General features: G+C 72.8%; 34 protein-coding genes and 2 pseudogenes. 19 read left to right on the top strand and 17 right to left on the bottom strand.

Going from position 1 to position 41,568, the window contains the following annotated elements; translation table 11 throughout:
* Positions 1 to 88: 88 nt before the first annotated feature.
* The gene (locus AB0N31_RS31195; protein WP_366061824.1) at positions 89 to 1,387 is read right to left on the bottom strand and encodes a M18 family aminopeptidase; all 1,299 of its coding nucleotides are present in this window, start codon (positions 1,385 to 1,387) and stop codon (positions 89 to 91) included.
* A gap of 165 nt (positions 1,388 to 1,552) precedes the next feature.
* Positions 1,553 to 3,379, bottom strand: coding sequence for an acyl-CoA dehydrogenase (locus tag AB0N31_RS31200; protein WP_366061825.1), 1,827 nt, complete (start codon positions 3,377 to 3,379; stop codon positions 1,553 to 1,555).
* 178 nt (positions 3,380 to 3,557) lie between these two features.
* On the opposite strand from AB0N31_RS31200, the gene AB0N31_RS31205 reads away from it, so the two are divergent.
* Positions 3,558 to 4,034: an SseB family protein gene (locus AB0N31_RS31205; RefSeq protein ID WP_366061827.1), complete on the top strand. Its 477-nt coding sequence runs from the start codon at positions 3,558 to 3,560 to the stop codon at positions 4,032 to 4,034.
* Positions 4,035 to 4,203: 169 nt separating this feature from the next.
* Positions 4,204 to 5,181, top strand: a complete 978-nt coding sequence (locus AB0N31_RS31210) for a pirin family protein (RefSeq protein WP_366061828.1) — start codon at positions 4,204 to 4,206, stop codon at positions 5,179 to 5,181.
* 77 nt (positions 5,182 to 5,258) lie between these two features.
* Here AB0N31_RS31210 and AB0N31_RS31215 read toward each other — a convergent pair whose 3' ends face one another.
* A complete protein-coding gene (locus AB0N31_RS31215) occupies positions 5,259 to 6,233 on the bottom strand; it encodes a BRO family protein (protein WP_366061829.1) in 975 nt (324 codons plus the stop codon).
* 191 nt (positions 6,234 to 6,424) lie between these two features.
* Between AB0N31_RS31215 and AB0N31_RS31220 the strand changes: the two genes are divergently transcribed.
* Positions 6,425 to 7,537 (top strand): AI-2E family transporter, encoded by a 1,113-nt coding sequence (locus tag AB0N31_RS31220; RefSeq protein WP_366061858.1) that lies wholly within the window; start codon positions 6,425 to 6,427, stop codon positions 7,535 to 7,537.
* Here AB0N31_RS31220 and AB0N31_RS31225 read toward each other — a convergent pair.
* Positions 7,441 to 9,639 carry a SpoIIE family protein phosphatase gene (locus AB0N31_RS31225; protein WP_366061831.1) on the bottom strand — a complete coding sequence of 733 codons (2,199 nt, stop codon included), beginning with the start codon at positions 9,637 to 9,639 and terminating at the stop codon, positions 7,441 to 7,443. The two genes, AB0N31_RS31220 and AB0N31_RS31225, sit on opposite strands and share 97 nt — an antisense overlap.
* 144 nt (positions 9,640 to 9,783) lie before the next feature.
* On the opposite strand from AB0N31_RS31225, the gene aspS reads away from it, so the two are divergent.
* The 3 genes from aspS to AB0N31_RS31240 all read left to right on the top strand — a co-directional run bounded on the left by aspS (position 9,784) and on the right by AB0N31_RS31240 (position 13,705).
* Positions 9,784 to 11,547 carry an aspartate--tRNA ligase gene (gene aspS, locus AB0N31_RS31230; RefSeq protein ID WP_366061832.1) on the top strand — a complete coding sequence of 588 codons (1,764 nt, stop codon included), beginning with the start codon at positions 9,784 to 9,786 and terminating at the stop codon, positions 11,545 to 11,547.
* A gap of 203 nt (positions 11,548 to 11,750) precedes the next feature.
* Positions 11,751 to 12,161, top strand: coding sequence for a hypothetical protein (locus AB0N31_RS31235; RefSeq protein WP_366061833.1), 411 nt, complete (start codon positions 11,751 to 11,753; stop codon positions 12,159 to 12,161).
* Between the two features lie 200 nt (positions 12,162 to 12,361).
* Positions 12,362 to 13,705, top strand: a complete 1,344-nt coding sequence (locus AB0N31_RS31240; protein WP_366061834.1) for a polysaccharide lyase family 1 protein — start codon at positions 12,362 to 12,364, stop codon at positions 13,703 to 13,705.
* Between the two features lie 364 nt (positions 13,706 to 14,069).
* Here the strand turns inward: AB0N31_RS31240 and AB0N31_RS31245 are convergent, their stop codons facing one another.
* From AB0N31_RS31245 to AB0N31_RS31255, 3 genes are all read right to left on the bottom strand, one after another.
* A complete protein-coding gene (locus AB0N31_RS31245; protein ID WP_366061835.1) occupies positions 14,070 to 14,417 on the bottom strand; it encodes a hypothetical protein in 348 nt (115 codons plus the stop codon).
* Between the two features lie 88 nt (positions 14,418 to 14,505).
* Positions 14,506 to 15,453: a helix-turn-helix domain-containing protein gene (locus AB0N31_RS31250; protein ID WP_366061836.1), complete on the bottom strand. Its 948-nt coding sequence runs from the start codon at positions 15,451 to 15,453 to the stop codon at positions 14,506 to 14,508.
* 291 nt (positions 15,454 to 15,744) lie between these two features.
* The gene (locus AB0N31_RS31255) at positions 15,745 to 16,176 is read right to left on the bottom strand and encodes an ATP-binding protein (RefSeq protein ID WP_366061837.1); all 432 of its coding nucleotides are present in this window, start codon (positions 16,174 to 16,176) and stop codon (positions 15,745 to 15,747) included.
* A 154-nt stretch (positions 16,177 to 16,330) separates the two neighbouring features.
* Here AB0N31_RS31255 and AB0N31_RS31260 point away from each other — a divergent pair, with 154 nt between their 5' ends.
* Positions 16,331 to 17,206, top strand: a complete 876-nt coding sequence (locus AB0N31_RS31260) for a helix-turn-helix transcriptional regulator (RefSeq protein WP_366061838.1) — start codon at positions 16,331 to 16,333, stop codon at positions 17,204 to 17,206.
* A complete protein-coding gene (locus tag AB0N31_RS31265; protein WP_366061839.1) occupies positions 17,203 to 17,412 on the top strand; it encodes a DUF397 domain-containing protein in 210 nt (69 codons plus the stop codon). Before AB0N31_RS31260 ends, AB0N31_RS31265 begins: the two co-directional genes overlap by 4 nt.
* A 13-nt stretch (positions 17,413 to 17,425) precedes the next feature.
* Here the strand turns inward: AB0N31_RS31265 and AB0N31_RS31270 are convergent, their stop codons facing one another.
* The 4 genes from AB0N31_RS31270 to AB0N31_RS31285 all read right to left on the bottom strand — a co-directional run bounded on the left by AB0N31_RS31270 (position 17,426) and on the right by AB0N31_RS31285 (position 22,381).
* The gene (locus tag AB0N31_RS31270; RefSeq protein ID WP_366061840.1) at positions 17,426 to 17,791 is read right to left on the bottom strand and encodes a PH domain-containing protein; all 366 of its coding nucleotides are present in this window, start codon (positions 17,789 to 17,791) and stop codon (positions 17,426 to 17,428) included.
* Between the two features lie 90 nt (positions 17,792 to 17,881).
* A complete protein-coding gene (locus tag AB0N31_RS31275) occupies positions 17,882 to 18,370 on the bottom strand; it encodes a hypothetical protein (protein WP_366061841.1) in 489 nt (162 codons plus the stop codon).
* A gap of 139 nt (positions 18,371 to 18,509) precedes the next feature.
* Positions 18,510 to 20,240 carry a methionine--tRNA ligase gene (metG, locus tag AB0N31_RS31280; RefSeq protein WP_366061842.1) on the bottom strand — a complete coding sequence of 577 codons (1,731 nt, stop codon included), beginning with the start codon at positions 20,238 to 20,240 and terminating at the stop codon, positions 18,510 to 18,512.
* A gap of 119 nt (positions 20,241 to 20,359) precedes the next feature.
* Positions 20,360 to 22,381, bottom strand: a complete 2,022-nt coding sequence (locus AB0N31_RS31285; RefSeq protein WP_366061843.1) for a VWA domain-containing protein — start codon at positions 22,379 to 22,381, stop codon at positions 20,360 to 20,362.
* Positions 22,382 to 22,634: 253 nt separating this feature from the next.
* Between AB0N31_RS31285 and AB0N31_RS31290 the strand changes: the two genes are divergently transcribed.
* Positions 22,635 to 24,710 carry a PhoX family protein gene (locus AB0N31_RS31290; protein WP_366061844.1) on the top strand — a complete coding sequence of 692 codons (2,076 nt, stop codon included), beginning with the start codon at positions 22,635 to 22,637 and terminating at the stop codon, positions 24,708 to 24,710.
* Between the two features lie 180 nt (positions 24,711 to 24,890).
* Here the strand turns inward: AB0N31_RS31290 and AB0N31_RS31295 are convergent, their stop codons facing one another.
* The 3 genes from AB0N31_RS31295 to AB0N31_RS31305 form a co-directional block, all read right to left on the bottom strand.
* Positions 24,891 to 25,850 (bottom strand): endonuclease/exonuclease/phosphatase family protein, encoded by a 960-nt coding sequence (locus tag AB0N31_RS31295; RefSeq protein WP_366061845.1) that lies wholly within the window; start codon positions 25,848 to 25,850, stop codon positions 24,891 to 24,893.
* Between the two features lies 1 nt (position 25,851).
* Positions 25,852 to 26,202, bottom strand: a complete 351-nt coding sequence (locus AB0N31_RS31300; RefSeq protein WP_366061846.1) for a hypothetical protein — start codon at positions 26,200 to 26,202, stop codon at positions 25,852 to 25,854.
* Positions 26,203 to 26,263: 61 nt separating this feature from the next.
* Positions 26,264 to 27,073: an alpha/beta hydrolase gene (locus tag AB0N31_RS31305; protein WP_366061847.1), complete on the bottom strand. Its 810-nt coding sequence runs from the start codon at positions 27,071 to 27,073 to the stop codon at positions 26,264 to 26,266.
* A 107-nt stretch (positions 27,074 to 27,180) separates the two neighbouring features.
* Here AB0N31_RS31305 and AB0N31_RS31310 point away from each other — a divergent pair, with 107 nt between their 5' ends.
* Positions 27,181 to 28,557 carry a PLP-dependent aminotransferase family protein gene (locus AB0N31_RS31310; RefSeq protein ID WP_366061849.1) on the top strand — a complete coding sequence of 459 codons (1,377 nt, stop codon included), beginning with the start codon at positions 27,181 to 27,183 and terminating at the stop codon, positions 28,555 to 28,557.
* On the opposite strand, the pseudogene AB0N31_RS31315 reads toward AB0N31_RS31310, so the two are convergent.
* Positions 28,517 to 29,374, bottom strand: a pseudogene (locus AB0N31_RS31315) (hypothetical protein); the annotation flags it as partial. The gene AB0N31_RS31310 and the pseudogene AB0N31_RS31315 sit on opposite strands and share 41 nt — an antisense overlap.
* A 176-nt stretch (positions 29,375 to 29,550) precedes the next feature.
* Between AB0N31_RS31315 and AB0N31_RS31320 the strand changes: the two are divergent.
* On the top strand, positions 29,551 to 30,228 hold the full coding sequence (locus AB0N31_RS31320; RefSeq protein ID WP_366061851.1) for an SH3 domain-containing protein: 678 nt from the start codon (positions 29,551 to 29,553) through the stop codon (positions 30,226 to 30,228).
* A gap of 71 nt (positions 30,229 to 30,299) precedes the next feature.
* On the opposite strand, the gene AB0N31_RS31325 is transcribed toward AB0N31_RS31320, so the two are convergent.
* Positions 30,300 to 30,758 (bottom strand): hypothetical protein, encoded by a 459-nt coding sequence (locus AB0N31_RS31325; protein WP_366061852.1) that lies wholly within the window; start codon positions 30,756 to 30,758, stop codon positions 30,300 to 30,302.
* Between the two features lie 134 nt (positions 30,759 to 30,892).
* Here AB0N31_RS31325 and AB0N31_RS31330 point away from each other — a divergent pair, with 134 nt between their 5' ends.
* The 6 genes from AB0N31_RS31330 to AB0N31_RS31355 all read left to right on the top strand — a co-directional run bounded on the left by AB0N31_RS31330 (position 30,893) and on the right by AB0N31_RS31355 (position 38,018).
* Positions 30,893 to 32,212: a PP2C family protein-serine/threonine phosphatase gene (locus AB0N31_RS31330; RefSeq protein ID WP_366061853.1), complete on the top strand. Its 1,320-nt coding sequence runs from the start codon at positions 30,893 to 30,895 to the stop codon at positions 32,210 to 32,212.
* A gap of 63 nt (positions 32,213 to 32,275) precedes the next feature.
* On the top strand, positions 32,276 to 33,490 hold the full coding sequence (locus AB0N31_RS31335) for a hypothetical protein (protein ID WP_366061854.1): 1,215 nt from the start codon (positions 32,276 to 32,278) through the stop codon (positions 33,488 to 33,490).
* A 498-nt stretch (positions 33,491 to 33,988) separates the two neighbouring features.
* Positions 33,989 to 35,341, top strand: coding sequence for a helix-turn-helix transcriptional regulator (locus AB0N31_RS31340; RefSeq protein WP_366061859.1), 1,353 nt, complete (start codon positions 33,989 to 33,991; stop codon positions 35,339 to 35,341).
* A 134-nt stretch (positions 35,342 to 35,475) separates the two neighbouring features.
* Complete coding sequence (locus AB0N31_RS31345; RefSeq protein WP_366061855.1) at positions 35,476 to 36,483, top strand: permease; 1,008 nt, start codon at positions 35,476 to 35,478, stop codon at positions 36,481 to 36,483.
* Positions 36,480 to 37,214, top strand: coding sequence for a TIGR03943 family protein (locus tag AB0N31_RS31350; protein ID WP_366061860.1), 735 nt, complete (start codon positions 36,480 to 36,482; stop codon positions 37,212 to 37,214). Before AB0N31_RS31345 ends, AB0N31_RS31350 begins: the two co-directional genes overlap by 4 nt.
* A gap of 81 nt (positions 37,215 to 37,295) precedes the next feature.
* The gene (locus AB0N31_RS31355; protein WP_366061861.1) at positions 37,296 to 38,018 is read left to right on the top strand and encodes a GAF and ANTAR domain-containing protein; all 723 of its coding nucleotides are present in this window, start codon (positions 37,296 to 37,298) and stop codon (positions 38,016 to 38,018) included.
* Positions 38,019 to 38,048: 30 nt separating this feature from the next.
* Here the strand turns inward: AB0N31_RS31355 and AB0N31_RS31360 are convergent, their stop codons facing one another.
* Positions 38,049 to 38,819 carry a hypothetical protein gene (locus AB0N31_RS31360; RefSeq protein ID WP_366061856.1) on the bottom strand — a complete coding sequence of 257 codons (771 nt, stop codon included), beginning with the start codon at positions 38,817 to 38,819 and terminating at the stop codon, positions 38,049 to 38,051.
* A gap of 407 nt (positions 38,820 to 39,226) precedes the next feature.
* Here AB0N31_RS31360 and thrS point away from each other — a divergent pair.
* A pseudogene (gene thrS / locus AB0N31_RS31365) lies at positions 39,227 to 40,467 on the top strand (threonine--tRNA ligase).
* Between the two features lie 49 nt (positions 40,468 to 40,516).
* Positions 40,517 to 41,479, top strand: coding sequence for a nucleoside hydrolase (locus AB0N31_RS31370; protein WP_366061857.1), 963 nt, complete (start codon positions 40,517 to 40,519; stop codon positions 41,477 to 41,479).
* The last annotated feature ends 89 nt before the right edge of the window (positions 41,480 to 41,568 follow it).

Here is a 41,568-nt window from a genome sequence, read left to right on the forward strand (position 1 = left end):
TCGGGGCGACCCTCCGCCTTGCGATCGCACGCACCAGACGCCGCCGGGCCTGCCCTTCGGGCAGACGACGCTACTTTCGAAACACGCCCTAGCCCTCCAGGAACGCCACGAGCGCGTTGGCCAGCAGGTACGGGTCGTCCGCTCCGCTCAACTCCCGTGCGCTGTGCATGGACAGGATGGCCACGCCGATGTCGACCGTGCGGATGCCGTGCCGGGCCGCGGTGATGGGGCCGATGGTGGTGCCGCACGGCATGGAGTTGTTGGAGACGAACGACTGGAAGGGCACGTCCGCCTTCTCGCAGGCGGCGGCGAAGACGGCCCGTCCCGAACCGTCCGTGGCGTAGCGGTTGTTGACGTTGACCTTGAGGATCGGTCCGCCGTTGACGCGCGGGTGGTGCGTCGGGTCGTGCCGCTCCGCGTAGTTGGGGTGGACCGCGTGCCCGGTGTCCGAGGACAGGCAGACGGTGCCCGCGAAGGCCCGTGCCCGGTCCTCGTACGACCCTCCGCGCGTGAACACCGAACGCTCCAGCACCGTGCCCAGCAGCGGCCCGTCCGCGCCGGTGTCCGACTGCGAGCCGTTCTCCTCGTGGTCGAAGGCGGCGAGCACCGGGATGTACGGCAGATCCGCGCCGCTCGTCGCGACGGCCGCCAGGGCCGCCGTGCCCGCGTGCACGGACAGCAGGTTGTCCATGCGGGGGCCGGCCAGCAGCTCCTCGTCGCGGCCGAGGTAGGCGGGCGGTTCGACGGAGTGCACCATCAGGTCCCAGCCGGCGACCTCGCCCGCGGCCAGCCCGGACTCCTCTTCCAGGAAGGCGATCAGATCGCCGTCGCGCACGTCGCCGCCGAGGCCCCAGACGGGCTGGAGGTGCCGCTGCTTGTCCAGCTTGAGGCCGTCGGTGTTGACCGCCCGGTCGAGGTGGACGGCGAGCTGCGGCACCCGCAGCAGCGGCCGGCCGATGTCGACCAGGCGGGTCGAGCCGTCGCGCAGGGTGAGGCGGCCGGCCAGGCCCAGGTCGCGGTCGAGCCAGGAGTTGAGCAGCGGCCCGCCGTAGATCTCCACGGCGACCTGGCGCCAGCCGTGCGCACCGGTGTCGGGCAGCGGCTTGACGCGGAGGTTGGGGGAGTCGGTGTGTGCGCCGATGATCCGGAAGGGGGTGTGCGGCGCGGCGCCCTCGGGGACGTACCAGGCCACGATCGCGCCCCCGCGGAGCACGTACTTTCCGCCGCTCGTCCCTTCCCAGGCGTCCGTCTCGGCGACCTGGCGGAACCCTGCCTTCTCCAGCCGTTCGGCGGCGGTCGCCACGGCGTGGTACGGCGAGGGGCTCGCCGTCAGGAAGGACATGAGGTCGTCGGTGTGGCCGCGGTCGAAGCGGGAGGGTTCGCTCATGGGGTTCACCTTAACGACGTACGAAAGCCCGCTCCCGGTGATGGGGAGCGGGCCTTCGTGTGGACGGTGTGGAGTTCGGGCAACCGTGCCGAAGCGGACGGGCGCCGGTCCGGACGGTGCCCGCGGGCACGCGTACCGGCGTGTGCCGGTGCGCGTGCCGGGGGTCTAGAAGGCGGCCTCGTCCAGCTCCATCAGGTCCAGCTCGACGCCGGTGGCGATCTTGCGGGCCAGGGTGACGCCCGGCAGGACGTTGGCCGCGAAGAACTTCGCCGCGGCGATCTTGCCGGTGTAGAAGGCCACGTCCTTGGCGGAGGCGGTCTCCAGCTTCTCCGCGGCGATCGCGGCGCCCTTGAGCAACAGGTAGCCCACGACGACGTCACCGGAGGCCATCAGCAGGCGGGTGGTGTTCAGGCCCACCTTGTAGATGTTCTTGACGTCCTGCTCGGTGGCCGCGAGGTCGGTCAGCATCAGGCCGACGATGGCCTCCAGCTCGACGGCGGCCTTGGCCAGGTGCTCGCGGGCGCCCGCCAGCTCCTCGCCGCCCGTGCCGAGCTCCAGGAACTTCTTGATGTCCTCGGCGAGGGAGTTCAGCGCGGCGCCCTGGTTGCGGACGATCTTCCGGAAGAAGAAGTCCTGGCCCTGGATCGCGGTGGTGCCCTCGTAGAGGGTGTCGATCTTGGCGTCGCGGATGTACTGCTCGATCGGGTACTCCTGGAGGAACCCGGAGCCGCCGAAGGTCTGGAGCGACTGGGCGAGCTGCTCGTAGCCCTTCTCGGAGCCGTAGCCCTTGACGATCGGCAGGAGCAGGTCGTTCAGCGCGTGCTCGGTGGCGGTGTCCTCGCCGTTCGCCTCCTTGACGGCGATCGCGTCCTGGATCGAGGCGGTGTAGAGGACGAGGGCGCGCATGCCCTCCGCGTACGCCTTCTGCGTGATCAGCGAGCGGCGCACGTCGGGGTGGTGGGTGATGGTGACCTTGGGCGCGGCCTTGTCCATGAAGTTCGCCAGGTCGGGACCCTGGACGCGCTCCTTGGCGTACTCGAGGGCGTTGAGGTAGCCGGTGGAGAGGGTGGAGATGGCCTTCGTGCCGACCATCATGCGGGCGAACTCGATGATGCGGAACATCTGCCGGATGCCGTCGTGCTTGTCGCCGATCAGCCAGCCCTTGGCGGGGTGCCGGTCGCCGAAGGTCATCTCGCAGGTGTTGGAGGCCTTCAGGCCCATCTTGTGCTCGACGTTGGTGGCGTAGACGCCGTTGCGCTCGCCCAGCTCGCCGGTCTCGAAGTCGAAGAGGTACTTCGGGACGAGGAAGAGGGACAGGCCCTTGGTGCCGGGACCGGCGCCCTCGGGACGGGCCAGCACGTAGTGGAGGATGTTCTCCGACATGTCGTGCTCGCCGGACGTGATGAAGCGCTTGACGCCCTCGATGTGCCAGGAGCCGTCCTCCTGCCGCACGGCCTTGGTGCGGCCGGCGCCCACGTCCGAGCCGGCGTCGGGCTCGGTGAGGACCATCGTGGAGCCCCACTGCTTCTCCGCGGCGAACTTCGCGATGTGCTTCTGCGTCTCGTTGCCCTCGTCGTAGAGGATGCCCGCGAAGGCCGGGCCGGAGGAGTACATCCACACGGCCGGGTTGGCGCCGAGGATCAGCTCCGCGTACGCCCAGATCAGCGACGGCGGCGCGGTGGTGCCGCCGATCTCCTCGGGCAGGCCGAGGCGCCAGTACTCGGAGTCCATGAAGGCCTGGTAGCTCTTCTTGAAGGACGCGGGGACCGGCGCGGTGTTGGTCTCCGGGTCGAAGACCGGCGGGTTGCGGTCGGCGTCCGCGAAGGACTCGGCCAGCTCGTTCTCCGAGAGGCGGGTCAGCTCCTCGAGGATGCTTTTCGCGGTCTCGGTGTCCATCTCCTCGAAGGGGCCGGTGCCGTACAGCTTGTCGCGCCCGAGTACTTCGAAGAGGTTGAACTCGATGTCGCGGAGATTCGACTTGTAGTGCCCCATGGCGACTGCGCTCCGTAGAGAGAGATCGGCGAGGCACTTGATCCTCGCGCTAGTTCACGTACCGACAAGTAGCTCCGATGATGCTACCCGTCGGTAATAAGACGCAACCCCCACTCGGCCAAGTGTGAGAAGGGTCTACCCACGGACGCCGGGTTCCCCCCTCGGTACGCTTGCGCCCATGTATGGATACGGCCAGCCCATGGACGGTGGCGCCGCGCAGCAGCAGTACGCCCAACCGCAGCAGCCGGGCGGCCTCGGCGGATACGGTCAGCAGCCGCCCCTGTACCCCGAGCCGTCCCCGCCCTCGCTCGCGGACGCGGTGCGGGCCTTCACCACCGGGCAGCTGGCCGCCGAGGACTTCCAGCAGGTCTTCGCCACCTCGAAGGTCTACTGCCCGCGCGGCGACAACCCCGGGTTCCTCGCCCTGCACAACACCCAGCAGCCGGTGATCCCGATGTTCACCACGCTCAAGGAGCTGCGCCGATACGCGGGCAAGGAGTCGAAGTACTTCGTCATCACCGGTGCCGAGGTGCTCGACCTGCTGCCCACCGGCTACGGCTTCGTCCTCGACATGGAGGGCGAGCACCGGATGGTCTTCGACGCGAAGGCCGTCGAGCAGATGGTCGACTTCGCGATGCGCCGGATGTACGGCTGACGACTCGCCGTCCGGCCGGAGGCGGGGACGCCCCCGCCCGGCGACGGACGCTGATCGCCCAGATGGCACGGGCCCGGAGGGAATGTCCTCCGGGCCCGCGTCGTTCTGGGTGGCAGAAAGTTCAATGCTCAACTAAACTGGGACGTACGCCGCCCAAGGAGGTACGGACATGCCTGCAGTGACCGTCGAGAACCCGCTGACCCTGCCCCGTGTGACCGCGCAGGCCGACGCCGTGGCACGTCCCGTGCTCACCGTCACCACCGCGCCCAGCGGTTTCGAGGGCGAGGGGTTCCCGGTGCGCCGGGCCTTCGCGGGGATCAACTACCGTCACCTCGACCCGTTCATCATGATGGACCAGATGGGTGAGGTGGAGTACGCGCCGGGAGAGCCGAAGGGCACCCCGTGGCACCCGCACCGCGGCTTCGAGACCGTCACCTACATCATCGACGGGATCTTCGACCACCAGGACAGTCAGGGCGGCGGCGGCACCATCACCAACGGCGACACCCAGTGGATGACGGCCGGTTCCGGCCTGCTCCACATCGAGGCCCCGCCGGAGTCCCTGGTGATGTCCGGCGGGCTCTTCCACGGCCTCCAGCTGTGGGTGAACCTCCCGGCCAAGGACAAGATGATGGCCCCGCGCTACCAGGACATCCGCGGCGGCAGCGTCCAGCTGCTCACCTCCCCCGACGGCGGCGCCCTGCTGCGCGTCATCGCCGGTGAGCTGGACGGCCACGCCGGGCCCGGCATCACCCACACCCCGATCACCATGGTCCACGCGACGCTGGCGCCGGGTGCGGAGATCACCCTGCCCTGGCGCGAGGATTTCAACGGCCTCGCCTACGTCATGGCGGGCAGGGGTTCGGTCGGCGCGGAGCGCCGCCCGGTCCACCTGGGTCAGACCGCGGTCTTCGGCGCCGGCGGTTCGCTGACCGTCCGCGCGGACGAGAAGCAGGACTCCCACACCCCGGACCTGGAGGTCGTCCTCCTCGGCGGGCAGCCGATCCGCGAGCCGATGGCCCACTACGGCCCGTTCGTCATGAACACCCGCGACGAGCTCCAGCAGGCGTTCGAGGACTTCCAGAAGGGGCGCCTGGGCACCGTCCCGGCGGTGCACGGGATGTCCGAGAGTGGCCCGCAGGCCTGAAGAAGCCGCTAACGTACGAGAGGGCCCGAAGCCGCAACTTCGTTTTGCGGCTTCGGGCCCGTCCTCGTCGGGCGCCCCTACGGCAGCACGTAGACGGGTGCCCCGTCCGTGGAGCAGCCCGTCTGCCGCATGCAGCCGCGCTTGAGCAGTGTGCGCAGGCAGTCGTGGACGCGAGCGGTGGACAGCCCCGTGCGAGCGGCGATCTCCTCCATGCGGTAACCGGCCTCGCCCCGGACGAGCGCGGGCGCCAGGCAGGCCGCCACCGCGTGGATGTCCTCGGTGAAGACGAGGTTCTTGGCCTTCCAGGAGGCGAGGAGCTGCTGAGGCGTCAGCTTCGGTTCGGGGTGGCTTCCCCTGAGGACGTGCGCGATCTCCTGGAGCGCCTCGGCGATCTGGTCCTGACTGCGGACAAGCGCGGTCTGACTGCGGGCGATGGCCTGCTGGCTGCTCGCGATCGCTCGCCGGCTGCGGCTGATCTCTCCCAGGAGTTCGGTGTGCTGCTCCTGGGCGGCCGCCAGCATCTCGTCGGCCTGGATGTTGCGCGTCTCCAGCCGCACGATCGCGTCGGCGACCTGCCGGGGCATGACGTATGCGGTGCCGCCGGTGGGTGCGGCGGGCTGCACGGCGGCCGGTTCCAGGGAGTAGGAGCCGTCGCGCTGGATGGTGGCGATGACGTCGCAGACCCAGGTCTTGAAGGGCTGGGACTCCGGCTTGGTGCAGCCGTTGACCAGCCGGATGAGCCCTGGGAGATTCACGAGATTCATGTCTCGACGCCACTCCCGACCTGCGGGAATGTCGAGAGTGTGCTTCAGGAGCACACTCTCGACACTGGCGAAGTTGGCCTTGTCGGCGATGTTCCGCAGAGCGGAACCCACATGGGAGTAGCCCAGGTTTCTGCACACGTCGACGGCCGGGAACCAGTGTGTGCCGTCCGGCGTTGTCAGCCTCCGCACCCGCGCGCCGGTAGCCGCGAACACGAAGTCACTGATCTCGATGGCGTCCTGCCGCCGCGTTGCCGTCCGGTCCGACGGCATGTCGTTCTGCTCGTACATCGAGCATCACCTCCGTCTCGGAAAGTAAGGAAACGGAGGTTCAATTGGTGTGCAGAATGGGTATGTTCACTCCTCTGTGCGCTGATGTATCGATTCTGTCGAGCGGCACGACCGCCTGACCAGGCGTCACTCACCCGTCCGGTCCGTCCGCGCAGGACAACCCGCGGAGCGCGTGGTCGGCTGGACGCGTGCTGTCGTCGCTTCCCGCCCCCGTCCGCCGTCTCGCCGCCTGGTGTGTGGTGATCCTGCTGGTCTCGGGGGTCGCGTACGTCGGGATCCGGCTGTGTGCGGAGTTCCGCACGGCGGTCGTGCCGGTGCTGCTCGCGTTGCTGGGGACGGCGTTGCTGGGGCCGTTCCACCGGCGGCTCGTCAGGGCGGGGGTCAACCGGTCGGTGTCCGCGGGGGTCACGTGCCTGGCGGTTCTGGCCGTGGTGGGAGGGGCCGTGTACATCGTCGTCGTCGCGCTCGTGGACAGCGGGGACGAGATCGTCGCCTCGCTGAAGGAGGCGGCGCGGGGGATCGCCGAGCACTTCGGGGCCGCCGGGACCTCGCTCGACGACATGGCCTCCAACGTCCGGGAGCTGGCGACGAAGTTCGGCGGGACGGCCGCCTCCGGGGTGATCAGCGGGGTGAGCGTGGTGGGCGAGAGCCTCGCCATGGCCGTCCTGGCGCTGCTGCTCGTCTTCTTCTTCCTGCGGGACTCCGACCGGGTCGTGTCCACGCTGCGGGCCGCCGCCCCGGACGGCACCGCCGACGGCCTGGAGGCGATGGCGCGGCGGGCCTTCCAGGCCGTCGAGGGGTTCATGCGGGGGACCTCGCTCATCGCGTTCATCGACGCCGTGTGCATCACCGTCGGGCTGCTGGTCCTCGACGTGCCCGGCGCGGTCGGGCTGGGGGCGCTCGTCTTCGTCGGTGCGTACGTCCCCTATCTCGGCGCGTTCCTCTCGGGGGCCGTCGCCGTGCTGGTCGCGCTCGCCGACCGGGGGTTCGTCATCGCGCTGTGGGCGCTCGGGGTGGTGCTCGCCGTGCAGGTGCTGGAGGGACACGTACTGCAGCCGGTGATCCAGAGCCGGACCGTTCAGATGCATCCGGCGGTGGTGATGCTCGCGATCACCGCGGGGGCGTCGGTCGCCGGGATCCTCGGCATGCTGCTCGCCGTGCCGCTGACGGCGGCGGCGTTCGGGGTGCTGTACGAGCTGCGGCAGCGTTACGCCGCCCCCGGCTCCCCGGGGGCCTCACCGGGCGGTCCCGCGGCGCCGTCGTCGCCGGACTCCCCGTCCGCACCGCCCGCCACCGGCTCGTAGAGCTCGAACCAGATGGTCTTGCCCTCGCCGCGCGGGGACACCCCCCACGCGTCGGCGAGCAGTTCGGTCAGGACCAGGCCGCGGCCGGACGAGGCCAGTTCACCGGGGCGGCGCTTGTGGGGCAGGGAGTCGCTGGTGTCGGTGACCTCGATCCGCATCCGGCGTTCGCCGGGATCGCCGGCCACCTCCGCCACCAGCAGCGCGTCGTCGTCGGTGTGCACGAGGACGTTCGTCAGCATCTCGGAGACCAGGAGGACGGCCGAGTCGACCTGGTCGTCGCTGGGCCAGTCGTGCAGCAGCTCGCGCAGTTGCCCGCGGGCCTCGGCGATCCGCTCGGGTTCGGCCTGGGCGATCGTCAGCATGGAGCGCCGCAGGGCCGGGCGGGCCGGTGCGGCGGCGCTCGGACCGCCGCAGCCCCCGCCGTCCCGGCGGCAGACGAGCAGGAGGGCGATGTCGTCCTCGCGGCGGTCGGCCAGCGGACCGGTGGTGTGGTGCGACGACGGCCCGTGCACCGCCTGGACCAGCGCGTCCGCCAGCTCCTCCAGGCCGCCCTCGTGCGTCTCCAGGGTTTTCCGGACGCGCCGCCAGCCGGTGTCGAGGTCGTGTCCGCCGGTCTCCAGCAGGCCGTCGGTGCACAGCATGAGCGCCTCGCCGGGCTCCAGGCCGAGACGGCTGACGGGGTAGTCGGCGTCCGGGTCGATGCCGAGGGGCAGCCCGCCGGCCGTGGCGCGGACCATGACGGTGCCGTCGGCCATCCGGATCGCCGGGTCCAGGTGCCCGGCGCGGGCGGTGGTCAGGACGCCGGTGACGGGGTCGACCTCGACGTAGAGGCAGGTCGCGAAGCGCAGATCGGAGTGGGCCTCGTCGGTGTGGGTGAGACCGTAGAGGAAGCGGGAGGCGCGGGAGAGGACGGCGTCGGGGCCGTGGCCCTCGGCCGCGTACGCCCGCAGGGCGATGCGGAGCTGGCCCATGAGGCTCGCCGCCCGCACGTCGTGGCCCTGTACGTCCCCGATGACCAGCGCGAACCGTTTGCTGGGCAGCGGGATCAGGTCGTACCAGTCGCCGCCGACCTGGAGGCCGCCGCCGGTCGGTATGTAGCGGGCGGCGAGGGACATGCCGGGGATCTCGGGGCCGAGGCTGGGCAGCATGGAGCGCTGCAGCCCGTCCGTCAGCTCCCGCTGGGTCTCGGCGGCCCCGGCCCGGGTGAGGGCCTGGGCGAGCATGCGGGCCACGGTGGTGAGCACGGACCGCTCGTCGGGGGTGAACGCCACGGGGTAGGCGAAGGCGGCCATCCAGGCGCCCATGGTGCGTCCGGCCACCGTCAGCGGCAGGTACGCCCAGGAATGGCGGCCGAACTGCGCGGCGAGGGGCCAGGTGAGGGGGTAGCGGGACTTGTACTGCTCGGGCGAGGAGAGGTAGACGGCCTTGCCGGTGCGGACGACCTCCGCCGCCGGGTAGTCCGTCTGGAGCGACATCTGGGTGAAGGGGTCCTCGTCGCCGTCCTGCTGTCCGTGGTGCCCGATGATCGTCAGCCGGTCGCCCTCCACGCCGAACACGGCGAGCCCGTCCGGGGAGAAGCCCGGCATCGACAGACCGGCCGCGACCCGCAGCACCTCTTCGGTGGACCGGGCCTCCGCCAGCGCCCGGCCCGCGTCCAGCAGGAAGGCCTCACGTGAGCGGCGCCAGTCGCCGGTGACGGCGCTGCGGCCCGCCGGGGTGCCCGGCGAGGGCTCGGTGACCTCCTGGAGGGTGCCGATCAGCTCGTACGCCTTCTTGACCCGGTCGAAGGACGGCTTGGAGCGGCTGCGGACGACCCGGACGATCCGCCCTCGGTCGTCCATGATCCGGATGCGGACCTCGGCGAGGGTGCCCTCGGCGACGGCCAGCTGGACCACGCCGGTGATCTCGTTCCAGTCGACGGGGTGCAGCCGGGCCCTGGCCTGGGCCTCCGTGAGGACGGTGCCCTCGGCGGGCAGCCCGAGCAGCCGGGCCGCCTCGGCATCGACCGTGACCAGCCCGGTGGCGGTGTCCCAGTGCCACAGGCCGGTCGCGAGGGAAACCAGGACCTCCCCCACGGCGGGCAGAGGCTCGCCAGTGCGCATTGCCCCACTTTAAGAACATGCGATCGAGGATTGCCACCGATCGCCGGGCCCGTAATGGGGGGAGCCGATCATGGGGCGCCCGGTACCCTGGGGGTTGTTTCACGTGAAACATGCCCCCGATCCGCGAAGACTGGATGAACGACGATGCATCGGTACAGGTCCCACACCTGCGGCGAGCTCCGCGCCTCTGACGTCGGCACCGACGTCCGGCTGAGCGGCTGGCTGCACAATCGGCGCGACCTGGGCGGCATCCTCTTCATCGATCTGCGCGATCACTACGGCATCACGCAGCTCGTCGCCCGACCGGGCACGCCCGCGTACGAGGCCCTCGACAAGCTGACCAAGGAGTCGACGGTCCGTGTCGACGGCAAGGTCGTCTCCCGCGGCGCCGAGAACGTCAACGCGGACCTGCCCACCGGTGAGGTCGAGGTCGAGGTCGGTGAGGTCGAGCTGCTCGGCGCGGCCCAGCCGCTGCCCTTCACGATCAACACCGAGGACGGGGTCAACGAGGAGCGGCGCCTGGAGTACCGCTTCCTCGACCTGCGCCGCGAGCGCATGCACCGCAACATCATGCTGCGTACGGCCGTCATCTCGGCGATCCGTCACAAGATGACGGCGCTGGGCTTCAACGAGATGGCGACGCCGATCCTGTCCGCGACCTCGCCCGAGGGCGCCCGTGACTTCGTCGTCCCCTCCCGCCTGAACCCGGGCAAGTTCTACGCCCTGCCGCAGGCCCCGCAGCAGTTCAAGCAGCTGCTGATGATCTCCGGCTTCGACCGGTACTTCCAGATCGCGCCCTGCTTCCGGGACGAGGACGCCCGCGCGGACCGTTCGCCGGGCGAGTTCTACCAGCTCGACGTGGAGATGTCCTTCGTCGAGCAGGAGGACGTCTTCCAGCCGATCGAGAAGCTCATGACGGAGCTGTTCGAGGAGTTCGGCAACGGCCGGCACGTGACGTCCCCGTTCCCGCGCATCCCGTTCCGGGAGGCGATGCTGAAGTACGGCTCGGACAAGCCGGACCTGCGGGCCCAGCTGGAGCTGGTGGACATCACCGACATCTTCGAGGGCTCCGAGTTCAAGGCCTTCGCCGGCAAGCACGTGCGCGCCCTGCCGGTGCCGGACGTCGCGGCGCAGCCCCGCAAGTTCTTCGACCAGCTCGGCGACTACGCCGTCACGCTGGGCGCCAAGGGCCTGGCCTGGGTGCGCGTGGCGGAGGACGGCTCGCTGACGGGCCCGATCGCGAAGTTCCTCACCGAGGACGACGTCGCCGAGCTGACCAAGCGGCTCTCCCTCGCCGCCGGGCACGCCGTGTTCTTCGGGGCGGGCGAGTTCGACGAGGTCTCCAAGATCATGGGCGCCGTGCGGGTCGAAGCCGCCAAGCGGGCCGGACACTTCGAGGAGAACGTCTTCCGCTTCTGCTGGATCGTCGACTTCCCGATGTACGAGAAGGACGAGGACACCGGCGCGATCGACTTCTCGCACAACCCCTTCTCGATGCCGCAGGGCGGCCTGGAGGCCCTGGAGACCCAGGACCCGCTGGACATCCTGGGCTGGCAGTACGACATCGTCTGCAACGGCGTCGAGCTGTCCTCCGGCGCGATCCGCAACCACGAGCCGGAGATCATGCTCAAGGCCTTCGAGATCGCCGGCTACGACCGGGAGACCGTCGAGGAGAAGTTCGCCGGCATGCTGCGCGCCTTCCGCTTCGGCGCCCCGCCGCACGGTGGCATCGCCCCCGGTGTCGACCGCATCGTCATGCTGCTCGCGGACGAGCCGAACATCCGCGAGACGATCGCCTTCCCGCTCAACGGCAACGCCCAGGACCTGATGATGGGCGCGCCGACGGAGCTGGAGGAGGCCCGGCTGCGTGAGCTGCACCTGACGGTGCGCAAGCCGCAGCCGAAGTAGACGGTGTGACGTGAGTGGCCCGGAACCGACGTCGGTTCCGGGCCACTTCCGCTTTTCCGGGGAGTGACGGCTGCCGCCCATGGTGGCGGGCCGGCCTCTTGCGGAGACCTCACCGGCGCCCCACAGGAACCCCGGAGCCCGTCCACAGCGGGGCGGCGTCTCATGGGAGGCACAGGCGGGTGCGGTGAGGGAGGAACGCAGGCATGGGGTTCATGGTCGTGTTGTCGGTGGCGCTGCTCGTCGGCGCGGTCGCCGCGGTCGGCGCGGTCTCCGGGACGGCCGCCCGGCGCCGCTCGCGGCGGCCTCGTCCCCCGTCCGGACTGGACGCGGAGGCGGAGGCCAACCAGTGGCTCGTACGCCTCGGCGCGGGCCTGGGTCCGCCGGACGCGCGGGCCTGGGCGGGCGCCGGCGAGGACACGGCACGGGCGCTGACCAGGGCGGCGGAGTGCCACCGCGTGGCACGGGCGCGGCTGGCGGAGGCCCGCACGGCGGCGGAGTACGCGGAGGTGACGCAGGTGGCGCGGGAAGGGCTGGACCATCTGCGGAGAGGGCGCGCCGGACTGGGCGGGGAGACGGCGACGGCGCCGGGGCCCGCGTCCCCTGCGGCGGGCTGACGGCGGGAGAGGGCACGTGCGGCCGTACGCCCCGAGGCGTCGCGGCGGTGGACGCGGCGGAGCCGGGCCGGAGGGGGCCCGAGGGGGACGGAGCCGAGCCGGAGGGGGCGGAGAAAAAACTTTCCCCCACACGGCAACTCTTCACCGGGCGGCGACCACTGACAGGACGTAACCCCGCTCCTCCCCCGTAAGGATCCACCGTGGCAGCTCCCTCCCACCGCCGGTCCCTCCGCTCGCGCCGTGCCCTGGTGCTCTCCGCCGCCGTCGTGGCCGCGGGTGTCGGCGCCGGTGTCGTCGTGATGAACGCCAACGCCGGGACCGTCGACCTGTACCACCAGACGCTCGCCGCCAAGGACGGCTGGGCGTCGTCCGGTACGGGCACCACCGGTGGTGCGAAGGCCGACGCCGCTCACACCTTCACCGTCTCCACCCGCGCCCAGCTGGTGAAGGCGCTCGGTTCCGCGAGCGACACCACGCCCCGGATCATCAAGGTCAGCGGCACCATCGACGCCAACACCGACGACTCCGGCAAGAAGCTGACCTGCGCCGACTACGCGGCCGGCACCGGCTACTCGCTGTCGGCCTACCTCAAGGCCTACGACCCGGCCACCTACGGCCGTTCCAAGCTGCCCTCCGGCACGCAGGAGAGCGCCCGGGCCGCCGCCCAGAAGAAGCAGGCCCTCAACGTCACGTTCAAGGTGCCCGCCAACACCACCATCGTCGGGGTGCCGGGCACCGCGGCCGGCATCACGGGCGGCATGCTCCAGGTGCAGAACGTGGACAACGTCATCGTCCGCAACCTGGCCTTCGCCGCCACCGAGGACTGCTTCCCGCAGTGGGACCCGACCGACGGTGACGACGGCAACTGGAACTCCAACTACGACTCGGTGACCCTGCGCGGGGCGACCCACGTGTGGGCGGACCACAACACGTTCACCGACGGGCCGCACTTCGACAGCGCCAACCCGAAGTACTTCGGCCGCGAGTACCAGATCCACGACGGCTCGCTCGACATCACCAAGGGCTCCGATCTGGTGACCGTGTCGCGCAACCAGTTCACCAACCACGACAAGACGATGCTGATCGGCAGCAGCGACACCGACAGCGTAGGCAAGCTGCGCGTCTCCATCCACCACAACGTGTGGAAGGGCATCGTCCAGCGCGCCCCGCTGGCCCGCATCGGCCAGATCCACATCTACAACAACTACTACGACGTCACGACCCTCAACGGCTACGCGCCGCAGTACAGCATCAACTCCCGCGCCAAGGCCCAGGTCGTCGCCGAGAACAACTACTGGAAGCTCCCGTCCGGCGCGAAGGCCGCCAAGCTCCTCAGCGGCGACGGCACCGGCTCGGTCAAGGGTTCCGGCAACCTGGTCAACGGCACGGTGACCGACCTCGTCGCCGCCTACAACGCCGCCTCCTCCAAGGACCTGAAGACCACGGTCAACTGGACCCCGACCCTCACGACGGGCCTGGAGACCTCGGCGGCCAACCTGCCGACGTCGCTGGCCACGACGACGGGGGCGGGCGTGCTCAAGTAGGGCACCCGAGACACGCGAGGGCCGGGAGACCACGAGCCCCCGGCCCTCGCGTACCCATGCGGTTCGCGGGGCGCGGTGCACGTGGGGTGTTCCTTCCCGGGAACAGTGTTCTCAGAATCCCAGGTAGGTGATCTGGACGACGTAGACGCGTTCGCTGCGTACGACGACCTGGTATCCGAACATGCCGCCGGGGACGATGACGTCGCCCCCTTCGGGTCGATGCCCTCGTGGGCCCGGCCGTGAAGGTGGACGGCTTCGGCGGCTCTGACCAGCTCGTCCGCCTTTCTCTCCACACCGGCGAGGAAGGCGGCGAGTGCGGTGCGGACGGTTTCCTCCGCGCCGAAGGCGTACTCCTACTTCCAGCTCAACCGCCCACTGCCTTCATGGCTTCGTCCAGGACGGCGCTCAGCTCCCGCAGAGCCTCCTGGGCGATGGCTGGGTTTTCGTGCTCCAGCCTGCTCTGTGCCCGGGCGAAGCGGGAGGACAGGTCGGAACGCCGGGCGATCTCGATGTCTCGGGCCCAGGTGAGGACCCAGCTCCGCACAGGGCTGAGGGACTGCCACTCCACGGCTTTGGCGAAGGCACCGTCCTTCGTGGCCTGCATCTCGTCCAGACGACTGGGATCGACGACGGCGATAGCCGTGCGCAGGGCGTCAGGAGTCTGCTCGGGACGCGGGATCAGCTCGTGCCCGTGATCGGCCTGAGTGCTCATGATGTCCTCCACAGGGTGCCCTGACCAGGGCATCCGGACGGGGCCGCGGAGGGCCGGACCGGGAACCGGGCAGGCCGCGAGCGGCCTGTCACGGTCGGCTCTGTTCAACGAGGGACGGCTCGTCGGTTCCGGCGTCGGGAACACCGGAACCGACACCCGCTGAGGCGCATCCCCGGCAGTGGTGCGGGTCGGGGCCTCGGTAGCCGAGGCCGCAGGTGTCGCAGAAACGCAGGGGGTGCCGGACGGGCGGTGGCGGCTCGGGCGCTCGGTACGGCGGGAGGGGCGGCAGTTTGGCCGTCAGGCGGTGGGCCAGGAAGGCGGCGGGCCGGACCAGGGGTTCCAGGGGCAGGTCGCGGGCCAGGGCCTTGCGTACGGCGGTGGGGGTGAGGTCGCGCTCCAGCCAGGCGGCGACGCCGGGGGCGAGGTGTTCGGCGTCGGTGGCGGAGAGCAGCAGGCGGGGGTCCTCGCGGCGCAGGCCGGCGAGGACGTCGGTGGCCGTGCGGAGGAGGTCGGGCGAGGTGTACGAGGGTTTCGGCACGGCGGGAAGGGCCGCGCGGCGCGGGGGTTTCTGCTGCGGGGCGGCGGCCGCGCGGCGGGCCGGAGGCTCGGTCGTCTCGCCCGCTCCGGACGCGTCGTCGCCTCGGCCGGGCTGGTTGCAGGAGACGGTGCGGGTGACGATCCGGCCGGTCGGGGTGCGTTCGCGGGTGCGGCGCAGGTAGCCGTGGGTTTCGAGTTCGCGCAGCGCCGCGGCGATCCGGGTCGGGCCCTCGGGGAAGCGGGCGGCCAGGGTCTTGATGCCGATGGGGGCGCCGGTCGGGAGGGACTGGATGTGGCAGGCCAGTCCGATCGCCAGCAGCGACAGGTCCGAGTGCTGCGCGAGGTGGTTGCCGATCACCGTGAAGCGGGTGGTGTGGCGGGTGTTGTCGTGGGTGACGCCGCCGGGGTGGCCCTTCGTGTGGGCGTGCCGGTAGGGGTGGTTTTTCCCGCCGATACGGGACTGGGCGTGCGGGCGCACGCTAGGGTTTTGGGTGTCCATCGGGAAGGGTCGACTTCCTTGGTGGTCAGGCCCTCGCAGTGGGATGCCAGTCCCGGCGAGGGCCGTTTGCGTGTCTGGGGCTATGTGCCGTGCTGCGCTGAGCGTAGGGCAGGCAACCCGTCATAAATCCAATCCAGTTGGTGATGTTCACTCGCGAGAGTGAGCCTGCGCCGTGGGCGGGAGGGGTGGGGCTTGGTGGGGTTTCTTTCCCTCTCGTGGTCCTTGGAAAAGACGGCCGACGGCACCGGAACCCACGCGGTCGGGTTCCGGTACCGGTGACGTTTCCGCTGGTCAGAGTGGCGGTAGATCGAGTTCTGCCCATACGGTCTTGCGAGGAACCGGCCCCAGCTTCACGCCCCAGCGGTCGGCGAGGGCCTCGACGAGGAGCAGGCCGCGTCCGGACTCGGCGTCGGGGGCGGGCCGCCGGCGGTGCGGGAGGTCGTCCCCGCGGGTGTCCGTGACCTCGACGCGGAGGACCGCGCCGCGGGCCAGGAGGACGAGGCGGAAGTCGCGTCCGGGGAGCCGGGCGTGGGTGGCCGCGTTCGTGGCGAGTTCGGCGACGAGGTGTTCGGCGGCCTCGGTGACGCGGTGGGGCAGGTCCCGGTCGCGCATCCAGTCCGTGGCGAGCAGCCGCGCGAGGCGGGCGCCGCGGGGCGTGGGTGACAGGAGCACGCTGAAGTGGTCGGCGGACGGGAGGAGTTGGGTGGACTTTTCGCTGTTCACGGGACCGAGCGTGGTCGTACGTGCTTACCGTGAACAGTGACAGCGCTGATACGTAGGGTGACTGTCCGGAGCTTGTCGGCTGTTGTCCGGACCGTCGGAAACGGGCCTACGGGTAGGGGCGTCACGGCACGGCGGTACGACAGAGGGGTGCGGTATGTCGGTGGACGGTGAGGCGGTACGGCTCCGGACCGAGGCGGACGAGCCGGGGTGGGAGGTGGACCCGGACGACGAGTGGGGCGTGGCCGTACTCGCCACGGTGGGAAGGCAGTTGAGGCTGCGGCGGGAGTCGGTGGGGATGCGGGCCGCCGACTTCGCGGTGGCGGTCGGGTACGGAGAGGACCTCGTCTACAAGGTCGAGGGCGGCAAGCGGATCCCCCGGCAGGAGTACCTGGACAAGGCCGACGAGGTGCTGGGCGCGTCCGGGCTCGTCGCGGCGGCCTGGGAGGACGTGAAGAAGGTCCGGTATCCGAAGAAGGTTCGGGAGCTGGGGAAGCTGGAGGGCAAGGCGGTCGAGATCGGGGTGTACGAGTGCAGCATCATTGCGGGGCTCATGCAGACCCCCGAGCATGCGCGCGCCCTGATCCAGGCTGCGCAGCCGCCGTACTCACCGGATGACGTGGACCGCATGGTTGCAGCTCGGTTGGCCCGTCAGTCGGTCTTCGACCGCACCCCGGCCCCGTCGATCCACTTCGTGCTGGAAGAGGCACCGCTGCGTCGGCAGGTTGGGGGCACAATGGTGTGGCGACAGCAGCTCGAACGCCTTCTGGATATTGGGCGGTTGCACAACGTCACACTCCAGGTGATGCCGACGAACACCGAGGCCCACCCAGGACTGGACGGCAGGATCGAACTGCTGAAGTTCCCGGACGGTACGGCGGTGGGGCGTTCCGACGGTGCGTTCAGCGGGCGGCCGATCACCGATCCCAAGCAACTGCGCATCCTTGAACTGCGGTATGGCACCATCCGGGCGCAGGCTCTCTCACCTCGGGAGTCGCTGACCTTCATCGAGCAATTGCTGGGAGAGACATGATGCGCAAGGCATCCGCCGGGGACGCCTCCGAACTGGCGTGGTTCAAGAGCAGCTACAGCGGCGGTACGGACGGCAACTCCTGTGTCGAGCTTGCCGTCACGTCCCGCACCGTGCACGTCCGCGACTCCAAGCACGTCGAAGGCCCCCGTCTCGCGCTCTCCCCCGACGCCTGGGCGGACTTCGTGGCGTACACCTCGGCACGCTGACGGTCGGGACCGGCTACCGCGTCACGAACTGCGTCAGGATCGCCTGCACCTCGTAGATGTCCACGCCCTTGGTGAACGTCTTCTGGATCGGCGTCGCCGCGCCCGACACCCAGATCTTCAGCTCGGCGTCCAGGTCGAAGGTGCCGGCGGTCTCCACCGCGAAGTGCGTGATGCTGCGGTACGGGACGGAGTGGTACTCCACCTTCTTCCCGGTGATGCCCTGCTTGTCGACCAGCAGCAGCCGCCGGTCGGTGAACAGGATCGTGTCCCGGATCAGCAGATACGCGGCGTGCACCTGCTCCCCCTGCCCCAGCAGCCGCGCGTAGTCCTGCTGGGCCGTTCCGGAGTCGATGGTGTGCGCGTTGCCGAAAAGAGCCATGAAGGTCCCCCACTGTGTCGTCGGTGTCGTAGTGGGGGACGCCGCCGGGATGCCGAACAGTTGCGCGGCCGTGCCGGGCGGGTGATCCCGTCAGGTGTCGTACGTGCCGTTCCACGGTGCGCCGAAGCCGAGCCGGTCCGGGTACAGCTCCGCCCAGTCCTCGCCCTCGTCGCCGTCCTCGTCCTTGCGGATCACCAGGCCGAACAGCACGTCCTCGTGGGTGACCTGGAAGGGGCGGACGGCGATGTCCGTGTAGGAGCGGCGGGGCAGGCTGCGCAGGAGGCCGGCCAGGCGGACGCGGGCGCGGGTGAGGGGCGAGTCGTCGCCGTGGGGGTCGCGCTGCTGCTGCGCCCAGGTGCCGGCGCACCAGATGTCGGAGTCCCGGTAGCGGCCCTCGGCGTCGAAGGTGTGCAGCACGGTGTAGAGGCGCTTGTGCTCCTCCCAGCCGTCGTCGGGACGGAAGCCCTGCGGGAAGGCGTACGTGACCGACGCGAGGAACTGGCCGTCCGCGTACCGCCCGATGGACTCGGTGCGGTGCTTCGGCTGGTAGGCGATCGGAACGACCTCGGGAACTGCCATGGCGGAAACCATACGGCTTGACGGGAACACGGCGGAGCGGGGGACCCCCCACGGCTGCGTCCTCACGCTCCGTCCCGCCCGGCCTCCGCTCCGGCCGCGGGAAGGGGGACGCGTTCCGTCTCCCTTCCCGCACGGTGCGTCACTCGTCGACGCCGCCGAAGCGCTCCTTGTACGTCTCCAGGTCCTCGTCCGTGAGCTTGGCGAAGAGGACCGGGGGGACCGTGAAGGGGGTGCCGGCCGGGACCGCGGTCAGGGCCTTCGCCTCCGCCTCGGTGACCCACGTCGCCGTGTCGGAGGGGAGGGAGAACGCCCCCCGCATGACCTTCGCCGTCGCCGGGATGAACGGCTCCGAGACCACCGCGTACAGGTGGATCAGGTTCATCGCCGTGCGCAGCGTCAGGGCCGCGGCGTCCTTGTCGGTCTTGATCTCCAGCCAGGGGGCCTTCTCCTCCAGGTAGGAGTTGCCCGCCGACCACAGCGCGCGCAGCGCGGCGGCGGCCTTGCGGAACTGGAGCGCCTCCATCTGCTCCTCGTACTCGGCGAGGAGACGCGCGATCTCCGTGCCGAGCTTCGCCTCGGCCTCGCCGGGCGCACTGCCCGCCGGGACCTCCTCGCCGAAGCGCTTCCTGGAGAACGACAGCACGCGGTTGACGAAGTTGCCGAGGGTGTCGGCGAGGTCCTTGTTGACCGTGGCCGTGAAGTGCTCCCACGTGAAGGACGAGTCGTCCGACTCGGGAGCGTTGGCGATGAGGAAGTAGCGCCAGTAGTCGGCGGGCAGGACGTCCAGCGCCTGGTCGGTGAAGACGCCGCGCTTCTGGGACGTGGAGAACTTACCGCCGTAGTACGTCAGCCAGTTGAAGGCCTTGACGTAGTCGACCATCTTCCACGGCTCGCGCACGCCCAGCTCGGTGGCGGGGAACATCACCGTGTGGAACGGGACGTTGTCCTTCGCCATGAACTCCGTGTAGCGGACGGGGTTCTCGCCCGTGTCGGCCTCGTACCACCACGACTTCCAGTCGCGGACCTCTCCGTCGGGCGCCGCGTCCGCCCACTCCTTCGTCGCCGCGATGTACTCGATCGGGGCGTCGAACCAGACGTAGAAGACCTTGCCCTCGGCGGCCAGGTCCGGCCAGGTGTCGGCCGGGACCGGGACGCCCCAGTCCAGGTCGCGGGTGATCGCGCGGTCGTGCAGGCCCTCCGTCAGCCACTTGCGGGCGATGGAGGAGGCCAGCTGGGGCCAGTGCGCCTCGTGCCGGGACACCCACTCCTCGACCTCCTGCTGGAGCTTCGACTGGAGGAGGAAGAGGTGCTTGGTCTCGCGGACCTCCAGGTCCGTGGAGCCGGAGATCGCCGAGCGGGGGTCGATCAGGTCGGTGGGGTCCAGGACGCGCGTGCAGTTCTCGCACTGGTCGCCGCGGGCCTTGTCGTAGCCGCAGTGGGGGCAGGTGCCCTCCACGTAGCGGTCCGGGAGGAAACGGCCGTCGGCGGGCGAGTACACCTGCCGGATCGCCCGCTCCTCGATGAAGCCGTTCTCGTTCAGGCGGCGGGCGAAGTGCTGGGTGATCTCGACGTTCTGCTGCGAGGAGCTGCGGCCGAAGTGGTCGAAGGCCAGCGCGAAGCCGTCGTAGACCGCCTTCTGGGCGTCGTGCGCCTGCGCGCAGAACTCCGCCACCGGCAGGCCCTGCTCCTTCGCCGCCAGCTCGGCCGGCGTGCCGTGCTCGTCCGTCGCGCAGATGTACAGGACGTCGTGGCCGCGCTGGCGGAGGTACCGGGAGTACACGTCCGCCGGGAGCATGGACCCCACCATGTTGCCCAGGTGCTTGATTCCGTTGATGTACGGAAGGGCGCTGGTGATGAGGTGTCGAGCCATCGGGGGCTGCTCCCAGGTTGCTATGTACGGAACTCAAATCGTAGCCGACACGGGTACGCCGCCCGCCTCCCGTTTTACGGGGTGGGAAGCGGGCGGCGTACGGGAGGTGTTCGCCGGGCCTACGGGCGCCAGGTCGCCAGTACGCCCTCGTACAGCTCCTGGTCCGTGAGCTCCAGCGGAGTCGGGCCCGCGTGGAAGAACGCCGTGTTGCCGGTCTTCAGCTTGCGGAGGTAGTCGAACGCCTTGTTGTCGTGCTCACCGAAGGCGACGAAGGAGAAGAAGAGGGTGGGGTGGCTCTCCGCCGCGTCCGCGAGGGACTGGGTGGCGGGGGTCTTGGCGTCCGGGGCGCCGTCCGTCTGGAAGACCACCAGGGCGGGGCGGGACGTCGCGTGCTTCCCGTGGCGCTTCTCGTGGCGTGCCACGACGGCCTCCACGGCGACGTGGTAGCTGGTACGGCCCATGCGGCCCAGCTCCGCGTGCAGGTCGTCGATCCTGCTCTCGGGGTCGGTGAGGGCGAGGTCGGCGGTGCCGTCCAGCTCGGTCGAGAAGAAGACGACGTGGACGGTGGGGGCCTGGGCCGGGGCCTCGGTGAGGTGGGCGGCGAGGGCCAGGATCTGGTCGGCCAGGGCCTGGACGGAGCCGTCCTTGTAGTAGGGGCGCATGGACGCGGAGCGGTCCAGGACCAGGTAGACGTCCGCCTCGGCGGTGGTGAGGTCCAGCTTGGCGAGGGTGGCCGCGGCTGCCCTGTGGGCGGTGGTGAGGTGGGGCGGAACGGTGGGCTCCGCGGTGGGCTCCGCCGGTTCGGGGGCCTCCGCCTCGGCTTCGCCTTCGGCGGGGTCGTTCCCACCCGCACCACCCGTGCGGGTCTCGATGTCGTCTGCGGGTGGCCCCTGTGGGGCGTCCTCGCCGTCGGCGGCCTCGGGCTCTGCCTCAGCCGTGTCGCTCTCGGCCTCCGGCTTCGCCTCGATCTCGGTCTCCGCCTCGGCCTCCGGCTTCGCCTCGGTCTCGGGCTCGGGCTCGGGCTTCGCCTCGATCTCGGTCTCCGCCTCGGCCTCCGGCTTCGCCTCGGTCTCGGGCTCGGGCTCGGGCTTCGCCTCGGTCTCGGTCTCCGCCTCGGCCTCCGGCTTCGCCTCGATCTCGGCCTCCGCCTTGGGCTCGGGCTCTGCCTCGGGCGTGACCTCTGCCTCCGCCTTGGGCTCGGGCTCTGCCTCGGGCTCGGGCTCGGGCGTGACCTCTGCCTTCGCCTCCGCCTCCGCCTCGGGCTCGGCCTCCGTCTCGGGCTCCGCTTCAGGCTCGGGCTTCGTCTCGGCCTCGGGCTCCGCCTCCGGTGCGACCTCTGCCTTCGTCTCGGACACTGCCTCGGGCTCGGCCTCGGGGGTGACCTCGGCTTCCGCCTCGGGGACGGTCTCCGTCTCGGCCTTGGCCTCGGGCTCCCCCTCGGGGGTGCCCTCCGCCTCCGCCTCGGCCTCGGGCTCCTGAGTCGCCTCCGCGACCTCCGCAGGCTCCGTCGTCTCCGGAGCCTGGTCCTCGGTGGCCGGCTCGGCCACGTCCTCGGTGGCGGGCTCCTCGACCGCGGGTGCAGTCGTCTCCGCGACCGGCTCCGCGACAGCCGGCTCGTCCTTCTCGGTGGCCGTCCCGGTGACCGGTTCGGCCGTCGGCACCTCCGGCTCCGCGACCGGCTCGGTCACCGTCTCCGGCTCCCGCTCCCGCTCCTCCGTGGTCGAGGGCTCCTCCGCGGCCGAGGACTCCTCCGGGGCGGGCTGCTCCTCCGGGGTTTCGGTCTTTGCGGCCGGCTCCTCCGAGGGCTCGGGCTTTTCCGAGGTCAGGGAGGCTTCGGTGGTCGTCTTCGGGAGGGTTGCCAGGTCCGGGACCGTGACGTTGTCGAAGGCCGCCGCGACCAGTTCGTGTTCTTCCGCCGCCGTGCGGGGCTCGGGGACCTGGGCCGCCGGCTCGGGCGCGGGGGTGGGGACGACCGGGGTGGGGGTCGTCGGTTCGGTCGTGGTGGTCGCTTCCGTCGGCTGCGGCTCGGGGTGGTTCGCGGGTTCCGGCTGCGAAGGAATCCGCGCCGCACCCTCCGCCTCGGCGGTGCGCCCCTTGCGTGAACGGCCGAATGCGTTCCGCAGGAGAGTGAGAATGCCCATGTGCGCAACCCTTCGCGTGAGTTGTTCCCGTCAATCCCTGGCCAGGACGGACACGTAAGGTTAGCGGCCTCCGAGGGTGATCTTCGGCAGGGGTGAGTGGGCGTCCGGCGGGTGTGTCAACACCGCCTCCCGGCCCCGTGAACACCCTGGTGGCAGTCGGGGATTCACCCGCCGTTCACTCAGCGTCAGCGCCTGCGCACATACGTGCCCCTACCGTCACGGCCATACCAAGGGCACGCAAGGGAGATCAAAGGTGCGCAAGCTGCTGCCGCTCATCGGAACGCCGTCCCCGTCGTATCCGGGCGGACGGTCCGCCATGACCTGTCGTTTCCGGTGTGGTGACGCCTGCTTCCACGAGGTGCCCAACACCAGCGACAACGAGTACGTCGGTGACGTCATCGCGGGAGCCCTCAGCCGCCGCTCGATGATGCGCGCCGCCGCCGTCGTCACGGTGGCGGGCGCCGCCGGGGCGGCCGGTGTCGCCGGGGCGCGTCCGGCCACCGCGGCCACTCCCGGCCACGGGAAGCCGTCGAAGCCCTCGAAGCCGTCCGGCGCGCGCGGGCTGCGCTACGGCAGCGTCGCGCCGAACACCGTCGACGCCGTCGTCGTACCGGACGGATACACCCAGAACGTCGTCATCCGCTGGGGTGAGCCCATCCTGCGCGGGGCGCCGGCCTTCGACCCGGAGAACCAGACGGCGGCCGCCCAGGCGGGTCAGTTCGGGTACAACAACGACTTCCTGGCGCTGCTGCCGCTGCCGGGCGAGCGGAACCGGCAGCTGCTGGTCGCGAACCACGAGTACACCGACGAGGTGCTGATGTTCCGCGGCTACGACGCCGCCAACCCCACCCGGCAGCAGGTCGAGGTGGCCTGGGCCGCGCACGGCCTGTCCGCCGTCGTGGTCGAGGGGGACCGGAAGACCGGCAAGCTCGTCGCCGTTCCCCGTCACCACCTCAACCGGCGGGTCACCGCCACCACCGAGTTCCGGCTGACCGGGCCCGCCGCCGGTTCCGACCTGCTGAAGACCTCCGCCGACCCGACCGGCACCAAGGTGTACGGCACGCTCAACAACTGCTCGGGCGGCACCACCCCGTGGGGCACGACGCTGCACGGCGAGGAGAACTTCAACCAGTACTTCGCCAACAGCGGCCGGGCGACGGACAAGCGCTACGGGATCGGGACCGGGGCCACCGAGCGCAAGTGGGAGCGGTTCGACAAGCGTTTCGACGTCGCCCAGGAGCCGAACGAGGTGCACCGGTTCGGCTACGTCGTCGAGTTCGACCCGTACGACCCGTCGTCCACGCCGCGCAAGCACACCGCGCTGGGACGGTTCAAGCACGAGGCCGCGACCGTCCGGCTCACGCACGACGGCCGTCCGGTCGTCTACTCCGGTGACGACGAGCGCTTCGACTACTTCTACAAGTTCGTCGGCAGCAAGCGGATGCGGCACGGCAGCGGCCGGTCCGTGCGCGAGCACAACCTCTCCCTGCTGGACGAGGGCACGCTGTACGTCGCCAGGCTCACCGGCGACTCCCCCGCGATCGAGATCGACGGCACGGGCAAGCTCCCCGCCGACGGCGAGTTCGACGGCGCCGGCGAGTGGATCCCGCTGGCGACCGCGACCGCGAAGGGCGCCGTCTCGCACGTCGAGGGCATGACCGCCGAGGAGGTGTTCGTCTTCACCCGCCTCGCCGGTGACAAGGTCGGCGCGACGAAGATGGACCGCCCCGAGGACATCGAGCCGAACCCGGTCACCGGCAAGGTGTACGTGGCCCTGACCAACAACGGCAACCGCGGGGTCGGCTCCAACGCCAAGGCGGACGAGGCCAACCCGCGCAACGCCAACAAGCACGGGCACGTCCTGGAGCTGACCGAGCGCTGGAACCGTCCGGAGTCGACGCGGTTCGCCTGGTCGCTGTTCCTGGTGGCCGGTGACCCGGCGGACCCGGCGACGTACTTCGCGGGCTTCCCGAAGGACGCCGTCAGCCCGATCTCCTGCCCGGACAACGTGGCCTTCGACGCCCACGGCAACCTGTGGATCTCCACGGACGGCTCGCAGCTCGGCTCGCACGACGGGCTGTTCGGGGTCGCCACCCGCGGCTCGCGGCGCGGTGAGCTGAAGCAGTTCCTGACGGTGCCCTCGGGCGCCGAGACCTGCGGTCCGCTCATCCAGGAGCGGCGTGTGCTGGTCGCCGTGCAGCACCCGGGCGAGCTGGACGGCGCCTCCGTGGAGAACCCGAAGAGCACCTGGCCCGACGGGCCCGGCAAGATCGTCCGCCCGGCGGTCGTGTCGGTGTGGCGCGAGGACGGCGAGGACATCGGCGTCTGAGGCGCCCGCGGAGAAGGACCACGGCGGAGGGCCGCGGCTGGTGCGGTGAGGCGATCGTCCTCGCCGCCGCCTCCGCCACCTCCCCACGTCCGTGGGGATCTCCGCCCCGAACGGCGGCCCGGTTCCGTGCTCGACGCGGATCCGGGCCGCCGTCGTCGCGTTCACGGTCCCCGCCCCGGCTCATCCCGGCCGGTGGAGGGTGACGTCGACGAGCAGGGAGCGGTGGTCGGTGCCGGGGAGGTCGAGGAAGCGGGCGCGGGTCGCGGAGAACTCGCCGGAGACGAGGACGTGGTCGATCTGGGCGCCGAGGACGGGGGTGGTACGGCTGGGCCAGGTCGGTTCCCGGGGGCTGCCCGCGAGCCGGGCGGCGTCGCGCAGTCCGGTGTCGAGGATCCGGCGGAACGCGGCGTGGTCCTGGGTGGCGTTGAAGTCCCCGGCGACGATCAGCGGCCCGTCGTCGCGGTGGTCGTCGGCGAAGTCGCGCAGCCGCCCCAGCTCGCGCTTCCACAGGGTGACCTGCCGGGGCAGCGGCGGCTCGGGGTGCGCGAGCTGGAGCCGTACGGGCCGCCCGTCGACGTCGGCGACGGCACCGGGCATGCCCATCCGGCCGGGCACGGCGGGGGCGGGCGCCAGCGGGAACCGGCTGAGGACGACGGACCCGACGGAGGTGTCCCCCTCGACGGCCTGCCGGTACGGGAACGCCGTCCCGAGTTCCCGGCGCACGGTGGCCTGACAGCCGTACTCGCACTCCGAGACGAACACCACGTCCGGTTCCTCCCGGCGCACGGCGGTGACGAGGGCGTCCGTCGCCCGGCCGAACTCCACGTTGGAGGTGAGCACCCGCAGCCGTGCGACGGCGGGCCCCTCGGGTCGGCCGACCTTGCCGTACGGCTCGATGAACCAGGCGAGCAGCCCGAGCACGACGACGCCCCACACCGGCCCCGCCCACCAGCGGGCGAGCAGTGACAGCAGCAGGGCGACCCCGGTGGGGACGAGCAGCCAGGGCAGGAAGGCGAGCAGCTGGGGGACCGGCGTGCGCAGGTCGGTGTCGGCCGCGCGGCACGCGACGACGGCGCTCACCCCGGCGAGCAGCAGCCCGGCGCACCACGCCCCGAAGGCCCGCCCGCGCCGTGGCCGCACGTCAGCGGAACTCCCGTACGACGTCGATGGTCCCGACGATGTGCGCGTTGAACTCATCCAGTTCCTCCGCCGGTACCCAGAGTTCGAGGATGGTCGCCCCGCCGGCCCGCCGCACCGGATACCGGGCGAGGAAGTCGCTCTCCACCTCGAACCGCGTCACGTAACCGACGCCGGAGGCGGGGACGTTCCAGCCGCGGGCGATGCGGATCGCGTAGTCCTCGTTCAGCACGGGGTAGAAGATCGGCTGTTCGGGCAGGCGCGGCGGCCATCCCCGCCACCCGGAGGCCTCGACCAGGGCCAGTTCCTCCGGGCCGGTGGGCCGCCAGAGGGTCGTTGTCGTCGTGCTGCTCATGAGACGACGGTAGAGGGAGGGACGGCCGGCGGGCCAAGGGTTTGCCGTCCCGCCGGGCGTGTCACCCGCCGTGCCGGCTGCCGTGTCCGTCCCCGTCCACCCGCGCCAGGAATTCCGCCAGCGCCGCGTCGAACTCGGCCGGGCGCTCCAGGTTCGGCAGGTGGCCGCAGCCGTCGATCACCCGCAGGGCCGAGTCGGGGAGGAGGGCGTGCAGGGTCTCCGCGTCGCGGACGGGGGTGAACTCGTCGTCCGCGCCGACGACGACGAGGGCGGGGGCGGTGACGCGGCGGAGCAGCGGGCGGTAGTCGGGCCGTTCGGCCCGGCCGCGCAGGGCCGCCGCGGCGCCCTCGGGGGGCGCGGACGTCATCATGCGGTGGACGTGGGCCTTGACGGGGGGCGGGGCGTGCGGGGCGACCATCTTCAGGAGGACCTCGTCGGCGTAGCCGCGCATGCCCTCGGTGAGGAGGCGGTCGGCGAGGGCGTTGCGGGCGGTCCGGCCGGCGGGGGTCTCGGGTTCGGCGAAGGTGTCGGCGAGGACCAGGCCCCGGACCCGGTCGCCGAGGCGGGCCCAGCACTCCATCGCGATCTGGCCGCCCATCGACAGCCCGGCGAGGACGAAGGCCTCCACCTCCAGGTCGTCGAGGAGGTCCTCGACGTCCTCGGCGAAGCGGGAGAGGGGCGTGGTGCCGGGGGTGACCGGGGAGGCGCCGTAACCGCGCAGGTCGGGGGCGATGACGCGGCGGGTGGGGGCGAAGGCCTCCAGTTGCGGGGCCCACATCGTGCGGTCGAAGGGGTGGCCGTGGACGAGGACCAGGGGGATACGTCCGGCGGTATCCGTGCCTTTGTCCTCGTGTGCGAGGAAGGGTGCCATGCGTCGACCCTAGGTTCGCCCAACTCCTCGGTGCAATAAGATCTTTGCTCTCGGTGCAATGTCGAGGGCTGAAGCCGAGGGGTGGGGCCGAGGGGTGGGGAGTGGCCGTGAGCGACTACCGGGCGATCGCCGATCGCCTCGCCGACGACATCGCGTGCGGACGGCTGGTGCCGGGCCAACGGCTGCCGCCGCAGCGGCGGTTCGCGCGCACGCACCGGATCGCCCCCTCGACGGCCGGGCGGGTCTACGGCGAACTCGTGCGGCGCGGGCTGGTGGTGGGCGAGGTCGGCCGGGGCACCTTCGTGCGGGCCGCGCCGCCCGCCCCCCAGGGGCGCGCCCTGGTCGAACCGGCCACGGCCGCGCCGGTCAACCTGGAACTCAACTACCCCACCGCACCCGGCCAGTCCGAGCTGCTCGCGGCCGGCCTCGCGCCGCTGCTGCGGGCCGACGTGCTGACCGGGGCGATGCGCACCGCCGCGGCCGACGGCACCGCCGCCGCCCGCGCCGCGGCGGCCCGGCTGCTCACCGTCCCCGGCTGGCGCCCCGAGCCCGCACAGCTCCTGTTCACGGGCAACGCCCGCCAGGCCGTCGCCGCCGCGCTCGCCTCCCTGGTCCGGCCGGGTGGCCGCGTCGGTGTGGAGGAGCTGACGTATCCGCTGGTCAAGGAGATCGCCGCCCGGCTGGGGATCGTGCTCGTGCCGATCGGCGGCGACGGCGAGGGGCTGCGGCCGGACGCCCTGCGCGCCGCGCACCGGGCCGCTCCCCTCGCCGCCCTGTACGTCCAGCCGGTCCTGCACAACCCGACCTCGCTGACCACGAGCGAGCGCCGGAGGTGGGAACTCGCCCTTGCCGCGCTGGAGTTGGCGCTGCCGATCGTCGAGGACCGCGTCTGGTCCTTCCTCCGGCCGGACGCCACCCCGATCGCCGTCCACGCGCCCGGTCTGACCCACGTCGTCGACGGCCTGTCCAAGCGGGTCGCGCCGGGGCTGACGGCCGGTTTCCTCGTCGTACCGCCGGACCGGGTGGACGCGGTGGCCGCCGCCGTGCGGTCCGGGGGGTGGAGCGCGGGGCGGTTCGCGCTGGAGGCGGCCGTGCGGTGGGCCGGGGACGGGACGGTGGAGCGGCTGGTGGCGGCGAAGCGGGCGGACGCCGCCCGGCGCCAGCGGATCCTCGCGGCCCACCTGGGCGCGTTCGCCGTACGGACCGATCCGCACGCCTACTTCGCCTGGTGGGAGCTGCCCCCGCCGTGGCGGGCGGACACCTTCACGGCCGCCGCCGCCGCGCACGGCATCGCCGTCACCCCCGGCACCGCCTTCACCGTCGACCCGCACCGCACCCCGGACGCGGTCAGACTCGGCCTGGCGTCCGCGGCGGAGGGGGAGTTGGAGTGGGCGCTGCGGCGACTGGCCCGGATCGCAGCGGGGCCGCCGGAGCCGTCACCCGGCGTCGGCGGACCAGGCGTCCCACCCGCACGTACCGCGTGAGCCACACCCCCGCCGCCACCGTCAGACCCACGCCCAGCAGGAACCAGGACGCGGTGCGCAGGGTGGCGGTGAGGGCGTCGTAGACGGCGGCCGCGGCGGGACGGCCGGCCCCGTCGACCAGGCCCGTGAGGGTGAGGTGGCGGGCGACGGCGATCGCGAGGCCGAGGAACGCGCCGCCCAGCGCCGTGCCCAGCGCCGCCGCGGTGAGGGCGCGGCGGCGGCAGGCCGCGACGGCGATGCCGGTCACGGCGAGGGCGACGGCGGCGAGGGGCAGCCAGAAACCGGCGAGGTCGAGCACGCGGTAGCCCTTCCGGAGGGTGGTCAGCTCATCGGCCGGGAGCAGTGCGACGCGGGTGTGCGCGAGCGGGACCTGGTCGGCGAACGCCACGTGGTCGGCGGCCAGTCGGGCGCGGACGCGGGTGGCCACCGGGGCCAGGTCGACGGTGACGTCGCGGTCGCGGTCGTCGTGCAGGGCCGACATCACGGCGCTGTGCGCGGCCTCGTTGCCCGCGTCCCACGCGGTGCGGTAGGCGCGGGTGCGGGTGAAGGAGCGCAGCGCGTCGTGCACGAAGGGGGTGATCTCGGGGCGCAGCGGGCCGCGTTCGGCGGCCGCCCTGCTCAGGATGCCGTCGCCGACCGTGTCGACCACGGCGTCCCGTACGGCCGGGTCGGCGGCGAGCGGCGCCATGGCGGTGACGTAGCGGCCGGTGTCCGCGAGGCCGTACGCCGCCCAGGCCGCCAGTGCGCCGAAGGGCATCAGGAGGCAGGACAGGGCGATGAGGGCGGCCGACACGGCGGTCCGCAGACGTCGGGACACGCCTCCAGGCAAGGCCGTGCGCGCCGGACGCGCGAGCGGGGGCGGCCACTCGGGTGGGCCGCCGCGGGACGGGTACGGCCGCTCGGGTGGCCCTCGGCCGGACCTGGGGATTCCGCCCTCCGGTGGAGCGATCACCCGAACGGGTGTCTCATGGATCTGGGGAGAAGGAGGCGATCATGCGCATCACTCCGGCCTTGCGGACACCCGCCCAGCGGACGACCGCCCCGCGGACACCAGCCCTGCGGACACCAGCCCTGCGGACTCTGACCGTGGCCCTGCTCACCGGTGGCACCTTCGCCGCGGCGGCGCTCGGCACCACGGCGGCGGCGGCTCCGTCGACCTCCACCGAAGCCTCGGCGACACGACACAGCGGTTCCGGTGCCGTCCGAGGCACCGTCACCTCCCGCACCGACCTGACCCTGCGGCAGGCACCCACCACGCACGCGCCCTCCGCCGGCACGCTCGCGCCGGGCAGCCGGGACCTGGTGGAGTGCCGGGTGCTGGGGCAGAGCGTCAACGGCGACGCGCACTGGTACTGGCTGGCCGGCGCGCGGGCCTGGGCCGGCGCCGCCTTCGTGTCCACCGGCGGCGAGCGGGTGCCCGACTGCGCCGACCCCTGCCCGCGCTGGAAGGACGACGACTGGGCCAACTGGAACGACGCCTGGGACGACGAGCCGTGGAGCGTCACCGGATCCGGCTCCGTCGGCTTCAGCTTCAGCTTCTCGGGCTCGTGGAGCTTCAGCGCCACAGGGAGCGTCAAGGGGAGCGCCACCGGAAGCGACGGGGGAAGCGCCGCCGGAGGCGCCACCGGAGCCTCGCCGGAGGAGTGGGTGTGGGTCCCGCTCGTCCGGTGAGTGGAGGGATGAGGGAAGACGTGGGCCCCGGCGAGAACCGCCGGGGCCCACGTGCGGCAGGGGACGGGTGGCTATCCGATGCGGTGCCCCTCCGCGTCCTCGTGCGTGTAGTAGCGGTAGAACATCACCGCGAAGAAGCCCGCCGCGACCGCGAGCGAGACGCCCGCGGAGTACAGCGTGCTCGATCCGCTCTGGTTGACGAGGAATCCGGTCGCGCAGCCGGCGAACGCCGCCCACAGCAGGGCGTGCACTTCGCGGCGCAGCCCCGGGGCCACGGCGCGGACGGCGACGTACAGCGCGATGAACACGAGCGCGGCCACGAGGCCGAACAGGACGTTCCAGCCGGTGATCGGCCCGCCGCTGCGCCGGTTCGCCGCGGCCCAGTAGCCGTAGACCAGCCCGAGCGCGACGGGCACCGCCCACTTCATGACCGCGTGGGTCCGTTCGCCGAAGACGTCGGGCGGGCCGCCCGCCCGGGGCCCGGTCAGGGCCGGCGTGCGCATGCCCGGTGTGGGTGCCGCATGAGCCATGGGAGCACTCCTCTCTGCTGGTCCCCCGCTTCCAGGGCACACCTCGGCGGGGGCGGCGGCAAGTCGGTGGGAGGCGCCTCCCGTGCGGTGCGGGCCGGGGTGCGGCGCCCGCGCGGGCGTGTTTCGCTGAGGCGGTGAGCGACCGAGGGGGCCAGGGACTGCTCGCCCGCCACCCGCGCGCCGGGCGCCGGGACGCGCTGGAGCGGCAGAAGCTGCTGCAGTTCCGCGGCCACAGCGTCACCTGGCTGGTGCCGCTGCTGACGCTGGTCGTCATCGCCGTCGTCGACCTGACCACCAGCGGTGAGTTCCGCGTCGTCTCCTGGTGCGTGTTCGTCGCCGCGCTGGCCGCCGTCCTGTGCGGGGTGCGGACGACGGCCCTCTTCGCCGTCCTGGCGCTCGTCACCTACGTGGGCGCGGACTCCGCCTGGCCCGCCGAGTACCGCGAGGGCGCGGGCGACTTCGTCCTCGTCCTGGTCGGCGGGGCCCTCTCCGTCCTGGCCGCCGCGCTCCGGGTGCGCGGCGAGCGGCGGATGCTGCACATGCGGCACATCGCCGACACCACCCGCCGTACGGTGCTGCGGCCGCTGCCGCCCGGCTGGGGCGGCCTCGACCACGCCGCGGTCTACCTCGCCGCCGACGCCGACGCGCGCGTGGGCGGCGACTTCTACGACATCCAGCCCGGACCGCACGGCACCCGCGTCCTCCTCGGCGACGTCCAGGGCAAGGGGCTGGGCGCGGTGGAGGCGGCGGCGGCCCTCCTCGGCACCTTCCGGGAGGCCGCCTACCACGAGGCGGACCTGGCGACGGTCGCCGACCGGCTGGAGACCCGGATGCGGCGCCACCGCGCCCACACCGTCGCCCTCGGCCGCGCCGACGGGGACCGGTTCGCCACGGCCGTCCTGCTGGCCTTCCCCGAGGGGGAGCACGGGGTGGTCGACGTCGTCGTGTTCGGTCACGAGGCGCCGCTCGCCGTCGGCCGCGGCGGGGTACGGCCGCTGCCGCACGGCGGCGGACTCCCCCTCGGCCTCGCCGAACTCGCCTGCGGCGGCCCTCCGCCGGTGCTGCGCGCCGCCGTCGGCCCGGAGGAGACGCTGCTGCTCGTCACCGACGGCGTCACCGAGGCGCGGGACCGCGCCGACGCCTTCTACCCGCTCGCCGACGACGTCGCCGACGGCCTCGCCCGCGATCCGCGCACCGCCGCCCCCGGCCGCCTGGTCGCCTACGTCCGCGACCGCACGCTGCGGCACTGCGGCGGCCGTCTCATCGACGACACGACGATCTTCGCGGTACGGCCGCGGGGCGCGGGGAGCACGGAGGGCGGGCCGGGCGAGCGGGACGCACGGGACACGCGGGGTGCGCGGGGTGCGCGGGGCACGGAGGGCGGGCCGGAGGGGCGGGACGAGCGGGGCACGGACGCAGACGAAGGCCCCGTAGGGGGACGTTTGCAGACCTGAGGCCCCCGTTTGCAGCAGCAGCGGTTACGGTGCTGACGTACGTGATCGACAGGGGGAGGGACCATGCCCGGAACCGTGCTGCTGCTCGCGGCCTCACCCGTGGGCAAGGGGTGCCTGGTGGACGCGGCGTCCGTGCTTCCCGTGCTGGCGGCCGTGCCGCCCGCCGTCCTGGCCGGCACCGACACGGCGAACGTCGTCGAACTCGCCGATCCGCTGGAGCCGCAGGCCGTGCTGACCCGGCTGCGGGCCGCCGCGGCGGCGCCCGGACCGCTGACCGTGTTCGTCGCCGGGCAGCTCCAGCTCGACCGCAAGCAGCGGCTGCCGCATCTGGCGCTGGCCCGTACGACGCCGTCGACCGTGCGCTACACCGGCTTCCCCTGGCACTGGTTCCGTGAGGAACTGCGGTTGCGCGCGCCCGGGACGACGACGCTGCTGCTCGACCTGCACGCGGACGCCGAGACCTGGGGATGGCTGCGGGGACGGGGACTGGAGTGCGGGGCGGGGGTCGCCGCGTACGGGAGGGTCGCGCCTCCGGCTGGGCGGCGGAAGGTGGCCGCGCCCACGTACATGAAGGCGATCGCCACCGTGCTGCGGAGCGGGGGGCGGCCGGGGCCGGAGCAACTGCACCAGACGGCGTTGGCGCGGATCGCCGGAGAGGGGGAGGTGGGGGATCTGGTGCTGTGGGGTGCGGGCCCCGTGCCGGGTGCGGGCCCCGTGCCGGGTACGGGGGTGGGTGTGCCCGGTGGGTTCGCCCCCGCCGCCCCTTCCCTTCCCGCCGTCCCCGGGGGCGGCGCCCCCGGGTCCCCGCCGCCGGCCCCGGACGCGCCTCGTCCTCACACGCCGGACGGGCCGGCGGACGACCCCCACGCCGCCATCACGGCGGCCGTCCAGGCCGGGGACCACTCCGCCGCCGACGCTCTCGCCGCCCGCCTGGAGCACACCGCGCTCGTCGCACACGGGGCCGGGTCGGAGGAGGCGCTGCACTGGTCCGAGGTGCGGGCCGATCTGGCGATGTTCGCGGGGGACGCCGAGCGCAGTTGCCGTACCTGGATGGGGGTCGCGGCGGCGCGGCTGGCCGCGGGGCAGCCCGCCGACGCGGCGCCGGTGGAGGCGGCCGTGGACCGGGCCCACCACCAGTGGGGGCGCATCACGGACCGGAACCGGGCCCGCGACCTCGGCCCGGCACTCGCGGAGCTGCGCGGCCGGGTACCGGGCCGCCGGCAGGGCGCCCTGGACCACGTCCGCGAGCAGCTCCGCCAGCTCCAGACGCAGGGGTAGCGGCGGAGGGAGGCGCGGCTCTCCGGCGTGGCCCACCGGACCGGTCCCGGGACTCTCCGCGCCGCCTTCGGGCATCGGGCCGGCCCCGCCTCCGGGCGGCCGGCCCGGCACCCCTCCGGGCGCCGGGTCCGTCCGGGGCCACGCCGCCTACTTGCCGGCGCGCTCCACGCCGGTCGACAGCTGGGGGGTGTCCGCGGTGCGGGCCGGGACCGCGTTGGCGGCGGTGACGAGGGCCGCCACGGCTGTGAGGGCCGCCGCGACGGCTCTGGCGTATCGCCATGAGGGGCGCCCGTAGGGTGCGGATGTGCGTTCCTGCACGGCAACCTCGCAACGTCGTCGGCGGCTGAGGGCGAAAAGCGACGGTGGACAGGACGGTGGACAAAAAGCGGGAACGGCAGCGGCCGTCACGTCAACCGTGTATTAAGCATGCTTAACACGCCGTTTAACCTAGGGGCTGCGCAAGCCGAACGGCAAGAGGGTCAGGGGTAGTTGAGGGTGATTCGGGCCGTAGGTGAGCGGGACGAACCGGAGGTCATCGGACGCCGGGTGCAGCGGCTTCGGGTCGAACGGGGGCTCACTCAGCGCCAGTTGGCCGAGCCGACCTACACCCCCGCCTATGTCTCGACGCTGGAGGCCGGCCGGGTGCGGCCTTCCGACGAGGCGCTCAGGCACATCGCGGAGCGGCTCGGCGTCGACTTCGAGGAGCTGGCCACCGGCCGCTCCGCCCGGCTCGTCACCGGTCTGCGGCTGCGGCTCACCGAGGCCCAGCGCGCCCTGGCCACCGGGGAGGCGGAGCAGGCGGCACGGCAGTTCACGGAACTGCTCGACGAGGCCGAGCAGCACGGCCTCGTCGAGGAGCAGGCCACCGCCCTGCTGGGGCTCGGGGAGTGCGGGATCGACACCGGCGAGCTGGAGGCGGCCCGCGGGCACTTCGAGCGGGCGGAGCGGTGCCTGGGGCACGCGCCGCTCCCGGCCCGCGTCCCCGCCCTGCGCGGCCGGGCCGTCGCCCACTACCTGGCGGGTGAACTCCGTTACGCCGTCTACCTGCTGGAGTCCACCCTCGACGAGCTGAACCGCGGCGGCCTGCACGACCCCGACGCGCTGCTGCTGCTCTACGCCTCCGTCATCGGCCCCTACATGGACATGGGCGCCCAGGCCCGCGCCGCCCAGGCCGCCGAGTTCGCCCTGGCGCTCGCGCCGCAGGCCGGCGATCCCGCCCTCGTCGCCCGGATGCACCGCTCGGTGGCCCGCACCCTCCTCGCCGAGGGCCGTCTCGCCGAGGCCGACGCCTCCCTTGCCAAGGCCGCCGAGCTGTACCGTCAGCTCCAGCTGCGCACCGAACTCGCCAACTGCCACTGGATGCGCGGCTACGTCTCCGCCCAGAACAACCAACTGGAGCGGGCCGAGGACGAGTTGAAGCAGGCACAGGCAATGCTCTCGGCCCAGCGCGCCACCCTCTACATCAGCCAGGTCGCCGTCGAACTGGCCGACGTCCTGCACCGTCGCGGGAAGTCCGAGGAGGCCGCCGCCCTGCTGCACGGGGTGCTCGGCGACCTGTCCTCGGAGCGCGGCGCCGTGCACGCGGCCGGTGCGCACCGCCTGCTCGGCATCATCGCCGAGGACGCCCGCGACACCGACGCCGCCGAGGAGCACTACGTCCGCGCCCTGAGCCTGCTGGAACGCGCGGGCGCCGCCGGTGACCTCGCCGACCTGTGCCGTCTCCTCGGCGACCTGCTGCGCCGTACCGGCCGGGTGGAGGCCGCCCTGGACGCCTACCGCACGGGCCTCGGCCACCGTACGGCCCCCGGCACGACGACCCTGGGGCCGGCACCGGCCCAGCCGCCGCTGTAGCGGGCCCCGCGGCGGGCCCTCCACCGGTCCCCGGCCCTCACAGGCCGCTCCCCGCCGAAGCCGGGGTCCCGCACAGGCGGCGCCGCTAGCGTGCCCGCGACGGAGTACGGCGGACGGCGGCGGGACGGGCGGCGGTGCGGGAACAGCGGACGGTGGCCGACGGCCTGCGCACCGCCGTACGGGCGCTCGTGCACGCGGTGCTCGGCGGCACCGCGCTGCTCGCCGTCGCCACCGTCGCGTCCGTGCTCGGCCCCACGCTCGCCCTGGACCTCGTCACCCCGCCCGTGGCCGCCTGGTGGACGGTCTTCACGGCCGTCGTCGTGCAGGCCGTGCCGTTCCTGCTGCTCGGTACGGTCGTCTCGGCGGCGATCGGCGCGTTCGTGCCGGAACGGGTGCTGCGGCGCCTGCTGCCCCGCAGCCCGGCCCTGGCCGTGCCCGTGGCGGGTCTGGCCGGGGCCGTACTGCCCGGCTGCGAGTGCGCGTCGGTGCCGGTGGCGGGGAGCCTGATGCGGCGCGGGGTCGCTCCGGCCGCCGCCCTCGCCTTCCTGCTGTCGGCGCCCGCCGTCAACCCCGTCGTGCTGGTCGCCACCTCCCTCGCCTTCCCCGGCCGGCCCGAGATGGTCCTCGCCCGGCTGCTCGCCTCCCTCGGCACCGCCGTCGTCATGGGCCGGCTGTGGGCGCGCTTCGGGAAGGAGAAGTGGCTCACCCCGCCCCGCCGGGCCGGCGGACCGCACCCCGCGACCGGCGCCCGCGCCTTCCTCGCCGGCCTCCAGCACGACTTCCTGCACGCCGGGGGCTTCCTGGTGCTGGGCGCGGCGGCCGCGGCGAGCTTCAACATCGCCGTCCCGCGCGCGCTGCTCGACCCGTTCACCGGTTCGCCCTGGCTGTCGGTGCTGCTGCTGGCGCTGCTCGCGGTCGTCCTGTGCGTGTGCAGCGAGGCGGACGCCTTCGTCGCCGCCTCGCTGAGCGCCTTCCCCGCGACCGCACGGCTGGTCTTCATGGTCGTCGGACCGATGGTGGACCTGAAGCTGTTCGCGTTGCAGGCGGGCACCTTCGGCCGCGCCTTCGCCGTCCGCTTCGCGTCCGTGACGTGGGTGGTGGCCGTCGGGGCGGGCGTGCTCACCGGGTGGTGGCTGCTGTGAGGCGGTACGGCCCGGCGGTCCTGCTCCTGCTCACCGGCGGGGCGGTCCTGCGCATCACCGTCTTCGGCGAGCTGTACCTGCGGTACGTGCAGGCGGGGCTGCGGCCGTACCTGATCGTCTCCGGGGCGGCGCTGGTCCTGCTGGGCCTGGTGTCGGCGGCGGCGAGCGGCGGCCGGCCCGACGAGGAGGCGGCGGCGAGCGGCGGCCGGCCCGACGAGGAGGCGCACCGTCACGGCCACGGCCCGCGCGTCGCCTGGCTCCTCACCCTTCCCGCCCTGGCCCTCCTCCTCTTCCCGCCCCCCGCGCTCGGCTCCTACAGCGCCGGCCGGGAGGCCGCCCGGCGGGCCGCGCAGGGCGTGGGGACCTTCCCGGCGCTGCCCGCCGGGGACCCGGTGACGCTGACCGTGGGGGAGTTCGGCTCCCGCGCGATCTACGACAGCGGCCGGTCGCTGACGGGCCGCACGGTCCGGCTGACCGGTTTCGTCACCCGCGGCGACGGCGGCACCTGGTACGTCACCCGGCTCGCCGTCGCCTGCTGCGCGGCCGACGCCACCACCGGCAAGGCCGAGGTCCGTGGCGCGGACGCGCCGCCCGCCGACACGTGGGTCGCCGTCACCGGCGTCTGGCACCCGGAGGGCGCCCTCGGCTCGGAGGCGGCCTGGCCGCCGGTCCTCGACGCGGTGACGGTCACGCGGGTGCGGCAGCCCGCGGACCCGTACGAGAAGGCCTGAGCCGGGCCGGTTTCCGGCGCCGGTGAGGGCGGTACCCGGCGGGCTACGGGGAGTCCTGAGCCGTACGCGCGGGCGGAGGTGATCACCGTGCCCGACCGGAACCGGGAACGGGCGGCGCAGGTGATCGCCCAGGAGGTGGGTGGCGCCGCACCCCGGGACGTGCCGGAGCGGCTGTGCGCCGCGGCGGTACGGCTGCTGCCGGTGATCGGTGCGAGCGTGTCACTGCGCGGCGAGGGGATGCCCGTACCCGTGAGCGCGAGCAGCGAGCGGGCCGCGCACCTGATGGAGGTGCAGGCCACGCTGGGCGACGGCCCCTGTCTGTGGGCGGCGGAGACCGGCGCGCCGGTGTTCGCCTCCGACCTCACGGCGGGCCGGGACGCCTCGCGCTGGCCGGTCTTCGCGCAGCAGGCGGCGGCCGCCGGGGTCCGGGCGGTGTACGCGCTGCCCCTGGGCGACCCGGCGGTGTGCGTGGGCACCCTGGACCTCTACCGGGACGTTCCCGGCGAGCTGGCCGCCGACGAGGTCCGTACGGCGCGGCTGGTGGCGGACGTGCTGACGGTGGCCCTCACGGCCCTGCCCCACGACGAGGACGCCGGCCGGTACGGCGACGGCGTCTGGCTGAGCCCGCTGGCCACCGGCCACGAGGGCGTGCACCAGGCGGTCGGCATGGTCATGGCCCAGCGGGGGGTCCATCCCGACGAGGCCCTCGCCCTCCTGCGGGCCCACGCCTTCGCCGAGGGCCGCATGGTCATGGACGTGGCCCAGGAGGTCGTGGCCGGCACGACCCGCTTCGACCCGGACTGAGGCGGGACCCGTCGGTCCCGGCCCCGCCCCTCACACCTGGACCCGCCCCTGCTTCCGCACCTGCGTGAGGCGTTGCACGCCCAGCTGGACGGCGGCCTGGGTCGCTTCGTTGGGGACGTCGGTGAGGCCGCCGTTGGTGAGGGCGAAGGCGTCCCGGCCGGCGCGGACGGCGGCGACGTCGAGGGCGAGCGCGACGGGGTCGCCGTCGGTGTCCCAGTCGGTGAGGGTGACGCGCAGCCCCTGGCGGACGTCGCCCACCTCGGGCAGCGGCTGCTCGGTGACGGTGGCGTCGAGGACCGTGCCGTCCGGTGCCTTGGCGGTGAAGCGGGCGCACTTCTGCGGCAGGGTCTTCAGCCAGGCGAGGGTGCGGTCCACGTCGGCGGGCCGCCGGTCGCTGACCTGGTAGCGGAGCTGGGCGCCGGTGTCGGCGTCGTCGAGGGCGACGACCGCGCGGGGCGGGGCGCCGAGCAGTTCGTCGCTGTAGAGGCCGTCGAGGAGTTTCCGGCAGTCGGCGGTGGGGGTGGTGGCCTTGAGCATGCCGTCCCGCCAGGTGGCGGCGCCGCGCGTCGGGGTCCAGGGTTCGCCGAGGTCGGTGCCCGTGATGAGCGCGGCGTGCGCCTGCGCGTCGGTGAGGACGGGGGAGGCGACCGGCGCGCTGGGCCGGGCCGGGGCGGACTTCTCGACGGTGGGCAGGGCGGGCCGGGCGGTCGGCGGGTGCTCCAGTCCGAGGGTGGCGCAGGAGGTGACGGTGACCAGGGCGGTGACGGCGAGGACGGAGGCGAGGAGGCTACGGCGGGTCATCGGGGGTGCCTCCTGGAGTGGCCGGTGCGCACCGGATCGGGTTCCGCGAGGCGGGCGCACGGGATCCCGAGGGCGTCCGTCCCGGCACCGCGGGGGTGCTCCCTCCCACGGCACCACCGCCACCGCCGGCCGACCAGCGCGGCGGTCCGTCCGGGTTAACCACCGGCTCGCCCGCCCGTCGGCGCCCGCCCGGTCCCGCCCGTCCGCCGGGCGGGTTATTCGCTCGCCCGCCGGTACGGGCCGTTGCTACGGTCGCCGCATGAAGCGCGCCGCCCACCCGTCCCGCACGACGACGCCGGAGAGTGTCCCGGCGCGCTGACCACTGGACGGAACGTCCGAAGCCCCGGGGCGAGTGCCCCGGGGCTTCGTCGTGCGGGTGCTCGCCTCCTCACCAAGGAGCGACGACCATGCGCGACCACCGCAGACTCGGCCGCGAGCTGGACCTGTTCGGCACCGACCCGCTGATGGGCGCGGGCCTGCCCTACTGGCTCCCGGACGGCGCGATCGTGCGCCACACCCTGGAGGAGTACGTCCGTGAGGCCGAGCGCGCCGCCGGCTACCGGCACGTGTACTCGCCGGTGCTCGGCAAGCGCGAGCTGTACGAGATCTCGGGTCACTGGGACCACTACCGCGACGACATGTTCCCGCCCATGGACCTGGGCGCGGAGCAGGTCGTCCTGCGGCCCAGCCTCTGCCCGCACCACGCGCTGATCTACCGCTCCCGCTCCCGCAGTCACCGCGAGCTGCCGCTGCGCATGGCCGAACTGGGCGGCATGTACCGCGCGGAGCTGTCCGGGGTCCTCGGCGGGCTGACCCGCGTGCGGGCGATCCAGCTCAACGACGCGCACGTCTTCTGCACCCTGGAGCAGGCCGTGGAGGAGGCCCGCGCGGCCCTCGCCCTGATCGCCCGCGCCTACGCCGACCTCGGCATCCGCGCCTCCCGGTACCGTCTCTCGCTCCCCGGCGAGGGCGGCAAGTACGTCGCCGACCCGGAGCTGTGGCGCCGGGCGACCGCCCTGCTGCGGGAGGTCCTGGACGGCTCCGGCACCGCCTACGAGGCGGCCGAGGGCGAGGCCGCCTTCTACGGCCCGAAGATCGACGTGCAGATCACCGACCCGGCGGGCCGCGAGGCCACCCTGTCCACCGTCCAGATCGACTTCCACCAGCCCGAACGCTTCGACCTGCACTACATCGGCCCCGACGGCGCGAAACACCGTCCGGTGATGGTCCACCGCAGCGTCATCGGCAGTGTGGAACGGGCCGTCGCCCACCTCGTCGAGGTGCACGGCGGCGCCTTCCCGGTCTGGCTCGCCCCTGTGCAGCTGGTGGTCCTGCCGGGCAGCTGGTGGTCCTGCCGGTGGCGGAGGCGCAGGAGGAGCGGGCGCACGAGGTCGTGCGGCGGGCGGTGGCCCGGGGACTGCGGGCCGAGGTGTCCGGCCCCGGGGAGGGAACCCTCGGCGCCCGGATCCGGGCCGCGCGGCTGGTGCCGTACCAGGCGGTGATCGGGGAGCGGGAGGCCGGCGGCGGGCTTGCGGCCGTACGGCTGCGGGACGGCAGGCGTCCGGGGGCGGTGCCGGTGGCGGAGCTGCTGGACCGGGTCGCCGCCCGCGTCGCGGACCGCGCGGCCGAACTGTGGCCCGCTGCGTAGGATCGACGGGCGTAACCGCCCCGCACCCCGCACGCAGAGGAGCACCGTCGTGACCGGTCAGCCCATTCCGGTGATCATCGACTGTGACACCGGGGTCGACGACGCCTTGGCCCTGCTGTTCGCCGTACGGCATCCGGGACTGGACGTGCGGGCGATCACCTGCGTGGCCGGGAACACCGACGTGGACGGCGTCGTCCGCAACACCCTGACCGTGCTGGAGCAGGCCGGAGCCGGGGACATCCCGGTGGCGCGGGGGGCCGAGCGCCCGCTGATCGAGCCGGTGCGCACGGCACGGCACGTGCACGGGACGGACGGGATGGGCGACCTCGGGCTGCCCGCGCCCACCCGCCGCCCGGTCGACGTGGACGCGGTGACGCTGCTGCGCCGCGAGATCCTCGCCTCGCCGAAGCCGGTGACCCTCGTCCCCACCGCGCCCCTGACGAACATCGCCCTGCTGCTGCGCACGCACCCCGAGGTGGTGGGCAACATCGAGCGGATCGTGTTCATGGGCGGCGCGGTCGCGGCCGGCAACGCGACGGCGGTCGCGGAGTTCAACGTGTGGCACGACCCGGAGGCGGCCGCGATCCTGCTCACGGCCGGGGTCCCGATCACGATGTACGGCCTGGACGTCTTCAAGAGGGTCCTGGTTCCGGCCGCCGACGTCCAGCGGCTGCGGGCGAGTGCGGAGCCCCGCCTGCGCCTGGCGGGCGAACTCCTCGCCCACCGCGACCCGGCGACCTCGGGCGACCCCACCCCCACGGGCGGCCTCGGCGACGCGGGCGCGGTCTGCGCGGTCGTCGACCCCGGCGGCCTGACCACCGAACCGCTCCCGGTCGAGGTGAGCCTGGCCCCGGGCCCCACCCGGGGCCAGACCGTCGTCGACCGCCGCCCCCGCCCCGGCGAGTCCGAGATCCACCACGGCCCCCGCGAACAGGCCCTGGTGGACGTGGGCTTGGAGGTGGACGCGGAGCGGTACGTGAAGCTGTGGCTGACGGTCGTCGAAGGGGCCTAGGGCGTGTTTCGAAAGTCCCGTCTGCCCGGCGACGCCTGGCACGCACGCTCGCCGCGTTGTCGGGATCGCCCCGATACAACCAGTATCGG

The organism is Streptomyces sp. NPDC051051 (genome assembly GCF_040682975.1).
Lineage (GTDB): Bacteria > Actinomycetota > Actinomycetes > Streptomycetales > Streptomycetaceae > Streptomyces.

What these genes read in the sequence shown, in the direction of transcription:
- AB0N31_RS31195 (WP_366061824.1), bottom strand. Translation starts at nt 1,387, where the DNA reads ATGAGCGAACCCTCCCGCTTCGACCGCGGCCACACCGACGACCTCATG.
- AB0N31_RS31200 (WP_366061825.1), bottom strand. Translation starts at nt 3,379, where the DNA reads ATGGGGCACTACAAGTCGAATCTCCGCGACATCGAGTTCAACCTCTTC.
- AB0N31_RS31205 (WP_366061827.1), top strand. Translation starts at nt 3,558, where the DNA reads ATGTATGGATACGGCCAGCCCATGGACGGTGGCGCCGCGCAGCAGCAG.
- AB0N31_RS31210 (WP_366061828.1), top strand. Translation starts at nt 4,204, where the DNA reads ATGCCTGCAGTGACCGTCGAGAACCCGCTGACCCTGCCCCGTGTGACC.
- AB0N31_RS31215 (WP_366061829.1), bottom strand. Translation starts at nt 6,233, where the DNA reads ATGTACGAGCAGAACGACATGCCGTCGGACCGGACGGCAACGCGGCGG.
- AB0N31_RS31225 (WP_366061831.1), bottom strand. Translation starts at nt 9,639, where the DNA reads ATGCGCACTGGCGAGCCTCTGCCCGCCGTGGGGGAGGTCCTGGTTTCC.
- aspS (WP_366061832.1), top strand. Translation starts at nt 9,784, where the DNA reads ATGCATCGGTACAGGTCCCACACCTGCGGCGAGCTCCGCGCCTCTGAC.
- AB0N31_RS31235 (WP_366061833.1), top strand. Translation starts at nt 11,751, where the DNA reads ATGGGGTTCATGGTCGTGTTGTCGGTGGCGCTGCTCGTCGGCGCGGTC.
- AB0N31_RS31245 (WP_366061835.1), bottom strand. Translation starts at nt 14,417, where the DNA reads ATGAGCACTCAGGCCGATCACGGGCACGAGCTGATCCCGCGTCCCGAG.
- AB0N31_RS31250 (WP_366061836.1), bottom strand. Translation starts at nt 15,453, where the DNA reads ATGGACACCCAAAACCCTAGCGTGCGCCCGCACGCCCAGTCCCGTATC.
- AB0N31_RS31260 (WP_366061838.1), top strand. Translation starts at nt 16,331, where the DNA reads ATGTCGGTGGACGGTGAGGCGGTACGGCTCCGGACCGAGGCGGACGAG.
- AB0N31_RS31265 (WP_366061839.1), top strand. Translation starts at nt 17,203, where the DNA reads ATGATGCGCAAGGCATCCGCCGGGGACGCCTCCGAACTGGCGTGGTTC.
- AB0N31_RS31270 (WP_366061840.1), bottom strand. Translation starts at nt 17,791, where the DNA reads ATGGCTCTTTTCGGCAACGCGCACACCATCGACTCCGGAACGGCCCAG.
- AB0N31_RS31275 (WP_366061841.1), bottom strand. Translation starts at nt 18,370, where the DNA reads ATGGCAGTTCCCGAGGTCGTTCCGATCGCCTACCAGCCGAAGCACCGC.
- metG (WP_366061842.1), bottom strand. Translation starts at nt 20,240, where the DNA reads ATGGCTCGACACCTCATCACCAGCGCCCTTCCGTACATCAACGGAATC.
- AB0N31_RS31285 (WP_366061843.1), bottom strand. Translation starts at nt 22,381, where the DNA reads ATGGGCATTCTCACTCTCCTGCGGAACGCATTCGGCCGTTCACGCAAG.
- AB0N31_RS31300 (WP_366061846.1), bottom strand. Translation starts at nt 26,202, where the DNA reads ATGAGCAGCACGACGACAACGACCCTCTGGCGGCCCACCGGCCCGGAG.
- AB0N31_RS31305 (WP_366061847.1), bottom strand. Translation starts at nt 27,073, where the DNA reads ATGGCACCCTTCCTCGCACACGAGGACAAAGGCACGGATACCGCCGGA.
- AB0N31_RS31320 (WP_366061851.1), top strand. Translation starts at nt 29,551, where the DNA reads ATGCGCATCACTCCGGCCTTGCGGACACCCGCCCAGCGGACGACCGCC.
- AB0N31_RS31325 (WP_366061852.1), bottom strand. Translation starts at nt 30,758, where the DNA reads ATGGCTCATGCGGCACCCACACCGGGCATGCGCACGCCGGCCCTGACC.
- AB0N31_RS31335 (WP_366061854.1), top strand. Translation starts at nt 32,276, where the DNA reads ATGCCCGGAACCGTGCTGCTGCTCGCGGCCTCACCCGTGGGCAAGGGG.
- AB0N31_RS31360 (WP_366061856.1), bottom strand. Translation starts at nt 38,819, where the DNA reads ATGACCCGCCGTAGCCTCCTCGCCTCCGTCCTCGCCGTCACCGCCCTG.